Here is a 53,000-nt window from a genome sequence, read left to right as displayed (position 1 = left end):
GTGGGAATACCAGCAGCCGTTCGTGCCGACCCACGAGGCGATGGCGGCGCTGGACCTGCACCACGGGCGTGCGCCGCACGCGCTGGCAGCCGACCTGCGCCGGGCCTTCTCGGGCATCGTCGCCGGCAACGTGAAGGAAGACGGCATGCGCCGCATCGAGGAGTTCGGGCCGTTCCAGATCCATGGCGACCCCGACATGATGCAGGCCCTGGACGCGCTGCTGCGTGCCTTCGTCGAGCAGCGCCGGATGAAGATCTCCGGCGAATACCAGCCCTGCTACCAGGTGCTGGCGTAAGCGAGGCGAGGGGGGCTGGACGGCGCGGCGGGGACCGCGCCGGACCGGTGGGGGAGGGCGGGATGTCAAGGCTTTGACGCCCGTCGCCCGGATCTGACCGTTCATCCTGCCGCCGCTTGCCGGCGGCAGGCCGGTGCGCCATCGTGGCCACCAACACGCTGGGGAGCGTCCAATGTCTTTGCGCCGGCAAAACGGCTTCACGCTGATTGAGTTGATGGTCACCCTGACCGTCTTCGTGATCCTGTCGTCGATCGCCTATCCGAGCTTCCGCAGCATGATTCGTTCGAACCGGCTGGCAACTGCCAACAACGAAGTAATCGCGTTGACCAACCTTGCGCGCAGCGAGGCCATCCGCAACAACCGTGGTGGTGGCCTCTGTGGCAGTACCGATGGCCTGGCGTGTGACGGTGAATGGTCAAAGGGGCTGTTGGCCTGGTCCGATCTCGACGCTGATGGCGTGCTGGGCAGCAATGACAGCGTGCTGCGTTTTTCCCTGGGCAACCCGCAATTGAGCGTGGTTGGTCCCCCGGGAGCGACCATCGCCTTTGATGGCCGTGGCCGTCGCAAGGCCGCGGACGATCAGACGGTGGTCCTGTCCCCGGCGTCCTGCAAGGCCGGCGAACAGCGCAGCACATTGACGATCAACAAGTCCGGCCAGGTCCGGGTGACCAAGGGAACCTGCTCATGAATCGCCGCAACCTTGCCTCTCCGCGTTCGTCCCAGGGTGGCTTCAGCCTGATCGAAGTGATGGTTGCGTTGTTGATCCTTGCGTTCGGGCTGCTCGGCTTTGCCTTGCTGCAGACCACGAGCGTGCGATTCGTACAGAGTGCCAATTACCGGACCCAGGCGACCAACCTGGCCAACGACCTGATCGAACTGATGCGCGCCCAGCGCACCGATACGCTTGCCGGCGGGGCCTACTCTTCGGCCTCGTTCGCTGCCGGAGCGGTGACGGCCAATGGTGCTTGTGCCTGGCCGACCGGCGCGGCGGTGACGCCGAAGACCAACGTGGCACGCTGGCAATGTGAGGTTGTGAAGACACTCGGTGAAAAGGCCAGTGCAGAGGTCCAGTTTACCCAGAGCACCGGCCGGGTCAGCGTGGCCATTACCTGGGGTGATCAGCGTTGGGATCCGAAGGAGCCCGACAGCCTCACCACCTTCGGCCTGACCACTTTCCTGTGAGCGCGTCCATGAGTCCGTCTTCACGAGCCCGCGGCCTGTCGCTGATCGAACTGATGATCGCCATGGTCATCGGTCTGGTCCTTCTGCTGGGCATCACGCAGATCTTCATCGCGTCCCGCGCGGCTTCACGCCTGTCCGAGGGGGCTGCCCGGACCCAGGAGAATGCACGTTTCGCATTGGACTTCCTGCAGCGTGACCTGCGCATGGCGGGTCACTTTGGCTGCGTGAACGACCAGGCGCATGTGATCAAGAACACCGGCGATGTCCGCTACAACCTCGGTATCGCCGCGGGCAGTGGAGATCCGCTGGATTTCTCGGTGCCGGTGCAGGGGTATGAGGCCGCAGGCACCGCCCCGACCAATACACTGACCCTGGGGCGCACGTGGAGCGCGGCGATATCCGTGCCCAAGAGCATCATCAACCTGAAGCCGGCGCCACTGCCCGGCAGTGATGTGCTTGTGCTCCGCCTGTTGAGCCCGGAAGGGGCGGTTGTGACAGGCGTCGGTGTGGATGGCACTACAACCACGGTGACGGTGTCCGGTGACGGCATGGCGCGCCTGAAGGCGGGTGCTGCCGGCACTCCGACGGTGTTCGCGCTGGCCGATTGCACCCGCGCCGATGTGTTCCCGGCCACCATCAGTGGATCCACCGTCAAGATCGAGAAGCTGGATCTGACCGGCTATTCGGTCAACAACGCGATGACGATGCTGTATCGCGCCGATGGCCTGGTGTATTACATCGCGAGCAACGGCAACAATGAGCCTGCCCTGTACCGCGCCCGCGCCAACGGAGCCGGTGGCTACGGTGACGGTGAGGAGCTGGTGGAGGGCATCGAGAGCATGCAGCTCCTGTACGGCCTTGACGCAACGCCGGATATTTCGCTTTCCACTCCGCCCAGTGGCCGCATCGTCGACCAGCGTGTTGCCAGTGCCGTCAGCACCGCGACGGATGCGACCGCTGTTGGCGCATGGCGCCGCGTCGGCATGGTGCAGGTGGGGCTGCTTGCGCGCAGCCCGCAGCGGGCGTCGGCGCAGGCTCCGGGTTCGGCAGCCACCTACCTGGGGGTGCTTGGTGTGACCATCGCGCCGGGCGATCCCTATGACCAGCGCCACCGTGGCGCCTATGAAGTTTCCGTTGCGTTGCGCAACCGCCTGTTCGGGAATTGACGACCATGCGCTCCATCAAGCTGTCTTCGCGCCGCACCTTCTCTGCCCCTGTCCGGCAGCGTGGTGCCGTGCTCTACGTCGCGCTGATTCTGCTGATCATGCTGGCGCTGCTGGGCGTGATAGGCATGCAGGTGGCCGGCATGCAGGAGCGCATGGCATCGGGCTACCGTGCCGGCAACGTAGCCTTCCAGAGTGCCGAGGGCGCCGCCCGCAGTGCCGAGAATGCCGTGGAGAAGATTGCCAATCGCCAGTCGCCGGGTGACAGCCCGACGGTTACCTCGGCCGACATCGATCAACGCTGCGACGATGGCTTCGATCCATCGGACTGGGTCGCCAAGACCAAGCTGGGCAGCAAGCCGGCAGTGAAGGTCCGGCAGATCCAGGGCTGCATCCAGGGAGAAGGGGCGCTGGACATGGGCAAGCCGTTGGAGGCCGCAACACCGGTCTACCAGATCACGACATACGCCGGCGACACGGCCACCGACGCGACATCGCGCTCGGCGGTCGACACCGTATTCAAGCTGTGAGGGTGGGGAACCCATGAACACGCGAAATCGCAGGATCCTGGCGGGCGTAGGCCTTGCCGTTGTCGCCGCTGGCGGCTATCTGGTGCATACCCTGATGGCCGCGCAGGCGCAGGGTGTGTTGGCGCAGGAGCCCTTGAACGTGCAGGTGCAGACACCGCCTGCGTTCATCATGGCCGTGGATGACTCGAATTCGATGACCTTCGAGCGCATGTTCCCGGGCGGTGACGGGCGCTTGATCTTCAGCACGTCGACTGGCAGCTTCTTCAACAACAATGGCAGCTTCTACAGCGTTGGGCAGGACTGCAACTCCGGTTCAGCCGATTGCTATCTTTACCTTTACGCGCACAACAACTACAACGAGCGCTATTCGTATGGTCGTGCGATCCCGCCGCTGGATATCTTCGGCTTCGCCCGCTCGCACGTCTACAACGCCAGCTACTACAACCCGTCAGTCAGCTACAAGCCGTGGCTGAGGGCCGATGGAACCCGCTGGAACCCTGCCAGTACCACGGCGGCGCGTGTCGACCCGCGCTCCGGATTTGCGGGGTACGACATCACGTACAACATGACCAGTGTGCGTTCAAGCAGCGGTGAGGGATTCCAGTTCGTCGACGGGATGAAGATTCCCGATCTGACGGGAACCGACAATGCGTATTATCGCAACAACGCCTGGCGCACCGCTTCGCGTGACATCGGCTCTGCGGTGCAATATGGCGTGCAGTACTTCCCGGCGACCTTCTACCTGCCGGAGAATTCCCCGGCGCCCTACGGATACAAGTCGGACGATGCGAATCGACCGGTGATCCAGGGGGCCTGTGGGCCCAAGTGCAATCTGCGCCGCTATCAGATCAAGAAGGACAACTACAGCATCGATGGTGCCTACGACACTGCGGTGCAGAACTTCGCCAATTGGTTCCAGTATCACCGCAGCCGCACGCTGGCCATTGTCGGTGCGTCCACCGAGGCGTTGTACGGCGTCGACAACATGCGGGTGGGTTACTTCACGATCAATGACCTGAAGAACGTGAAGATGCATGATCTGGTGACCAACCGCGCCGATCTCTATCAGCAGATCTACGGATTGAAGCCGATCAGCGGCACGCCCAACCGTCGTGCTGTGGAGTATCTGGCCGAACAGTTCCGCCGTACCGACGACGGCGCGCCCGTCATCCGCGCCTGCCAGCGCAATGGCGGCATGTTGTTCACGGATGGCTACACGAATTCCAAGAACTATCCGAATGGCTCGTTCGCCAACGCGGACGCGGTCAATACCGTGAACCTGCCGACACTGCCCTTCGCCGACAATTACAGCAATACGATGGCCGACGTCACTGCGGCCTATTACTCGGGCAGCAAGACGCCGCTTCGTTCCGATACCGGCTTCCCCAAGGGGCAGGTGCCGGTGGACGAGCGCTGCGGCACGTTGTCCCAAGGCAGCGCGGAGTGGAAGCGACTGGACTGCCAGGCCGATCTGCACATGAATTTCTACGGTGTCACGCTTGGTGCTCAGGGGCGGATTTACGGCGTGGATGCTGCCGCCACGGCGGATCCGTACAAGAATCCGCCGAACTGGAACGGCAGCCCTGATCCGTCGACGGTGGACGATGGAACGGTCATCGATGAGATCTGGCACGCCGCGCTCAACAGCCGTGGTGAATTCATCAATGCGCAGACGCCTGCCGATGTAACCGAGGCGATGCGACGTGTGTTGGCCTCGATTTCCGGCGGCAAGTCGTCGTCGGGAACCATTGGCATGACCGGCGCCCGCATTGGTGCAGGTTCGCTGTCGGTGACGCCAAGCTATGACATCCGCAATGGTGCGACCGACTGGTCGAGCAAGCTGAAGGCGTCGACCGTGAAGATCAACAGTGACCAGGTCGCTGTGTTCAGCGAGGCCTGGGAGGCGTCAACGAAACTCGCTTCAACGGGTCGCCGCATCGTGGCCAACAAAGCGGGTACGCTGGTTGACTTCGGTTCGGCCGACATCAGCCTGGCCGATCTTTGCAGCAAGCCGGATGGCAAGTACGCAGAGATGCTGGTGTGCTCGACTGACAAGCTGAAGTCCATTGATGCTGATATCGACACGGCCATCCGCTATCTGAAAGCGGATACGACGATGGAAAAGCGCAGCGGCGGCAAGTACCGCGACCGCACCACGCCGCTGGGCGATATCGTCAATTCGGCGCCGGTGGTCAGTTCGCCTACCGATGACTACGGCTATCGCCAGCTCGGCGAAGATTATGCCGCCAGCTATGCCAAGTACCTGGACACCAAGGCGAAGAGTGGTCGTTACACGGTGTACGTCGGTGCCAATGACGGCATGCTGCATGCCTTCGATGGTGGCATGGGGGCATCGGGTGAGATGGACAGTACGGGAGGGACCGAGCGCTTTGCGTACATTCCCTCAACCTCGCTGGGCCATATGGCCAACCTGCTGTTCCCGTACAAACCGGATACCGCTGATCAGACCTTCCGCCATCGCTATTTCGTCGACGGTGCAATCACCATCTCGGACATGCTCGTCGGCAGCACCTGGCAGACGGGACTGGTCGGTACGGCTGGCGCTGGTGGTCGCTCGGTATTTGCGCTGGACGTGAGTGACCCGGCAGCGTTTACCACGCGTCAAGCGCTCTGGGAGATCAGCGACCTGAACATGTCGTTGGCCGAGGGCGTGCGCAACAACATCGGCTTCGTGCTGGGCAAGCCGGTGATCGTACCGGTGAAGGAAGGCAAGACGGTTGCATGGAAGGCGATCTTCGGCAACGGCTATAACAGTGCCAGCCGCAAGGCCGTACTGTTCGTCGTGGATATGGCGTCGGGCGCCACGCGGATGATCGAGGCGGTAGAGAGCAATGCCTCGGGAGCCAACATCTCCGGAGACAATGGGTTGGGCAACGTGGTGGTGGTGGATCGCTGGCGTGGCGACAGCCAGGACCTGCGCGGTCGCGATGGTCTTGCCGATACCGTCTACGCTGCCGATCAGCGTGGCGCCATCTGGAAATTCGACCTCACCGATAGTTCCAACACGGCGCTGACCGTTCCCGTATTCACCACCCAGGTCAGCCAGGACACCAGCGCGCGGAACTTCCGCCAGCCGATCACGGGCGGCATGACCGCTGCGACCGGTCCATCGGGTGGCGTGATGCTGTATTTCGGTACGGGCAGCTTCTCGTTCTACAGTGACAAGGACGACACCTCGCGACAGGCGTTGTATGCGGTCAATGACATTGGCGGGAAGAGGGTCACATCGACCTTGACCTCGGCCAATCTGGCGCCCTATACCGCGGATGCTCCGGCGACGGGCGCCGAGGCGCGCAGGATTGTGGCAGGGACTGCGCCGGCCAATGCGCGAGGGTGGATGATCAACCTGCCTGCGAGCAACGGTGAACGGTTCGTTGGTAATCCACTGCTGGTCAGCGGCATCATGTTCATGCCGACCTATGTCCCCAATCTGGAAACCGTTGGCTGTTCGACGAGTGGTTCGAACTGGCTGTTTGGTCTTTCCTCGCTGACCGGTGCGCCTGCCCTGGAGAATGTCCGGACCGGTTCACCCACGGGTGTCAAGCCGGCGTCGGGTACAGCGGGCCTGTCGTTGAAGACCGAGGGAACCGCGCCGGTCAAGGACGTATCCCTGTCGGTCATACCGCGTCTGGGTAGTGGCAAGGAAGGTCCGCCCGGGGGCAGCTCTTGCTGGATGGTGGTAGGCGCCGCCGGCAGCCAGTCGCTGTATCTGCCTTATCCCTGCGGTCGCCAGTCCTGGCGGCAGCTCCAGTGACCCCTGTGCGAGGATCCACATCCATGCAGTCTTTCCGTGCGCCTCATCGCTCAGCGGGCTTTACGTTGATCGAATTGATGATCGTGGTGATCGTCATCGGCATCCTGGCGGCCATCGCCATTCCTTCGTACCAGCAGTACGTACTTCGATCACATCGTGCAGTAGCCAAAGCGGACCTGGCCGAGTACGCGCAACGTGCGGAGCGCTATCACTCCAGCAACAATTCCTACTCGGGCTACACCCTGCCCAGCAAGGTCTCGCCACGCGAGGGCGGGGCGACGCGATACGACCTGAGTTACAAGGGCGATGGTTCCACGTTCACGATCACGGCGTCTCCTTCGGGTACGCAGGTCAAGGACAGCTGCGGCAAGCTGACCCTCGACCAGGCCAACCGGAAGACCTCGGGAGGAGCGGTTTCCGATTGTTGGTAGTGGGTGTTGATCTTCCAGGATTCGACCAGTACAATGCGCCTCCCCGCCCGAATAGCTCAGCCGGTTAGAGCACTTGACTGTTAATCAGGGGGTCGTTGGTTCGAGTCCAACTTCGGGCGCCAGATACTGCAGAAGCCGCGAGAAATCGCGGCTTTTTGCTTTTCTTTGCTCTGTTCAGCACGGCAGATCGCGGTTGCTGCGTTCACTGCGGGTACGCCCGCCATTGTTGACCACCAGCTTGCCGTGCAGGTGTCTGCCAGCGCAGATGCGCAGGGTCAGATTGGCGCCGGGGCTTCGCCCATCCGCCTGGAAAAACAGGAGCGGCCGTCCGCTGCTGGCGTGTGCCAGGATCGAGACATCGTCGCGGCCACGGTGATGGGCCAGGATGGCTTCCGGCGTTGCTGGTGAGCCCCGCCGCAGGCCACTGCGATAGATGATCCAGCCGGCACTCCAGTCGTCCGTGCACTGATGCCCGTCTTCGCTGGCGCACACGCCGATCAGTTCACGCCGGATCAGCGCTTGGCTGCGCGCGCTGGAGAGACTGGCATGCAGCGTCAGCTGCAGTGCGTCGGCGCGGTGGCGCAGCAGTGTTGACTGCAGCGTCGGCCATCCTGCCGCCAGCAACACGGAAAGGACGGCAATAATCGTCACCAGTTCAATCAGTTGCATGCCAAGGGCGGGGCCGGGGACAGGGGGGCGTTTCAAGGGCGGGGTCATGGAGCGAGCGTCGCCCCTTTCAATGGGGGGCGCCATCGGGCATCCCCCTGCCGGTCTCCCCGGCTTCCCCTCAGCCGACCGTCACCGGACGCCCCCTATACTTACCTTCCCCGAGACCTGGCAACACCATGAGCGACAGTTTTCAACTTGTCTCGCCGTATTCGCCGGCGGGAGACCAGCCCGATGCCATCGCCAAGCTGACCAGTAATTTCGAGGCCGGCGTCGCCAAGCAGACCCTGCTGGGCGTCACCGGCTCGGGCAAGACCTACACCATCGCCAACGTCATCCAGCAGGTGCAGAAGCCGACGCTGATCATGGCGCCGAACAAGACCCTGGCAGCGCAGCTGTACGGTGAGTTCAAGGCGTTCTTCCCGCACAACGCGGTGGAGTACTTCGTCAGCTATTACGATTACTACCAGCCGGAAGCCTACGTGCCGTCGTCGGACACCTTCATCGAGAAGGACAGTTCGATCAACGAACACATCGAACAGATGCGGCTGGCGGCGACCAAGACCCTGCTGTCACGACCGGATGCGATCGTGGTGGCGACCGTGTCGGCCATCTACGGCCTGGGTGCGCCGGAAGACTACCTGTCGCTGCGCCTGATCCTGTCCAAGGGCGAGCGCATCGACCAGCGCGACCTGATCAATCACCTGACCCAGCTGCAGTACACGCGCAACGAATACGAGCTGCAGCGCGGTACCTTCCGCGTGCGCGGTGAAGTGATCGACGTGTTCCCGGCGGAGTCGGACAGTGAGGCCCTGCGCATCGAACTGTTCGATGGCGAGGTGGAAAAGATCACGATGTTCGATCCGCTCACCGGCGAGACCATGCGCAACCTCATGCGCTTCACCGTGTACCCGAAGACCCACTACGCGACTACGCGTGAACGGGTTCTGGCGGCGGTGGAGACCATCAAGGTCGAGCTGAAGGAGCGGTTGGAGCAGCTGTACGCGCAGAACAAGCTGGTCGAGGCGCAGCGCCTGGCCCAGCGCACCCAGTTCGACCTCGAAATGATGGCCGAAGTCGGTTTCTGCAACGGCATCGAGAACTACTCGCGGCATTTGACCGGCAAGAACGCGGGCGAGCCGCCGCCGACCCTGTTCGATTACCTGCCGGCTGATGCGCTGCTGGTGATCGACGAATCGCACGTGACCATTCCGCAGATCGGTGCCATGTTCAAGGGTGACCGGTCGCGCAAGGAAACCCTGGTCGAGTTCGGCTTCCGCCTGCCGTCAGCGCTGGACAACCGTCCGCTGCGCTTCGAGGAGTGGGAGGCGCGCTGCCCCCGCAGCATCTATGTGTCGGCGACACCGGGTCCGTATGAATTCCGCGAGGCCGGAGAGGACATGGCCGAGCTGGTCGTGCGCCCGACCGGGCTGATCGACCCCGTGGTGGAGATCCGCCCGGTCGGCACCCAGGTCGATGACCTGATGAGCGAGGCCAACGAGCGGATCAAGGCCGGTGACCGCGTGCTGGTCACCACCCTGACCAAGCGCATGGCCGAAAACCTCACCGAGTACCTGACCGAGCACGGCATCCGCGTGCGCTACCTGCACTCGGACATCGATACCGTTGAACGCGTGGAGATCATCCGTGACCTGCGTCTGGGCAAGTTCGATGTGCTGGTCGGCATCAACCTGCTGCGCGAGGGGCTGGACATGCCCGAGGTCTCGCTGGTGGCGATCCTGGATGCGGACAAGGAGGGCTTCCTGCGCTCGACCGGCTCGTTGATCCAGACCATCGGCCGTGCGGCCCGCAACGTGCGCGGCAAGGCGATCCTGTATGCGGACAAGATCACCCGTTCGATGCAGGCAGCGATCGATGAGACCGACCGCCGCCGCACCAAGCAGGTCGAGTACAACCTGGAGCACGGCATCACTCCGCGCTCCGTGGCGCGGCCGATCGTCGACGTGCTGGAGGGCGCACGCTCGGACGCCGCCGAGAAGGAGTTCCGCAAGGGCAAGGGCAAAGGCCGTTCCGGGGTGGCAGAGGACACGGTCGACTACCGTTCGCTCAGTCCGGCGCAGCTGGCCGCTCGCCTCAAGGCCCTGGAGCAGCGGATGTACCAGCATGCCAAGGACCTGGAATTCGAGGATGCCGCCCGGGTGCGCGACCAGATCAGGCAGCTGAAGGAAGCCAGCCTGGGCTGAACGCGGTAAAGCGGCTTTTCTTCACAAAAGTATTGCGCTTGCCGGTCGTCGTCCGTAATATACGCGGCCTGCACCGACGCAATCGCGGCGCTGCAGAAGCAACAAACGGGCGGTTAGCTCAGCGGTAGAGCACTACCTTGACATGGTAGGGGTCACAGGTTCGAACCCTGTACCGCCCACCACGAAGTCCCCCAGAGGGCTGTCGTGAGCATGAAAAGCCCGGCCCTGGCGCCGGGTTTTTACGTAGAAGCACCAGCCTGCGGGCTGCACGGAATATTTGGGCGGTTAGCTCAGCGGTAGAGCACTACCTTGACATGGTAGGGGTCACAGGTTCGAACCCTGTACCGCCCACCACCGGTTCCCGGCATGGCCGGAGCAGCGGTGGCAACGATGAAAGCCGGCCCTGGGCCGGTTTTTTTGTGCCTGCGATCCGCGCTCGTTCCAGCCTGGCCGGCTGCTGCCAGCGTCAACCGCGTTGCTCGACACTGGCGCTGCGCTGCAGCTGCCAATGACCATCCACGCGCTGCCACAGTTGCAGCATTCCCCGGGCGTGCGATTGCCCGCGCTGTATACCGTCGGCATCACCGTGCACGCGAGCGTGGGCCACCTGCAGTACGCGATCCGCACTCAGGCGCAGGATCTGCACGCTCTGGCTGTCCGTCTGGCCGTACGTCGCAGGCGCGCGGACGGCACGTTGGGCATCGGCCTGCAGGATCTGCATCCGCAGCGAATCGCTTCCGGTACCGCCGTCGCGGTTGCACAGACCGGCCATCAACAGCAGCAGGGCAAGCATCGGCATGGCACGGTGCTCCGGAGAAGGGAGCCCAGCGTTGCACTGCGGCCTGCGCTGTGAAACCGGTATCCGACGAAGACCGGAAAAGTGCGCGCCAACCAGAGCCAGCAAGGATGAATCCGTGCCAGACCGGGGCGGCGGCAGAACACGATCATGAAAAAGGGCCGGGCCACCCGTGAAGGCAGTCCGGCCCGTTTGCCCGGAAGTGACCCCGTTGGCCGGGAAGCCTGGGCTCAGGTCACGACGTGGCTGGAACCATCAGGCGGGCTCAGAGCGGATCGCAGCACAGGCGAGGGCCGGACCAATGCCCTGAGCCGCCATACGGGCAGCCCGGGGTGAATTCACAGCCCGGTGCGAACCCGGCCTTGGCCGGAGTGGCGAAGGCCTGCGCGGCACCGAATGACATGGCGGCCACCACGACGAGGCCGGCAATGGACGAGAACAGCTTCTTCTTTCCGATCATCTGTATCTCCTTTGCAGAGCTTCGAGGCGGGTTACATGGGGTCGCAGCAGACCAGCAGGCCGTGGGAGCCTGCGTTGCCATAGGGGCAGCTCGGATGTTCCTTGCAGCCCGGCGCGAAGCCGGTCTTCACCGGAGTGGCGAAGGCCTGCGCGGCGCCGAATGACATGGCGGCCACGACGACGATGCCGGCAATGGACGAGAACAGCTTCTTCTTTCCGATCATGTGTATCTCCTTGGAATGGCGATGGAACATGAAGTCACCGCGTGCGGGGCGGTGTCGAAGCGGGATCAGTTGGCGACGCAGCAGATGCGCGTGCCGCCGGCGCGGCCATTGCCGCCGAACATGCATCCGGGGGTATCCACGCAACCCGGTGCAAAGCCGGTCTTCACCGGTGTGGCGAAGGCCTGTGCGGCCCCGAATGACATTGCAGCAACGATGACGATACCGGCGACGGACGAGAACAGCGTTTTCTTCCCGATCATGTGTATCTCCTTCAGTTGGTGTGGCTTCCCGGATTCATTGCGTTGGCGACGGCCTGCACCGTCCCGGTGTCGAGCTGGCCGACATGCTTGTAGGCGATGCTGCCATCTGCGGCCAGCACCATCAGCATCGGTGTCAGCGTGGCGCGGTAGCGCTTGGAGACTTCGCCCTGATCGTCGACGGCGATCGGAAACGCCAGCGCGTGCTTGCCTGCGTAGTCGGCAAGCTGGTCGTACGGTGGCAGGCCCACGCCCACCAGCTCGGCACTGCCTCGCGCAGCCGCGATCTGCTGCAGTTGTGGCACCGAGGCCAGGCAGTAACGGCAGGCGGTAGAGAAGAAGTAGAGGATCTGCGGCACGCCGCGCGCGCCACCGATATCGACATGGGTCTGCTGCGTCGTCCGCAGGGTCAACAGTTCAGGCCGGGTGCCGGTGGCAAGACCATGCGCGTCCAGCTGCGTCTGCTGCAGCTGCGCCGCCATCTGTTCGTTGACCTGCCGCAACTGGCGGTTCTGCCAGGAGAGCATGATGACCAGTGCGGCCAGCAGCAGGGCGACTACGGGAAACAGTGCACGCTTGAGCATCGATCATCCTTGAACGCCGCGTTGCATCGACCATACCGGAAACAGCAACAGGAATGTCAAGCTTTTGTATCATCGGTGACGCAGTTCCCAAACCTCAGGACGCCACCATGAGTGACCATGCTCCCGTTTCCCGGCCTAACCCGATCATCGAACTGCTGTTCGGCGGCAACATGCTGGAAGGCACCTTCAAGGCCGTGATCTGGGTCGCACTGCTATCTGCGGTGCTGGCCTGGACGACCTTCCGCTGACGGGACGCTCAGGCCGCAGTGAAGGCCTGGCGCAGGCTGCGCAGCGTCGCCTGACGATATTCGGCTGCACACGGCTCGCCCATTTCCAGCTCCTGCAGGCGCAGGCCGACCAGGGTCATCGACAGTGCGTATCCGCGCGCAGCATCGGCAGCGCGTGACAGGCCAAGTGCACGTCGGGTCAACGCGTCCACATGATCCATGTCCGGCAGCAGGCCCAGGTAGGCGCGCTCGGCGCTGTCCAGATCCGGCGCGCGCAGGATCGCGTTGGCATCGGCGGTGGGGGTGACAGCGGCCATGCGGGATCCTTGTTGTCCGTGGGGCGGATGCAGGTTCGGTCAGAACGCGCGCATCAGCGAGATGAAAGCGGAGGTCTGGCTGCTGCGCCGTGCCATCGGGCTGTCTTCGACGGCATCACCGAACCACTGGTTGGCGACGACGCCGGTCGCGCGCCATTTCGTACCCAGGGGCGTGCTGACCGCGATCTGCAGGCTCGGCGAGGTGGCACTGCCGGGCTTGTAGGCCGCCAGCCCGGAGCGCAGCGCTTCTTCGTCACTGATGCCGTAGTAGTAGTCGAGCAGGCGGGCGCTGGAATGCACCACGCCCACGCGCGGCACCCAGGTGAAACGGCCGGCCTGGATCGGATAGCTGTAATGCAGGCTGGATTCAACACCGCCGCCGTGCCCGCTTACTTCGCGCTTCACGCTGGCCGCCACCGCGCCCCAGTCGGCGCTGTAGTCGGCATTGATGCCGACCATCGCCGACATCTGCCGGCTGTGCAGGCGGCGCAGCTGCGGATCGTTCACGTCGTCGGTCTTGAAGCGCAACGTGTAGGGCGTCGCCACCGCCGACAGGCGCAGGCCGTCGGCCTTGTAGAGGTTCATGCCAAGCGAGCCGGGGCTGGCGAAGAAGCGCTTGCCCTGCCAGGACAGCGCCGGCAGCACCAGCGGCTTGTCGTCATAGTGCGCGTAGGCGCCAGTGGTCGCGCCGAAGGTGATGCCGGCCTGTACCCCCGGAGCCTGTTCCTGCGCGGTGGCCAGCAGCGGCGTGGAGAGAGCGACGGTGCACAGCAGGGGGCGCAGCAGGGCGGGGGACAGTGAGGTCATCGATGTAGTGCGTTGCAGGGATGGCGATGCATGCTGCGCGCGCAACATTGTCGGAACATTGCGCAGGCGCAATCTGCTGGCATCGCCGCCACCTGCACGCCGAAGGCACTATGATCGGCACCGTTTCCGGTTGCCGAGCCCCCGATGCGCATTCTCCTGGTCGAAGATGACCCCGATCTCTCGCGAGCCCTGCAGTCCGGGCTTGAGCGCCAGGGTGTGGTCGCCGACGTGGTCGGCAGCCTGGCCGAGGCTGCGCTCGCCCTGCGTGAGCCGGTGCATCAGCTGATGCTGCTCGATCGGCAGCTGCCCGATGGTGATGGCGTGGGCTTCGTGGCGACTGCCCGTGCGCTGCGGCCGAACCTGGCGGTGATCATGCTCACTGCCAAGGGTGGGCTGTCGGACAAGGTGGAGGGGCTGGATGTCGGTGCCGATGACTATCTGGTCAAGCCGGTGGCGATCGAAGAGCTGATGGCGCGCATCCGCGCCGTCTCGCGTCGACCGTCGGCGATGGTGACCCCCCGGTTGCGGCTGGGCCGGCTGGAGTTTGATTTCGAATCGCTGCAGGCGCAGGTGGACGGCCAACCGGTTGCACTGCCGCGGCGGCAGGTGCTGGTGCTGCAGGCGCTGGCGATGCGGCAGGGGCGCACGGTCACCCGCAGCGCGCTGGAATCGGCGGTGTACGGATTCGATGATGAGATCCAGTCCAATGCGCTCGATGCGCATATTTCAAAACTGCGCAAGGCGCTGCAGCAGGCCGGGGCAGGCGTGGAGATCCACGTGATCCGCGGCGTCGGCTATCTGCTGGCGGAGGCCTGAGATGGCACGACCGATTCGTTCGATCACCCTTGGACTGGCGTGGCGGCTGTTCCTGGCGCAGGCCTTCACGGTGTTGTTCGCCGTCGTCGCGCTGATCCTGACCTGGGGCGACAAGGACACCTGGGGCATGGACATGTTCATGGCCGAGAGCGCGGCCAACGCGGTGCACAGCGAAGGCGGCCGTCTGGTGCTGGACGAAGCACGCTGGCAGAAGCTCGATGCGCGTGCCGGTGGCAACCTGTGGTTCGCGGCGGTGGACGATCGCGGTGCATGGCTGCAGCGCGGTACGCTGCCTGCCATCCACGCGCCGCTGCTGGCCCGCCTGCCGACACTGGGTGCCACCGAGCTGGGTTCGCTGGTGCCGCCGTACCTGGATGTGGCGCGGGTGATGATCCGCAACGAAGACGGCCGCCGCATCACGGTGATGGTGGGCGGGGCGCCGAAGGGCGGCCTGCTGGATGGCGCATTGATGGTGCTGCGGTTGATCGGCCTGTGGTTCTTCCTGCCGTTGATCGTGGTCACGCTGCTGGTGATGCCGACGGTGATCCATCGCGCCATGCGTGGCGTGCGCCGGTCCGCGCAGCAGGCCAAGGAGCTGGATATCGGCCAGCCCGGTGCGCGCCTGGACGCGCAGCTGGTATCGACCGAGGTCGCGCCTCTGGTCGAAGCGTTCAACGATGCGATCGACAAGGTGCAGCAGGGCTACGCAGCACGCGATAAATTCCTGGCCGACGCCGCCCATGAACTGCGGGTACCGATTGCGGTGGTACAGGCGCGCTTGTCGCAGTTGCCGCAGGGGGAGCTCAAATCGCAGCTGTTGACCGATGTCGCCCGTCTCGGCAACGTCGCCGAGCACCTGCTCGACCTGCAGCGCCTGGACCGGAACGTCGCAGCGCTGCAGCGCCTGGACCTTGCGCATGTCGTGCGCGAAGCGGCCGCCGACCTTGCGCCTCTGGTGGTTGGCGCCGGCTACGGCTTTGAAGTGGATGCGCCGGAGACGCCAGTATGGATCCATGGCGATGGCCTCGCCCTGGGGCGGGTGATCGCCAACCTGGTGCACAACGCCATCGTCCATGGCGGCGGGCGCGGCACCATCTGCGTGCGTCTGGACCGGCAGTGCCTGCTGGAAGTCAGCGACCAGGGCGCCGGCGTGCCGGTCGGTGACCGCGAGGCGATCTTCGAGCCGTTCCACCGCCTGCGTGCTGCTGGCAGTGGCAGCGGCCTCGGCCTGCATCTGGTCAAGGAGATCGTGCAGCACCACGGCGGCACGGTGAGCGTGGGCGAGGCCGTTGGGGGTGGGGCGAGCTTCCGGGTCAACTTCCACCGCGGCAGCGTGCGTCGCTAGCCGGGCGCTGACAACGCCACACGGTGTTGCCTGATGGCTGGGTGAGGCCGCGCCTCGGCACGCTGTGTCGATGGCAGCCGATCGGACCTTGTCGCCCTTGTTTGGCCCCGCGTGCGCTGCCGCTCTGGTTGCCGGTGCGTTGGTCTGCGTGCTGCTGCCGGTGTTGCCACCGCTGTGGGCTTCTGTTGCGGCGACCGTCGTGGCCGCGTTGGGCTGGGTGTTGCGCTGGCGCGGACGCGCGGCGGCTGCGTTGTTGTTCGGCTTGGCCTGGACTTGCTGCCACGGGTATTGGGCAATGCAGACGCAGCTGCCGGCCGGTTCTGCTGCGCAGGATGTGCTCGTCCGGGGGCAGGTCATCGATCTGCCGAAGGAAACGCCTGCACACACCCGCTTCGAATTCCGGGTGGATGCGTCCGATGCGATGCCGACGCTGCGTGGAAAGCGGCTGCAGGTGCTCTGGCACGCGCCACGGGGTGGGCCGACCGACGCCGGGCTTGATCAGAGACGTCTCCTGCACGCCGGGGCGGATTGGCAGTTGTCGCTGCGCGTGCGACCACCACGTTCACGCATCAATCCGGGGGGCTTCGATGGCGAGCGGCAAGCGCTGCTGCGTGGGCTGGCAGGGAACGCCAGCGTGCGCGATTCGAATTCCACGCGACAGCTGCGCCCTGCGCATGGTCTACCTGCGTGGCGCGAGCGCACCAGTGCCGCCATTGCCAGGCAGATCGCACACCCGTCGGCGCGGTTCATCCAGGCCTTGGCACTGGGCGATACGCGTCGCCTGTCCGACGTCGATTGGGCGCAGCTGCGCGCGCTGGGCCTGACCCACCTGATCGCCATCTCCGGCTTCCATGTCGGCCTGGTCGCGGGCTTCGCCGCATTGCTGTGTTCTGCGCTCTGGCGATCCTGGCCGGGGCTTGCCCGGTTCTGGCCACGACCGCAGGCGGCGGCCTGTGCGGCGGCGGCGGCAGCAGCCGGCTATGCCGTTGTTGCAGGCAGCGAGCTGCCGACCGTGCGTACTGCGCTGATGATCGCGGTGCTGGCCCTGGCGCGCGTTGCCCGCCGTCCGGTGACGGTAGCGCAGGGGCTCGCGCTGGCCGCGCTGGCGATGCTGCTGCCGGCACCGCTGTCGGTGCTGTCTGCGGGCTTCTGGCTCAGTTTCGGTGGGGTGCTGTGGTTGCTGTGGTGCCTGCCGCAGGGGCGGCCGAAGGGGTTCGCCACGATGCTGCGCGGCGCTCTGGCAGGGCAGGGGGTGGCCAGCGTCGCTCTGCTGCCGTTGGCGGTGGCACTGTTCGGTGGCAGCGCACGGCTGGGGCCGCTGGTGAACCTGCCGATCATTCCACTGTGGAGCCTGCTGGTGGTGCCTCTGGCTCTGCTGGGAACCGCTCTGGAGGCCCTGCGCACCGGGGCAGGGCAGTGGCCTTGGCGCACGGCTGCCTGGGTGTTCGAGGCCAGTTGGCAGCTGCTGCAACCCTTGGCCGAGCACCCACAGGCGATGTGGTGGCTGGCGCAGGGGCCGGCCTGGGCGTTGCCGGCGGCCTTGCTGGGGGTGTTCTGGTGGCTGTTGCCACGCGGCGCCGGGGCCGGGCTTGCCGGTTCTTTGCTGTGCCTGCCGTTGCTGTGGCCGGCACGGTCGGGGCCGCAGCAGGGTGAGCTGGAACTGGTGGTGCACGATGTCGGCCAGGGCGCGGCGGTGCTGCTGCGGACCGCCCGGCACGCACTCTGGTATGACGTCGGCCCGCCAGCCGGCAGCGGCAGCGGGGCCGAGGAGCGGATGCTGCTGCCGACCTTGCGGGCGTTGGGACAGGAGCCGCCGGCACAGCTGATGATCAGTCACGACCACCTGGACCACAGCGGCAACCTCGCCGCGCTGCGCCGGCAATTGCCGGGTCTGCACGTACTGGCTCCACCGGGCAGTGCGATTGCCAAGGCCGGCAGCTGCCAACAGGGCCTGCGCTGGCAATGGGACGGGTTCGATTTCCAGGTGCTGCATCCGCCCGCCGCGTTCCCTGCCGTTGGCGGGAAGGGCGCCGACAACGAAGCCAGTTGCGTGCTGCGGGTTGCTGGCGCGCACGGGGTAGTGCTGCTGCCCGGTGACATCGGCCGGCAAGGCGAACAGGCGCTGCTGGCGGGCGCTGCCGATATGCTGCGTGCGGACGTGGTGCTGGTGCCCCATCACGGCAGCGGAGGCAGTTCCACGCCGGACTGGGTGAAGGCGGTGGCGCCGCGGCTGGCGCTGGTCTCGGCCGGGCACCGGAACCACTTTGGCCACCCGAAACGTGACGTGGTGCGGCGCTGGCAGGCGGCGGGCGCCGAAGTGCTGTCCACCGCCGAGTCCGGCGCGATCCGCGTATGGCTTGGCGCACAAGGCCTGCAGCTGCGTGAACAGCGTATCCACGCCGCCCGGTGGTGGGATGCCGCTGGGCGGGCGCGGTCGGCTGCTATCCTATCGCCGATCGAACAAGCGGCCGCTGGGCCGGAGGGTTGAAACGTGTGGGAACTGGTCAAGGCCGGTGGCTGGCCGATGGTGCCGCTGCTGCTGTTGGGCGTACTGGCTTTGGCGATCGTCCTGGAGCGTTTCTGGTCCTTGCGGCGTAACGAGGTGCTGCCGCCTGGCCTGGGCCAGGAGGTCCGCAACTGGGCCGCGCGCGGCAAGCTGGACCCGGCGCACCTGCAGACCCTGCGTGCCAATTCACCGTTGGGTGCCCTGCTGGCCGCCGCGCTGGAAGCGCGCAACCGCCCGCGCGACCAGATCCGCGAGCGCATCGAGGACACCGGTCGCCATCTGGTGCACCGCATGGAGCGTTTCCTCAACGCGCTGGGCACCATCGCCTCGGCCGGCCCGTTGCTGGGCCTGCTGGGCACCGTGGTCGGCATGATCCAGATGTTCCTGGGCATCCTCGACCACGGCGTGGGTGATGTGAACCAGCTTGCCGGCGGTATCGGCAAGGCACTGGTGTGCACCGCCACCGGCATGATCGTGGCGATCCCGGCGCTGATGTTCCACCGCTTCTTCAAGGGCCGCATCCACGGCTACGTGGTGGAGATGGAGCAGGAAGCCAGCGCGCTGCTGGATACGCTGGACGGTCGCCCCGGGGTGATGACCCCGGCCCCCGCTGCGCGCGCGTCTTCCGCCGCTACGGCAAAGGCCTGATCGATGCGTATCGGCAACGACCGGTCCCAGGATGAGCCGCATATCGACCTGGTGCCGCTGATCGACGTCATCCTGGTGCTGATCATCTTCTTCGTGGTCACCACCACCTTCGACGCGCGATCGACCCTGCAGGTGCAGCTGCCGACCGCCAGCCAGCAGCAGACCAACGAGCCGCCGCGCTCGCTGAGCGTGCTGATCAACGCTGACGGCCGCTACTTCGTCAACGATCAGGAAGTGCTGCGCAGCGACGTCGAGTCGGTCAAGCAGACCATTGCGGCCGTCGCCGGCAGCGACCGCGAACAGACCGTGCTGCTGCGTGCCGACGCGCGCACTCCCTACCAGGCCGTGGTCACCGCGCAGGACGCGCTGGGCCAGCTCGGCTTCCGTCGTATCGCCATTGCAACAGCGCCAGAGGTGCGTCCATGAGTTCCCATCACGCGCCAGTGTGGCCGATCTACAAACGACTGCTGGGCTATACCCGCACCTACTGGGTGTTCATGATCGGCGCGGTCATCGCGATGGTGGTCGAAGCCCTGGCCGGCTATCACTTCACCAAGCTGATGGAGCCGCTGGTCAACCGCGGGTTCGTCAACCCCGAGCCGCGCATGGCGGTGATCCTGCCGCTGACCATTCTCGGCCTGTTCCTGATGCGCAGCGTGGCCACCTGGGTCAGCGACTACACGCTGGCCAAGACCGGCCGCAGCGTGGTCCGCGACCTGCGTGAACAGGTGCTGCAGAAGTACCTGCACCTGCCGTCCTCGCATTTCGATGCCGAGGCGACGCCGGTGATGGTCAGCCGCCTGAACTTCGACACCGAACAGGTCACCCAGGCCAGTGCCGACGCGCTGAAGACCGTGGTGGCCGATACCCTGACCATCATCGCCATGCTGGCGGTGATGCTGCAGATGAGCGTCAAGGTGACCCTGGCGATGCTGGTGGTGGTGCCGCTGATCGGCGTGATCGTGTCCTACGTGGGCAAGCGCTACCGACGCATCAGCCGCGGCATCCAGGACGGCATGGGCACCATGGCGCAGACCGCCGAGCAGTCGCTGGCCGCGCAGCAGGAAGTGAAGGTGCACGGCACCCAGCAGCACGAGATCTCGCGCTACTCGCGCCTGGCCAACCGCATGCTGGCGCTGAACATGAAGGTGGAAGTGACCCGCGCGGCGGCTTCCAGCGTGGTCCAGTTCCTGGCGGCGCTGGCGCTGGCAGTCATCGTCTGGGTGTCCACCCGCGAGGCACTGGCCGGCAAGCTCAATGCGGGCCAGTTCATGGGCCTGATGACGTCGATGATGGCCATCATTCCGTCGCTGCGGCGGCTGACCAGCGTGCAGACTTCGATCTCGCGCGGTGTGGCTGCGGCCGAGCGCCTGTTCGGCATCATCGACATGCCGGTCGAGCGCGACGAGGGCAAGCACGCGGTGCAGCGCGTACGCGGCGAACTGGCCTTCGAGCACGTCATGCTGCGTTACCGTGAAGACAGTGGCATCGCCCTGGACGACATCAGCTTCGTTGCCAGGCCGGGCACGGTCACCGCCATCGTCGGTCGTTCCGGCAGCGGCAAGACCAGCCTGATCCGGCTGGTGCCGCGCTTCTACGAACCCAACGGTGGCCGCATCCTGCTCGACGGCGTTGCCCTGGATGAGTACCCGTTGGCCGATCTGCGCCGGCAGGTGGCCATCGTCGGCCAGAAGGTCATGCTGTTCGACGACACCATCGCGGCCAACATCGCCTACGGCATGGATGCCACCGACGAGCAGATCCGTGCAGCTGCCGAGGCGGCCAATGCCTGGGAGTTCATCGCGCGCATGCCGCAGCAGCTGCAGACGCCGGTGGGCGAGAATGGTGCGCTGCTGTCCGGCGGCCAGCGCCAGCGCCTGGCGATCGCCCGCGCCATCCTGCGCGACGCACCGATCCTGATCCTGGACGAGGCCACCGCGGCGCTGGACAACGAATCCGAGCGCCTGGTGCAGGATGCGCTGCAGCGCTTGATGCCCGAGCGCACCACGCTGGTGATCGCGCATCGCCTGTCGACCATCGAGCATGCCGACCAGGTGCTGGTGATGGACCATGGCCGCATCGTTGAACGCGGCACCCACCAGGAGCTGCTGTCGATGGGCGGTCTGTACCAGCACCTGCACAACATGCAGTTCCGCGAAAGGCAGGACTGATGGCGGGCAAAGGTACCCAGACCCCGCCGTACTGGTACGACGGCAGCCCGGCTCCGTGGCCGATGCGACTGCTGGCGCCGCTGTATGCCAGCGTCACCGCGCTGCGCCGGCGCCTGTACCGGCGTGGCTGGCGCAAGCGCCATGCGCTGGCGGTGCCGGTCATCGTGGTCGGCAACATCACCGCCGGCGGCACCGGCAAGACGCCGCTGACCATCGCCCTGGTCGAGCGCCTGCGGGCCGCGGGCTGGAAGCCCGGTGTCGCCAGCCGCGGCTACGGTCGTGAGCAAGCGGACAAGGCACGTTGGGTGGAAGCCGATACGCCGACTGCCCTGGGGGGCGACGAGCCGGTGCTGATCGCCTGGAAGACCGGCGTGCCCGTACGCGTGGACAGTGACCGCGTGGCAGCGGGCAAGGCGTTGATCGCCGCCGGCTGCGACGTGATCGTCTGCGATGACGGCCTGCAGCACTACCGGCTGGCGCGCGACATCGAGATCGAGGTGGTTGATGCCCAGCGCCGCTATGGCAATGGCCGGATGATTCCCGCCGGCCCGCTGCGCGAGCCGGTCAGCCGCGCAGCGGAATGCGATTTCCGGGTGGTCAACCTGGGCCAGGCGGATGGAGCGGCGGCTGCCCAGGCCTGTGGCTTCGGCCAATGGCCGATGGCCCTGCACATCGACAGTGCACAGCCGCTGGCCGGCGGGCGCGCACGTCCCCTTTCGTACTTCGCGGGCCAGCGCGTGCATGCCGTGGCCGGCATCGCCCATCCGCAACGCTTCTTCGACATGCTGCGCGCGCGTGCGATCGGCGTGGTGCCGCACGCCTTCGCCGACCATCATGCCTACCAGCCGCAGGATCTGTCCTTTGGCAGCCAGTTGCCGGTGCTGATGACCGAAAAGGATGCCGTGAAGTGCCGCGCGTTCGCCAATGACTGGCAGTACGCGGTGCCGCTGCGCGCCGAGATGCCTGCTGCTTTCTGGATCGCGTTGACCGATCGCCTGGACAAGCTGCGACCGAACTGAGGGGCCATGCGGCGCTTGCAAATGGACGCCGCCGGCCGCATTCCTGCTGTATCGCGCCTGCCGAGTACCGCCCGCATGACCGACTTCGTTGTTGCCATCCCGGCCCGCTATGCCGCTTCGCGGCTGCCGGGCAAGCCGCTGCGCCTGCTGGGCGGAGAACCCATGGTGCTGCATGTGGCCCGCCGCGCGCTGCAGGCCGGCGCAGGTGAGGTATGGGTCGCGACCGACGACCAGCGCATTGCCGACGCATTGTCCGGCCTGGCGGAAGTGAAAGTGGCGATGACCGCTGCCTCGCATGCCTCGGGTACCGATCGCCTGGCCGAGTGCGCGCGCATTGCGGGCTGGTCCGATGACACCGTGGTGGTAAACCTGCAGGGCGATGAACCGTTCGCGCCGGCTGCCGGCATCCGCGCCGTGGCCGAGGCACTGGTGGCGGGCAGCGCACCGATGTCGACCCTGGCCACGCCGGTCGAGGATGCCCACACGCTGTTCGATCCCAACGTGGTCAAGCTGGTGCGCAACGTGCGCAACGAGGCCCTGTACTTCAGCCGTGCGCCCATCGCCTGGCATCGCGATGGCTTCGCCCGCAGCCGCGACACCCTGCCCGAAGGCCATCAGTGGCTGCGCCACATCGGCATCTATGGCTACCGTGCCGGTTTCCTGCAGCAGTTCGCCTCGATGCGGCCGGGCACGCTGGAACAGGTGGAATCGCTGGAGCAGTTGCGCGTGCTGGAAGCGGGCTACCCGATTGCCGTGGCGATCTCGCCCGAACCCTTCCCGCCGGGCATCGACACCCCTGAAGACCTGCAGCGCGCCGAAACGCTGCTGCAGGCGATGGCCGCGCGATGAGGCTGCTGGTCGTCTGCCTCGGCAACATCTGCCGCTCGCCGATGGCCGAAGGCGCGCTGCGTGCCCGCCTGGATGCCTCGGCGCTGGCTGGGCGGGTACAGGTCGATTCGGCCGGTACCGGCGACTGGCACGTGGGCCAGCCACCCGACCGGCGTGCCATTGCATGCGCGGCCGGACACGGGGTGGACCTTGGCAGCCTGCGCGCGCGGCAGTTGCAGCGGCAGGACTTCGACGCTTTCGACTGGATCCTGTGCGCCGACGAGGCCAACCTGCGTGACGCCGCACGCCTCGCCATTGCCACCCAGCGCGAGCGCCTGGCGCTGTACCTGCCGTGGTCGGGCGGGCAGGGCGAACGTGCGATTCCCGATCCCTATACCGGTGGCAGCGATCATTTCGAACAGGTCTGGTCGCTGGTCGACGCTGCTGCCGAACGCACCGTGGCACGCCTGTTGCATCACGCCGACTCCGGCATAATCGGGTCATGAACATCCAGCCCGTCCCGGACCTGCCCGAGTTCGCCGCCTGGCTCAATGCCGCGCCCTGCACCCTGACCGAACTGCGTGGCCGGCCGGTCGCGCTGTTGTTCGTCAACGCGGCTTCCGCATGGAGCGCGCAACGGCTGGCCGAGTTCAGCCAGTGGCTGTCACGCCACCCCGGCAAGCTGCAACCTCTGGTGCTGCAGGTGCCGCGCTTCGACTTCGAGCGTGATGCCACGGCTGCGCTGAAACTGCTGCGCCGCCAGGGACTGACCATGCCGGTGCTGCTTGATGCCGATTGGGATGGCTGGCGCCGCTTCGGCGTCAGCGCCTGGCCGACGATGGTGCTGCTGGACGCGCAGGGTCGCGAACAGCAGCGCTTGATCGGCCAGGGCGTGCCCGGCGAGCTGGAGCGGGCCCTGAATGCCCTCTGCGAGGGTGCGCCGTCCGCCCCTTCGCGTGGCGGCAGCGAGCTGCACCCCGAACCGCGCCAGGCGCTGCGATTCCCGATGGGTCTGGCAGTGAACCAGGAACGGTTGTACATCGCCGACAGCGGCCACCACCGCATCCTGGAATGCAGTCATGGCGGCCGCGTGCTGCGTCAGTTCGGCTTGGGTACCGCCGACTTCATGGACGGCAACCTCGCCGAGGCCGCTTTCCACCGGCCGCAGGCGCTGGCGCTGGAGCGCGAGTCGCTGTACGTGGCCGACACCGGCAATCATGCGGTGCGCCGCATCAACCTGCTGACCGGCCTGGTCGACACCCTGTGTGGCAACGGCCGTCCGGGCGCCCCCGTGGAAGGGCCGGTGACGCAGCCACGGCAGGTGTCGCTGGATCATCCGGTTGGCCTGGCCATCGCCGAAAACCAGCTGCACATCGCCATGGCCGGCGACAACCGCATCTGGAGCTACCACCTCGGCCAGCGCAGCCTGCAGTGGCGCGCCGGCAGCGGCGCCATCGACGAGCGCGACGGTAGTGGCCATCTGGCCGCGTTCGCCCAGCCCACCGCCGTGGCCGTGGTCCAGCAGGTGCTGTACGTGGCCGATGCGCTGGGGTCTTCGATCCGTTCATTGCAGTTGCGCGGTGACCTGGTGCAGACCCTGGTCGGGCAGGGCACCTGGCGTTTCGGCGAGGACGATGGCCCGCGTGCGCAGGCCAGCCTGCAGTTCCCGCAGGCGATCGCATTGAGCCCGGATGCCCCGTTGTTGTGGATCGCCGACACCGGCAATGGCCGCCTGCGCACGTTGCGCCTGGGCGGCGGCGAACTGACCACCCAGCCCTTGCCGCGGCGCCTGCATGGCCCGGCCGGCCTGGCCGTCGGTGCCGGCGCGGTGTGGATCGCCGAAACCGATTCCCACACCGTACTGCGCCTGGACCCTGACAGCGGCGTGCTTAGCGAAGTGCCGATCAGCGAATGACCGTTGTTCCTGTCCCGACCTTCGATGGCAAGGCATTCGCGGCCCAGCTGAGTACCGCCCCGGGCGTGTACCGCATGTACGCGGCCGACGACACGCTGTTGTACGTCGGCAAGGCCCGCGCGCTGCGCAACCGCGTGGGCAGCTATTTCAACGGCAGTCCGAAGAACGCGCGCATCATGTCGATGCTCTCGCAGATCGTGCGCATGGACGTGACCGTAACGCGCTCGGAAGCCGAAGCGCTGCTGCTGGAAAACCAGCTGATCAAGTCGCTGTCGCCGCGCTACAACGTGTCCCTGCGCGACGACAAGACCTATCCGCATGTGCTGCTGACCCGCGAAGACTGGCCGCGCATCGCCCTGCATCGTGGCCCGCGTGCCATTCCCGGGCGCTATTTCGGGCCGTATCCCGGCGTCACCGCGGTGCGCGAGACGCTGAACCTGATGCACAAACTGTTCAAGCTGCGCAGCTGCGAAGACAGCGTGTTCCGCAACCGTTCGCGGCCCTGCCTGCAGTATCAGATCGGACGCTGCAGCGCGCCGTGCGTGGAACTGGTGCCGGCAGCGGACTACGCCGAGTCGGTGCGCCGCGCGGCGATGTTCCTGGAAGGCAAGAGCGATGAGCTGACCCGGGAGCTCGGCGAGCAGATGCAGGCGGCCAGCGAAGCGCTGGAATTCGAGCAGGCCGCGCGACTGCGCGACCTGATTACTTCATTGCGCAGCATGCAGACCCGCCAGTACGTGGACGGTCGCGCGGCCGACCTCGACGTGCTGGCGGTGGCCATGCAGGGCTCGCAGGCCTGCGTGATGCTGCTGGCCTTCCGTGATGGCCGCAACCTGGGCACCCGCCCGTTCTTTCCCCGCACCAATGGCGAGGAAAGCCCGGATGAAGTGCTGGCGGCCTTTGTCTCGCAGTACTACATCGAATTCGAGCCGCCGCGCGAGATCCTGCTTGACCGCGAAATTCCCGATGCCGATCTGATCGGTTCTGCGCTGTCGGCCTCGGCCGAGCGCAAGGTGCAGTTGAAATGGAACGTCCGCGGCGAGCGCGCCGGCTACCTGGAACTGGCCAGCCGCAACGCGCAGTTGACCCTGGCCACCGAGATCAACAGCCGCACCGCGCAGCACGCGCGCAGCGAAGCGCTGCGGGTGATGCTGGGGCTGGCCGAACCGGTAAAGCGGGTGGAGTGCTTCGACATCAGCCACACCATGGGCGAAGCCACCGTGGCCTCCTGTGTGGTGTTCGATGCGGCCGGCCCGGTGCGCGCGCAGTACCGCCGCTTCAACATCAGTGGCATCGAGCCGGGCGATGACTACGCCGCGATGCGCCAGGCGATCGACCGCCGCTTCCGCCGTGCAGTGGAAGAGCAGGGCGTGTTGCCGGATGTGCTGCTGATCGACGGTGGCGCCGGCCAGCTGGCACAGGCCCAGGCGGCGCTGGCCGATCTGGGCGTGGAAGACGTGCTGCTGGTGGGCGTGGCCAAAGGCGTGGAACGCCGTGCCGGCCACGAAGCGCTGGTGATGCCCGATGGCCGCGAACTGCGCCCGGGTGCGGCCGATCCCGCCCTGCAGTTCATCCAGCAGGTGCGCGATGAAGCACACCGCTTCGCCATCACTGGCCATCGCGGGCGCCGGCAGAAGGCCCGGATGACCAGCAAACTGGAAGACATCCCCGGCATCGGGCCGCGACGGCGCGCCAGCCTGCTGAAGCATTTTGGCGGTCTGGTCGGCCTGAAAGCGGCCGGAGAAGCGGAAATTGCCAAGGTGGAAGGCATCAATGACGCCCTCGCAGCGCGCATCTACGCTAACCTGCACGGGTTGGCCGCGCCGGATCCGGCCGAGTAGAGAGAGAATAAAGCCGCATGACGTTGACCCTGCCCACCTGGCTGACCCTGTTGCGGATCGTGATGATCCCGGTGCTGGTGCTGGTGTTCTACCTGCCCTACACCTGGACCAACTTCGCATCGGCGGCGATCTTCGGCCTGGCCGCGATCACCGACTGGCTCGATGGCTGGATCGCGCGTCGCTACGGCCTGGAGTCGGCGTTCGGCGCCTTCCTCGACCCGGTCGCGGACAAGCTGATGGTGGCGGTGGCGCTGTTCCTTATCGTGCAGGGGCATCCGACCCCGTGGATGGCGTTCTGGGCGGCGGTGATCGTCGGCCGCGAGATCGCGGTGTCGGCGCTGCGCGAGTGGATGGCCGAACTCGGCCAGCGTGCCAAGGTGCGGGTGGCGATGATCGGCAAGGTCAAGACCACCGCGCAGATGGTCGCGCTGCTGTGCCTGCTGTATTCGGTGGCGCCGAACGTGCCGGTCGACGACATCTGGATGGGCCCGCCGGTATTCCATATCGGTGACTGGACCCTGGCCATTGCCGCGGTGCTGACCCTGTGGTCGGGCCTGCAGTACCTGCACGCCGCCTGGCCCAGCCTGCGTGACGACGAGCGCGCCGCGCGCGAGCGTTCGCGGCAGAAGAAGCTGGGCAACTGAGCACCGGGGTCGGATCCCTTTCCGCAGGAAAGGGCTCTGACCCCGTCGCTGCTCTCATCCACGCATGGCGTGGATCTACTGGGCATGCATGCACTGTGTGGGCCTTCGCGGGATCCCTCATCCACGCATGGCGTGGATCGCCTGGAATGTGGCCTGCGGTAGATCCACGCCATGCGTGGATGACGCATTCCATGACCTCTCGATCTGCCTGAAAAAAAGGCCTTGACGCGTTGCGCAGAACAGGTAGAATTTCGCCTCCCAAGCGGGAATAGCTCAGTTGGTAGAGCGCAACCTTGCCAAGGTTGAGGTCGCGAGTTCGAGTCTCGTTTCCCGCTCCAGATTCAAGAAAAACGCTCCCGGAAGGGGGCGTTTTTCGTTATGAGCTGTCGCGAGATAGGGCGATGTCGACGGCGTGGTCTGGGAGTGGCTCGATGTCGGCAGACATCATGACTTGGGTGCCGACAGAACGTTGCGCAGAGTTGTGCTCTTAGATCGGCAATCCTCCGGAGACAATTGCTAGCTTTCCGGTCTTGTCGAATGTCACATGGATTCTGTAGCTGCCGGATTTCCATCGCATGCGGCTGCTTTCTGGATTTGTCCATTCCGGTTCACCAAACATTGACAAGACGTCGCTCCTGCCTTGGCCGAAAGTGAGGCCGTGGGGCAGGGCGCCTCGGTAAACGGAAAAGTCGCCGATTTCCCGTCCGTAGTAGCGGAAATTGGATAACACTAGCGCGCCAGCTGGATAGTCGCGACTAGGAAAGGCCAAGGACTCAGAATCTGACAATGTCAGTTCAACGCCGAGTGATGCGTTGGACAAGTAAGCATCTGTCCAATGCGGCTCCAGGGCTGGAGCATCGACGATCCCAAGCTCCTTCAGCAACGACTCGATTTCTCGCTCGCCGTAGTGGTAGCCAAGGTGGGCGAAGTGATCCATATCGATTCTCGAATGTCGTGGTCCGGGAGGACTGGTCGTCTTGTGGGTTCATTGAGAGCGGTTGTTGCTCGGAGCGATCAGTCCACTGCCAGCGGATCGCCGAGACTCGCGCTCTTGGACATGCTCAACTACATGTCGCCGTTCTCAGATTGGTCCCGATCGAGGGTGTCGGAGTGGTTGTCGATAGTCGCCACTACATTGGTGATGGCACTGGGCCAGGAACTATTGATCGTCGTCCGGGGTGAGTCCATACAAGTATTCCGAAATGGAGCCCGATCGGGCGAGCGAGCGCTTCATCCCCACTTCACCGCCACTCCATCGCCTCGCCATGCGCCGATCCCACGCTGTACCCCCGGATCCAGCAAGGTGACGCCGCGATGCCTCAGACTCCCCCTGCCAACGACTACGACGTGGTCATCGTCGGCGCTAGTTTTGGTGGTGCCGCCTGCGCACTTGCCGCCGCTCAGTACGGCCTGCGCGTCTGCGTGCTCGAGCGCAAGGCCGACCCTGGCGAACGCCTGCACACCACCGGTATCGTGGTGAAGGAGGCGATGGAACAGACCTGGCTGGGGCGCATGCCCGATCATCTCGTGCAACGCGTCGCACGCGTGCGCCTGTATGCGCCGAACCTGCACAACGTGCTGCTGACCGCACCGGGTTACTACTTCCTCACCACCGATACGCCGAACCTGATGCGCTGGCTGGCCAGCGAACTGCGTGCCAATGGCGTGGACCTGCGTCTGCAGCAGTCGTTCACCGACGCCTGCCGCGACGGCGACGCGTGGCAGGTTGAAGGGGTGGGGCGCACGGCCTATCTGGTCGGCGCTGATGGCGCACGATCACGTGTTGCCCAGCGTACCGGCCTGGGCCAGGTGCGCGACAATCTGTATGGCGTCGAGCGCGAGTTTGCCGGCGTGCAGCTGCCGGAAGGCGATGCCTTGCACTGCTTTGTCAGCCGCCGATTCGCATCCGGCTACATCGGCTGGGCCGCGCAGAACCCCACCGGCGTGCAGGTGGGATTGGCGCTGCGGCATGATCCCGCACATGCACGCGCGCCGGATATCGAGGGATTCCTTGAACACGTGCGCGACGTTGTGGGACTTCCGCACTCGGCCCAGGTTGCCGGCACCCGCGCGGGGCTGGTGCCCTGCGGGTTGCCGGATGGCCCGATCACCGCGCCGGGCGTGATCCTGACCGGTGATGCGGCAGGTGTTGTTTCGCCGCTGTCGGCCGGCGGCATCCACTCGTCATGGCGGCATGGCTGGGCGGTCGGTGATGCGATCGGGTTGCACCGGCGCGGCAAGGGGCCGGCCGCAGAGCAGGTGGCGCGTCAGGCGGCCCCCACCTTTCACCGCAAGCGCATGCTGCGCTGGGCAATGGACCACCTGCAGCAGGACTGGCCGGTCAATGCGCTGCTGCGTACCGGCCCGATGCGCCGGCTGGCCGAGCAGATCTACTTCCATCGGCGGGGCGTGTGGATGTGATCCTGAAGCTGAACGCTGCTTCATGAGGGGGCAGCAGAATCCTGTTGACGCCGTGCAGCAATCCCGACACAATAGCGCTCCTTCGACGCAGGTCGAACGGAATCTGCGGGAATAGCTCAGTTGGTAGAGCGCAACCTTGCCAAGGTTGAGGTCGCGAGTTCGAGTCTCGTTTCCCGCTCCAGATTCAGAAAAACGCTCCCGCAAGGGGGCGTTTTTCGTTTGCGCACCGGAAAGGGATTGCGATCGCGCTAGCGCGGGCTGCCTCGGCCCGCACCGCACCAGGTTCGCACGTCCGCACGATCGAAGCCGGCGCAGGCGTTCTTCCGCGTGATGTACAGATACGGGGCGTCGGCCCGGTAGGTGAAGTGGTAGTAGTAGTTCCGGTCCTGGCCGTACAACCAGTAGTTCGACGAGCCCTCGTTGATCACGTAGGGCTCGAAGGAAAAGATCGACGACTGCGCGGGAATGAAGTTGCTGCGGTCCATCAGCAGCATGGCCGCGTTCGACGCCAACGGAGTGGTCAGGCAGATCGCCGTCGTACCCACGATGAGCACGGTCGCGAAGATGCCGAGCGTGCGGCGAAGGGCGGATTTCAAGCGTATTGCCTGCCAGTGTAAGCGTTCAGGACAATGTGCCGCAGCGCCCGCGGACAGTCCAGCGTTCAGCTTGGCGGCGCCGATGAAAGGCTGTGGAAAGGCCGAGGGTTCGCAATGCATGCACCGCACACGCGCTGTAACGCACCTCCGACCGATTCTCCATGTCCACTCCACAATCGCGGCGTAGCCTCCTCGGCTTCTCTCTCCACGAAGGCGGGCGGGTGGCCAGTCGCATCACTTTCCCGGCAGCGTTCGCGCGCCGGTATGCCGTCGTCCCACGCATCGTCCTGGGTACCGGGGCGCTGCTGACCAGCATGATGCTGGTGGGCTGCATGTCGGTGCCGGTTCCCGATCTGCCTGATCGCGTACCAGCAGTCTGGAGTCAGACCGCGGCAGGGCAGGGCGTAGCGGTCGACGCGCGGCAGTGGTGGAAGGTGCTGGCCGATGCGCGCTTGAACGCGCTGGTGGACGAGGCCGTCGCCGGCAATCTGGACCTGCGCCAGGCCACCCTGCGGTTGCAGGCGGTACGCCTGCTGTCGGGCACCTCCGATGCGCGCTTCCGTCCGGAAATCTCCGCCAGTGCCAAGCAGGTGCAGGACGCCGCCGCGGTCGACACGTACTTCCACGCCGGCGTTGAAGCGATCTGGGATCTTGGCCTGTTTGGCGCAGCGGAGAGTGCCCGTCTGAGCGCGCAGGCGGCCAACGGAAATGCCGAAGCACTGCGCGATGCGGCACAGGTGGCGGTCATCGCTGATGTGGTGCGCAGCTACCTGGATCTTTCCGTCGCGCAGGCGCAGGTGGATCTGCTGGGCAGGCAGCAGGCCGTTGACGCACGTGGCGAGCAACTGGGCCTGGTTCGGCAGCGCCTGCATCTGGACGAGCCCGGTGAACTGGATCGCCTGCGCGCGCGGCGGGCGGCCACGCGCGCGGCCATTGCACAGGCGAATGAGAACGCGGGCAACGCCTCGCGCGCGTTGGCGCTGCTGCTGGGTCGCGATGGTCCGGATCCGGCCTGGAATGCCTACCGCACGCCACCGCAGTTGAGCGCCTTCACCCTGCAGCAGGTGCCGGCCGACCTGCTGCGCCATCGCCCGCAGATCCTGCTGGCCGAGGCCGATGTGCTGCAGGCTGCCGCCGAAAAGGGCAGTGCACGCGCGTCGATGTTCCCGAAACTGAGCCTGGGCGGTTCCATCCTTTACGCCTACAACCTGACCCAGAACGCTCGCTCCAACTCTGATTCCAGCCCATCGATTGGTCCCTACATCGATATCCCTCTGTGGGATTGGGGCCAACGTCGCGCGCGCTATCAATCCGACGACAAGCAGCTGGATGCAGCCCTGCTGGGGTATCGCAAGGCAGTGCTGCAGGGCGTGGCGGAAGTGGAGGGTGCACTGGGCAGCCTGGCCCGCCAGGACAGCAGCATCCAGTCGCTGCAGGTGGCCGACGAAGCAGCCCGGCAGCAGGTCGCACGACAGGCCCGGCAGGTGCAGCTTGGTCTTTCCAGTGAGTTCGACGGGTTGGAAACCCAGCGTGCCGCGCTGTCCGCGCAGGCCGACCTGATCGGCGCGCAGGGTGCTCGCGTACTTGCATTCGCATCGCTCTATCGCGCAGTGGGCGGTGCTCCCTTGCCAGCCGAGCCTGAAGGCGACGCGCAATGATCGCGCTTGCCCGCAAGACCCTGGTTTACGAGTGGCGCCGTTTCCTGCCGGTAGTGCTGGCCATGTGTTTCGCCGGCGTGCTGCTGATCGTGCAGGCGGCACTGGTGCTGGGCATCTTCGGCACCGCCGCGATCTACGTGAAGGCGTCCAGCGCCGATGTCTGGGCGGGCTTTGCCGGCACGCAGAGCGTGAACTACGGTCATGCGATCAGTGCGGATGTAGAGAATCGCCTGCGGATGGACCCGGATGTCACCCGCGTCGAACCCTACGAGTGGGTCGATGGCGAGTGGCGCTCCAGCGCACAGGGTGCCGGCAACGTGTCGGTCTATCTGTCCGGCATCTCCACGGCAGGCGACGCGATGATGTTCTCGCGCATCCTGTCGCCCGATCTGCGTGCCCGGTTGCGCGAACCCGGTGCGGTGATCGTCGACAGCGCGGACCTGGATACGCTGGGCGTCGATCTGCACCGCAACCGCGCGTGGATCAATGGCAAGGCCGTGCGTGTGGTTGCAGCGCAACCCGGCCTGCGTGGCCTTGGCGGCGTCAACGTGCTGGCGTCTTTGGATACCGCGCGTGCCATCGCCGGAACCGATCCGCATGAAGGCAGCACCTATTTCGTGGCGGGCACGCGCTCACCGGAGCTGGCCGCGCGCGTGCGCGATCGCCTCAGTGCATCGACGGGCCGCGCCACGCCCGTCGAGTTCTGGACAGCGCCGGAGTTCGCCAGTCGTTCGCAGCAATACTGGCTGTTCGATACCGGCGCCGGCATCGCAGTGCTGTTCATGGCGGTCATTGTCTGCTTCGTCGGCGCGGTGATCACCAACCAGTCATTTGCCGCAGTGGTGGCCGGGTCGGTACGCGAGTACGCCACCCTCAATGCGCTCGGCGCAGGCCGCTACGCCCTGGCTCGTGTGGTGTTCGAACAGGCCGTGCTGATCGGTGGTGTCGGCATGCTGCTGGCCGCAGCCTTCAGCGCGGTGGTGCTGATGGCCGCGCAGACCCAGCGCGTACCGGTACAGCTCACGCCGATGGTGGTTCTTGGCTGCGTGGCGCTGGTCGCGGTGATGGCCATGCTGTCGAGCATCATGGCGGTGCGCAGCGTCGTCCGTTCCGATCCATCGCTGCTGTTGCGTTGAGGGGCCACCGATGACGAATGCTCCCATCGCGATCCCGACCCTGCGTGCCGACGCACTCGAAAAGGGCTTCGTGTCCGGCGATGTGCATGTGCCCGTGCTGCGTGGCCTGTCGTTGGACATCTATCCCGGCGAATTGACCCTGGTATCGGGCCCCTCCGGCTGCGGCAAGAGCACGCTGCTGTCGCTCATGTCCGGGCTCTCAACGCCTGATGGCGGTCGCGTGCATGCGCTTGGCCAGGACGTCAGCCACATGACCCGCAGCGAGGTGGAGCGCTTCCGTCTGCACCACGTCGGTTTCGTGTTCCAGGGCTTCAACCTGTTCCCGGCGCTGACGGCGCTGGAGCAGGTGCAGCTGCCATTGGGCTATCGCGGCATGCGCAACCGCGACAGCGAGCCGTTGGCTCGGCAGGCGCTGGACGAAGTCGGCCTCTCGCACCGCAGCCACATGCGCCCGGCACAGCTGTCCGGCGGCGAGAAGCAGCGCGTAGCCGTCGCCCGTGCGTTCGCCAAGTCACCCACGCTGATCTTCGCCGATGAGCCCACCAGCGCACTGGACGCCGAGAACGGCCAGCGCGTGATCGACATCCTGCACCGCTATGCACGAGCGCATCAGGCCACGGTGTTGTGTGTAAGCCACGATCCACGCCTGATCCGCCATGCGGATCGGGTGATCGCCATGGAAGACGGCACGGTCCGCGATGACCGCCGCCAGAACGAAACCGTAGAGCACAGCCCATGACCAGAATGCCGCGATTGTTCTCCCTCAGCTTCTCCTTGGGCGCGACATTGCTGCTGGGTGCCTGCAGCAAGGATGCACCCGTACCCGCGCAGCCGACCGCTGCCACGTCCGCCAGCGCGGACAACGTCGCCGTCGCCCGCGGCATCATCGATGTGGAAGGCGGGCTGATTGCACTGGTACCAGCGATGGATGGTTCGGTCAGCGCCGCGCCGGTGAAGGAAGGGGCGGTGGTGCGCAAGGGCGATGTCCTGCTCACCCTGGATGGCGCACTGCTTGAACAGGAGGTGGGCATGGCCAATGCCGATCTCGCGCTGGCCACCGACCGGCTGAAGGGCAGTCAGGCGCAGCTGCGCGAACTGGAGCGCAACGCCACCCGCCTGGCCACCGGCGCCAGTGAAGGCGTGTCGTCCAGCCAGCAGGCCGACGCAGCCAGGCAGCAGCTGGCCGGCGTCCGCGCCGATGTGGATGTGGCCGGAGCGCAGGTCGACATGGCCCAGCACAAGCTGGAGCACGCCAGGCTCAAGCTGCGACAGATGTTGCTGACCGCACCGGACGCCGGCATCGTGGTCGGCCAGGTGCCGGGCGTGGGTGCGTTCGTGCAGGCCGGCAAGCCGGCGATGTCACTGTTGCCGGCGCGACCGTTGCAGGTGCGTGCCGAGCTGAGTGCGGCCTACGCCGATGCCGTGCAGGTTGGCATGCGTGCGACGGTGGTGATCGATAGCGATGGCGCAGAGGGCAAGCCACTGCCGGTGGCACGTGTGGTCCGCATCAGCCCGGTGTTCGCGCAGGCACGATTGCCCGAAGACGCAGGGCGCGGCGTGGCCAAGGTGGTGGAGTGCGTGCTGGAATTCGAGAGCGCCGCCAAGGCGCGCGTCGGCCAACATGTGCGGGTGGAGTTCCACAGGTAGGGGCGTGCTTCGCTAGGGGCGTGCGCGTCGGGTCTGTTTCCCGGCCAACGCCCGCCACGCACTGGCCAGCGTCACCACGCACAGCGCCAGCAGCAATCCCACATCCAGAAGCAGCAGCCACAGCAGGTGCATTCCCTGCACCGGCGCCTGGTGCAGGGCGGCGGCCAGCCACGGGAACGACCAGGCCAGCAGCAGCACCAGGGCGATCAGCAGCCGCAACCACACGCGCCCTGGTTTCCAGGGACGCACGATCAGCACGGTGACCAACAGTTCCGCTCCGGCCAGTACAGCGAACTGGATGACCGCGCCGGTGGGGTAGGGCAGGGTTGCGCCTTCGAAGTGGCGCAGCATCCAATAGTCCGGGGTGAAGCCTGCATTGATCAGTGCAGCAATCACCGCAAGCCAGGCCAGGGCGACAAGGCTCCAGCACAGGCGGGCGAAACGAGGTCTCGTGGGCGGGTTCATCGGTGCTGCGGACTGTTGACGGCGTGAAGGAATTTGGACACAATAGCGCTCCTTCGACGCAGGTCGGAGAATCTGCGGGAATAGCTCAGTTGGTAGAGCGCAACCTTGCCAAGGTTGAGGTCGCGAGTTCGAGTCTCGTTTCCCGCTCCAGATTGCACAGGGCCCCGGTTGGGGCCTTGTTTTTCTCCCGCCATGGCAAGGCGGGGCACGTTGAGCCACAAGGCTCTTCGCGCAGTCAGAAAAGTGAAAACTGTTGTGAAATGGCTGGTGTGTGTCCCGGGCTTCCGGTACCATGACGGCTTATGCGGGAATAGCTCAGTTGGTAGAGCGCAACCTTGCCAAGGTTGAGGTCGCGAGTTCGAGTCTCGTTTCCCGCTCCATGTTTCGACAGGCCCCATCGCGGGGTTTTGTCATGTCAGGGGCGTCGTTCCTGATCGCAGTACGTTGGCCTCATGGCAGAGTGGCTATGCACCGGATTGCAAATCCGTTTACAGCGGTTCGATTCCGCTTGAGGCCTCCAATTGAAAAGCCCTGACTTCGGTCAGGGCTTTTTTCTTTGTGCGGACCCCTGGCGCCAGCAGGGGTACCAAACTGCACATGCGACCCGGCGGGACCGGCTGCTAACGTCGCCGCACTCCTCTTCAGCGGTGGTGACTGCAGTGCGGAACCTGGCCATCCAGCAAGCGGTATACGTTCCTCTCGGCGCCATGCTGGCGCTGATCGCTTTTGCATTCACCGTGCCCGGCTACCACCCGCTCTCCCAGCACCTCAGCGAGCTGGGCCTGATGCCGGGGCTGCCAGCCAAGGCGGTGCAGGTCGGCGCGGTGGTCAGTGGCTCGGCCATCATCGTCTTCAGCCTTGCGTTGCTCGCGCAAGGTCGCCGTTTCGCGCTCACTGTGCTCACTTCCCTCCTGTTCGGCGTGTCCATGGTCAGCAATGGCGTCTTCACCACGGGCAGTCCGCTGCATGGCCTCTATGGCATCGGCATCTTCTCGATCCTGACCCCGCTGCTGTTCCTGGCCGAGCTGGGCCCTGCTGCGTCGACGCGTATGGTCTGGATTGCGCGCGTCACTTCGCTGCTGGGGATGGCCTATCTGTGGCTGATGCTTTCCGGCTTCGACCCGGAGCCCTATCGCGGCCTCACCCAGCGCATCGCGCTGCTGCCGGCGTTCGGCTGGTACACCTTCGCCGCGCTGGAGCTGCGTCGATCCCGCATCTGAATCAGAGGCCTCTGCTGCCTCCTCGTTGGCAGCGTGCAGCCAAGGGTTCATGCAGTCGGCGGCAAAGGATCGTCAGCGCGGAAATTGCGCGCCACCGGCGTGGTGGTGCCCACATAGTGGCGGAACAGGTAGATCAACGGTGCCCAGCGCTGCACGTCGATGTGCTGGGTTCCGGCAACGGTGATCGCCTCGTGCGCATGCACCCGGCAGATCCGTCCTTCGATGATCATGAAGCCCTGATCCTGCGTTCCGCTGGGCCGGTGCGAGGCGAGCAGCGTGACCTCCACCTGCAGCGGGCATTCGGCAATCGCCGGCGGTGCCACCTGCACCGAATCGACGCGGCTGAAGCCGCCCAGTGCGAACTTGTCAGGCACATGCACGTACCCCATCGCACGCTTCGATTCCGGCACCGGGGTGCGGGCGGTGGCGCGGGCGATGGCTTCAACCTGCGCCGCCTGCGTGGCATCTGCGAAGTTCAGTACGCATTCGCCGCGTGCCAGAAGGTTGCTGCAGCCTTGGCCCTGTTCGCCGATACCGAGCACCACGCGGTCGCCCAGCGCCCAGAATGATGAAAGCGGACTGATGTTCGCACTGCCGTCTTCATTCAACGTGGTCATCAGCACCACCGGTGTTCCCGGGTAGAGCACGGAGGGGGTGATGCAGCGGCGCTGGAAGTCTTGCGGTGGCATGTCTGAGCTCGTGGCGTGCGGGCGATGACTGTGCACTGTGCAGGGGAGCGCATGCTTCGATCCGGGTCGAACGATGCGCGGAAAGCGGCATGCCACAATGCGGCCATGGTCCAGACGTCCCGCTCCTTCATCCATGTCGGCACGCTGGTCGGTGACCATGCACGCGCGGCCATGCTGTTGACGTTGATGGATGGCCGGGCGCACACGGCGTCCGAGCTGGCCGGCGTGGCTGGCATCTCGCCGCAGACGGCAAGCAGTCATCTACGGCGGTTGCTCGACGGCGGCATCCTGGCCGTGGAGGTGCAGGGACGCCACCGCTATCACCGGATTGCCTCGACCGAGGTCGCCGACATGCTGGAAGGCATCCTGCGTTTCAGCGATCAACGGCCACCGCTTTCTCCACGAGCGGTACGAGTTGATGCCGGCTTCCGCCGGGCGCGCACCTGCTACCGGCACTTGGCGGGTAAATACGCCGTCGCCATCTGCGACCACCTGCTGACCATCGGGGCGATCTCCACGGCTGCAGACCATTGGCAGATGACGTCCCATGGCGCCGCCATCCTGCGCGCGGTGGGTCAGCCGCTGGAAGCGTTGATCGCGCGATCGCCACAGGTGACGCCCGCGCGATACTGCCGCGGCTGCCTGGACTGCACCGAGCGGCGCCCGCACATGGCCGGCATGGTGGGTGAAGCACTGCTGGAGAGTTTCCTGCAGAACCACTGGCTGCGTCGCCTCGCGGGGCGGCGCGACCTGCAGGTCACACCTGCCGGGCAGGAGGCATTCCGCAGGCTGTTCGACGTACGCGCCTGAAGCCCGCCGCGCGCCGCCGGCAGTCTCAGCCGGCCACGACATTGCGACGGGGTATGGTCGGAGTCCTGGTCTTCGGGAGCAGCAATGGCAGGCAAGGACATGAGGGGCCGCATGCACGATGCGGCTGGTCGGCAATGAGCAGGTCAACCGCAGATGTGCGCTGGCTTACTTTCCGGCTGAAGAACGGGCAGTCCATCGGCCCCGATCAACTGAAGGATGGCTGGGTCGTCGCCTCGGAGAGCCGTCATTGTGATGTGCGCCGGGAGAGTATCGAGGGCGCTGGCGTGGTCTATGCCCTGTATGGCCCGCCGGATCTTCCGTCTCCGCGCCGCGCCGAACTGCGCATGCGCGACTTCCTCATGCGCTCCGGCTATACCTTCACAATGGGTACGCTCGGCCACTGATGCGGTCGGCTGCTCAGAAGGGAGCCGCGGCTGCCTTCAACGCCTCGACCACCTGTGAATCCGCAAAGCCGCAGTGGCCTTCGCCCACCGCAGGCAGTACGCGCGGCAATGGCGTGGCGCCAGCGTGCTCGGCCAGCTGCGGATACACCGTCTGCATGCGCGGCACGATGCTCGGGTCGTTGTTGTTGAACTGGATCACCAGCGGTCGCTTGAGCGCGCCGGTCAACGCCAGCTTTTCGCGCACGTATCGCTGTGCCGGCGCAGCAGGTGCCAGCCGCTGCACGCCCGCGTTGAACGCCTTGTCGTCACCGAATCCGCGGTAGACGGTCCTCACGTTGCCGACCGGCATGCCGCCGGCGCGCGTGGCCAGTTCGTGCAGGATCATCGCGTGCAGGCTGATCGTGCCCGGCAATGCCTCCACGCTTACCTGCAGCCGTGCAGCCAGTTGCGCAGCCACGGCCGGCCGGGTCTGAAGCGCGGCGGCGATGCCTTGATAGAGCTCCATCTGCGGCAGTGCCGCAGCTTCCGCCGATGCCAGGCCCTGCCGGGGCAGTCCCTTGGGCTCGGGGAAGAAATAGTCGAACGCCACCAGAGTGGTCAGCAGGTCGTTGGCCAGTTGTTCGCCGGGCAGGTTGGCCCCGCACAGCGACACGCCTCCGGCGTAGTTCCGTGGCAGGCGTTCGAGGGTGGCGATGGCCACCGCACCGCCCATCGAAAAGCCGAGAATCCAGGTGCGACGCACGTCCTTCAATTCGGACGCGGCGTGCGCGCGCAGGCGTTCCATGTCCACGATCGCATCTGCCACTGCCCAGCCCTGGCTGGCATAGGCGCTCTGCGCCACGGCATAGCCCGCTGCAAGCAGGCTGGCGGTGCTGTCGTTGGCCGGCATCGGTGATGGCTGCGGCACGCCCACCGGTTCATAGCCATGCGCCAGCATCACCAGTTCGCCGTTCCAGCCGGCGGGCACGTCCAGGCGCCAGCGCGCGCCCTGCAGCTCACCGCTGGAGGTGCGTGACGGGGCGGGCGGCGCGGCGGCCTGCGACACGTGCGGCAGCAGCAGGACCAGTGCCAGGACCAGCCGGTGGAAGGTTCGCATCATGGTCTTTGCCCTGGCCGGTGCGGTCTGCGCGGAAGGTGCCGCCTGTATAGCGCTGCCCCTGCACGGTGGCTAGCCCCTGACGCAATGCAATCGAATTCGATACGATCTGCCGTATCTGCTCCCTTCCATTTGATCTGGGGTCCCGCCATGGTCGATCGCCTCGCCATCCTGCTCGAACGCTTCGCGGTCACCGCCTCGGTGTTCCATGCCGGCGCGCTGTGCGGCATCAACAGCCTGGAGGCCGAAGGCGACGCCGGCCAGCTGCACCTGGTGCGGCGCGGTCCGTTGCAGGTCAGTCATGGCACGCAGACGGTGCAGGTCGACGTTCCCAGCCTGCTGCTGTATCCGCGCCCGCTGCCACACCGCTTCCACACCGATCCACAGCATGGCGCGGACATGGCCTGCGCCAATCTCCATTTCGAGGGCGGCAGGCTCAACCCGATCAGTGCCGCGCTGCCCGATTTCATCTGCCTGCCGTTGGCCGAACTGTATGGCGGCCATGCCGCCCTGGAGCTGTTGTTCGAGGAGGCATTCGAGCAGCGCTGCGGTCGCACGGTGATGGTCAACCGCCTGTTCGAGGTGGTGATGATCCAGGTGCTGCGGCAGTTGATGGAGGGGGGCGAGATGCGCGGCGGCCTGTTCGCCGGGCTTGGCCATCCACGGCTGCGGTTGGCGCTGGTGGCCATGCACGAGGCACCCGCCCAGGCCTGGACACTGGAAGATCTGGCCGATGTTGCAGGCATGTCGCGCAGCGTGTTCGCCGCCAGTTTCCGCGAGGCCATGGGAACCACGCCCGGGCAGTATCTGCAGGGCTGGCGGGTAGGCCTGGCGCAGCAGGCGTTGCGGCAGGGGCGACCGTTGAAACGGATCGCCGACGAGGTTGGCTATGGCAGCGAGGCCGCGTTGTCTCGGGCGTTCAAGGCACACACCGGGCAATCGCCACGGCAGTGGCGCGGACAGGCGCGCGCTGCTGCCGGCTGACTGTTACCCCAGCGCGAGCCGGGTCAGCTTCATGCCGGCGAACAGCCCGGCCAGGCCCAGTGCTACCGAGCCGCCGGCGTACAGTGCGGCCAGGCCATGCTGGCCCCGCTGCAGCAGCAGGCCGGTTTCCAGCGAGAAGGTGGAGAACGTGGTGTAGCCACCAAGAATGCCGGTGGCCAGCAGCAGGCGCAGTTGCGGCGACGCGCCGTTGCGCAGCGCAAACGCCTCCACCACCACGCCCATCAGCACGGCGCCGCTGATGTTGACCAGGAACGTCGACCAGGGCCAGGTGCTGCCGGCGGCCACGCGGGCGCCGATCAGGTTGCAGGCATGGCGCAGGCAGGCGCCGACACCGCCGCCGAGGAATACCAGCACATAGTTGTTGAACGTCTGCATTGCTTGCCTCGAGTGCGTGTTCGCAGGTTCGACGGCGGACGCAATGGCGGGCACGGCCTGCCATCGACGAACGCCGGGTTCGTCTCAGCAGGAGCCATCAGCCATCTCAGGCGGTTATCGGGGGAGCCCCATCCCCATCGACGGACATGCTACCAGCCCGCGATGGGTCAGGGCAGGGCAGTCATCACCACGCGTGCGACCTTACCGCGGCTGACGCCCTCCATCAGCAGGTCATGGGCCATCAACCCCAGCGTGGCCTCGCGACGGTAGCCCACCTCAAGTCCGCGCTCGTCAAGGATGTGGGCGACCAGCTCATAGGCCGCTTGCCAGACATCCAGATGGGCTTCGCTGGGCATGTGCATGTAGGCCGTGCCGCGCTCGCCGACTCCCCGTCCCAGCGGGCCGAACAGCAGCTCGCGTGGGTCCAGCTTCACCGCATCGGCAATGCGGAACAGCTGTTCGGCTTTCACGTGGTTGGCCTTGACGTGGTCGTTGAGCCAGTTGCTGACCGTTGCCGTCGTCGTTTCGGCGGCACGCGCCAGGTCGGCAGGGCGTGCATGCCCGGCGTCCTTCATGGCGACCGCGAGTCGTTGTCCAAGAGTATTCATCTATGCAAGCCAGCTTAACGCGTGGAAGCGAAAGAGGCCTTGGCGCAAGAATAAGTTTGATGATGAAAGGGATCGAAAATGGACGAATTCTGGAGCAAGCGGCAGGTCCGCACGCGGCTGGGCTTTTCCACCGACGCAGAGCTCGCCAGGTTGTTTGGAATCAGCAGATCCGCTGTCTCGCAATGGCCCAGAGGCTTTCCCATCCCGCCGCTCAGGCGCTACATCCTGCAGCAGCGATACCCTGCGTTGTTCCCGATGGATGACGACTCGCACGATGAAACCGCATGAGATGCGTCGAGGGTTGTCGCAGACAAGCCGCCAAGATCGATTTGCTAAGTATGCTTAGCAACATAGACAGAATCGATCGACGTGTCCCCAGCGATGGTCCGATCTGTGATGGCTACCCGGGTTCGCCGGCTGGCTTTGTCGACATCGGCACGGACGTTTCTGATCCCGGTCGCTACGGCCTTTCATGAACGATTAATAATTTCAATCGCGAAAGTCGCGGCCTGTAATTGACGTGTCGTGAAATCTATGACTAATTGGCATCAACCGGCTGTGAAGGCCGGGAGTCTTTCAGTAGCTCGCAAGTGAATCGGTCGACCGTCAACGATGCAGAACAAGTCCAACGGAGGTCGTATGGAATACGGCATGCATGGCTTGGCTGAACGGGTACGCCGCGAACTGGAAGCCAGTTATCACAAACACGGATGCGGTCCGGCGTTCTGGGATACCTACCAGCAGGTGCTTGATCGTCTGGTTCCGCAGGGGACCGGGCGAACCGATGTCACCAATGAAATGGCGCTGATCATCGAACAACTGGGCATCGTCCGCCGCGCCCAGCTGGTACCGCCGCGCCCGGGCGACCCGGGCTGATTCAGAGCAGGCGCCAAGCGCCGCACACCAGCAGCGCCAGCAGCAACGAAGCCAGGGCCGTGGTGCGGGGGCGCCACCACCGGCGCGGCTGGCCTGCCATCACCTGCGGGCTGCAGTAGCGCACCAGGCTGGGGCCGAAACCGGCCTGATGCTGCTGCTGCGTGCACGCTTCCAGGCAGGCACCGCAGGCCAGGCAGTCGGCCTGTGGGCCATGGCGGATGTCCAGCTGCATCGGGCACGCGCGCACGCAGGCCATGCAATCGAGGCAGTCGCCCAGCCGATCCGCGCTGAAGGTGGGCATCGGTCCGGCCAGCAGCGGATGCGCGGCACGGAAGACATAGTCCTGCGCGGTGGTCGGATCGAGCAGGCCGCGACCGCGGCCGAGCACGCCGCCCAATGCCGGCGGGCGGGCGCCGCGCGGCTCGCCGCGGCGTGGGTCATACAACATGCGCGGGGTGTGCGGGTCGGTCAGCAACGGCTGCATGCGCGCGAACGGACAAAGTGATCGGCACACCTGCTCGCGCAGGAACCCGGCATTGCCCCACGTGGCGCCGGCATAGAACAGCACCCAGAAGGTCTCCCAGCCACTCCATGCGCCATCGAACGCGCCGGTGACCAGTTCGCGGATCGGGCTGAACAGCCCGACGAACGTGATCCCGGTCCACAGCGACAGCAGCAACCAGGCCAGCTGGGTGGCCGGCCGCGCCAGCTTCGCCGGCAGCACGCGGGCCAATGCCTGCGCGATTCCGTCGAACGCTCGTGTCCATAGCGTCTGCGGGCAGGCATGTCCGCACCACACGCGACCAGCCAAGTGGGTGAGCAGGGCCAGACCCACCGCCATCACCGCCAGCAGCCCCAGCAACACACCGATGTCATCCGGCCACAGGGTCCAGGCGAACAGGTCGAAGCGGCGCGCGTTGAGGTCCAGCAGCAGGGCCTGGCGTCCATCCCACTGCAGCCACGGCAGCGCATGGAACAGGACCAGCAATGCAAGGCCCAAGGTGCGGCGCCAACGCCATGCGCGCAGGGGCGAGGATGCGGTGATGCTCATCCCAGTGGCAGCTCCTCATCCTCTTCGTTCGGCATCGGCCGCAGCAGGTAGCCGGTCACCGCGCTGGAAAGTGCGGTGACCGCCCAGAACATGAAGAAACCTGCGGTGTAGCCCAGCTCACGGCTGATGGCCGTACCCGGGAAGCTGATCGCCTGCAGCCGCAGTGGATCGACGAAGGCGAAGAACACCACGCAGGCCAGGCCGGCGGCGATGAAGCTGGGCCACAGGACTGCACCCCAATGCTGGATACGCCGCTGGCGGCTGGAAGTCGGTGTGTTCATGCGGGTTCGGGTTGAAGAAGAGGGCGGCGCGTATACTTCGCCGTGGTTGGCGCAGCATCCGCAGGGCATGCTTCCTGCAAGCGTGCCAGCCTAGGTGCGCCGCAGTGCGCTGACATTGATCTGGATCAACAGCGGTGGTGGCGGCATGCGGCACACTGCCGATCCGCACTTGGTACCCTGATGAACGCAACGCCCACGACTGACCTTCCCATTGCTTCGCCAGAGTTGTGCAGCGAGGAGGAAGTGACCCGGTTGGTCCATGATTTCTATGCGCGCGTGCGTGAAGAGGAGCGTCTGGGGCCGGTATTCGAAGGGCATGTGCGCGACTGGCCGGAACACCTGGCCCAGCTCGTCGATTTCTGGTCGGCGATGCTGCGCGGGACCCGCAGGTTCAAGGGCTCGCCGATGTCCAAGCACATGGCGATCGATCTGGAAAAGGATCTGTTCGACCGCTGGCTGGTGCTGTTCCACATCACCACGGCCGAATGCAACAACCCGCCCATGCAAGCGCTTGCCGACGATGTGGCCGCCCGCATCGCCGACACCTTCTGGCGCCGCTACCAGATGCTGCGCTGGCCGCAGGTCATGCTGCCGGTGCTGGGCGTGCCCACCAAGGATTGATCTGGGTCAAGGCGTACCGCCAGGCTTGGGGCGATGCTGGCGCCATGGACACGTTCTCTCCCGCTGCCGGTGGCCTGGCCTGGACCTTCGATCCCGATATGCTGCGACGGCATGACCGTCCCGGCCCGCGCTACACCTCCTATCCCACCGCGCCGCACTTCCATGACGGCTTCGATGCACCCGCGCTGCGCCAGGCGATCGCCGACAGCAACCCGTTGGCGCGCGCGTTGTCGTTGTACGTCCACGTGCCATTCTGCTCCAGCCCCTGCTTCTACTGTGGCTGCAACCGGGTGATCACCCGCGACCGCGGGCGTGGCCACAGCTACGTGTCACGCGTGCTGGCCGAGGCGGACCTGCTGGCACCGCAGTTCGCCGATGGTCGTGAAGTGATCCAGCTGCACCTCGGCGGTGGTACGCCGAATTTCCTCGATGCCGATGCGATGACCGCACTGGTCGAGGGCCTGCGCCGCCGCTTCGATTTCAGCGGTTCGTCGCAGCGTGATTTTTCCATCGAACTGGACCCGCGTTTCATCGACACCAGCGATGTGGCGATGCTGGCCCGGCTGGGCTTCAACCGCGCCAGCCTGGGCGTGCAGGATTTCGACCCGCAGGTGCAGGAATCGATCAACCGGGTGCAGGGCGTACGGCAGACGCTGGATATCCTGCGTGCCTGCCGCGACAGCGGCATGCGTTCGGTCAACGTCGATCTGATCTACGGCCTGCCAGGGCAGAGCCTTGAGGGCTTCGGCCGTACCCTGGAACTGGTGCTGGCGCTGCGTCCGGATCGACTGGCGGTGTATGGCTATGCGCATCTGCCTCACCTGTTCCGCGCGCAGCGACAGATCGACGAAAGCCGCATGCCCTCGCCGGAAGACAAGCTGGCGCTGCTGGGCCTGGCGGTGGAGCGCCTGTCCGCAGCCGGCTACCAGTACATCGGCATGGATCACTTTGCTTTGCCGGAAGAAGACCTGTCGCGTGCCCAGCGCGCCGGCCAGCTGCATCGCAACTTCATGGGCTACACCACCCACGCCGACACCGATCTGCTCGGCCTTGGCGTAAGTGCGATCAGTCACATCGGTGCCACCTACAGCCAGAATCCGCGTGACCTGCCGTCGTGGGAGAGCGCGGTGGACCAAGGACAGCTGCCGGTCTGGCGCGGCGTCGCACTCAGTGCCGACGACCAGCTGCGCGCCGAGCTGATCCAGCAGTTGATGTGCCAGGGTGAGGTGGATGGAATGTCACTGGCCCAGCGCCACGGCATTGATTTCGAGACCTACTTCGCCGAAGACCTGCAGGCCGTGCAGCGCCTGCAGCAGGATGGCCTGGCCGAGTACCGCGATGGCATCGTGCGCACCAGCGAGCCGGGGAGGCCGCTGCTGCGCCTGCTGGCGATGTGCTTCGATCCCTATCTGCGCGCTGCGCAGGAGCAGCCGCGTTATTCGCGGGCGATCTGAGCGCAGGTCTCAGCGCTTTCCGACGCCCCGTTCGGGGGGGCGAGCGGCCATGCCACCACTGGAGGTGGTGCTCCAGTTGCCGCTCAGATCGCGCACGCTGGTGGAGTAGGAGCCGTCGCTGTACTCGGTGCGCCACCTGCCGCTCAGGTCACGCTTGCTGACCGAGTAGCTGCCGTCACTGTACTGGGTGCGGATGTTGCCGCTCAGGTCAGTGCTGCTGTTGGAGTAGCTGCCATCGCTGTGGGAGGTGCGCTTGCGGCCACTCAGGTCGGTGGTGGTGGTCGAACGGCTGCCGTTGCTGTGCTCGGCGGTCACCCGGCCGGACAAGTCGCGCTTGATGCGGCTGGACGATCCGTCACTGTTGCGGATATCCAGGCTTCCGTCGAGGTTGCGATGACTGTCCGAACGACTCTGCGCCGATGCCGGTGCGGTGGCCTGGGCGAGCATCGCGACCAGCGCCAGCGATGACGCGATCCTTATCCACTTCATGGCTGATCTCCTTGTGCGCGGTTCGGCGGCCGGGGCGGGGCGTTCGATTCTGCCATGCCGGCCTGAAGGCGTCCTGATCGCGGAAACGGCAGCTGAGTGGCCGCATTCCCTCCGGCGGGCTGCTGTGCGCAACCAGCGGTGCGGACCCTTTGTGGGAGCGTCAATGCTTGATTGGGTGTRCTATTCCGCCTGAATGGAAGCCGCCTACCAGAAGCTGGTCCGCATGACGGGTGCCACCGTTTCGCTGCAGGAGGTCGCCGCGCTCTATGCCCACGATCCGGGCAGGCGCTGGGCTAGCTCATGCGCATCGCGGCTCGCGTCTGCTCCTGGGCGTGGTCCTGCTGGGCGACCTGCTGTGCCTGTGAAATCTGCTCGACCTTGGCGAGCGACTGCTCCACGGGTGTGTTGACGGCCTCGCTGATCGCAACCGACGCCCGCAGGTGTGCCGGATTGTCGAGCTCGCCCTGCACGACGAACATGCGCGGGCCCGAAACATTGCTCGGCGGAGTGCCCAGCACGACGTGATCGACGCGCTCCAAACCGCTGCTCTTAGCTGTTGCCAGCAAGCTGGCCGTCATTCGCTCGCTGATTTCATCGAAGCCGCGCCCGTGCTTGGCGTCCAAGGCGGATACGCCATCGCGAATCTGCCGGTAGAGCGCATGTTCCAAGTGGCCTTCCTTCCTGGGATCCAGGCCTGCCTTGTCCAAGGTTGATTCGATGCTTTCTTGCAACGGGCTCTTGGGAGAGAAGCCTGGATTGCTCAGAGAGGGCGAGCCCTTGTCGGTTGCATCCGGGACCAGCTGCCCGCCGGGCTTGAGCGCATTGTGGGCGCGCTGCTCCGCTTCAGCTTCTTGGCGAGCGTATGCACCGGCTTCCTCGGTGCCGCGCAGGTAATTGACCCCGTCGCGCATGAGTCCGGGGCCGCCGCCGACAAGCACGGTCGCTCCCATACGCAGCTGATGAATATCACTGCGGTAGTCGGCAATCCGGCGCAGGTCTTCAGGGTCTGTGACCCGGGCTCTGGGGTCGTCCAGTACAGACTGCACCGGCCCCTTGTCGGTCATCCGATCAAGGAAATGAACCATTCGATGGGAATCCCCCAACTGGACCGCCACAGCGGCGGACATGAGGTGGCCGCTTTTCAGCCCAGGTGCTCCGAGGGACGCGATGCGTTGGCCCTGCTCGGCGGTGCGCAGAACCTCCAGTTCCTTGGGGAGCGCGTACATCTCAACCTTGCCGTAATGCGGGCCGCCCGCACTGACCAAGTCGCCTGCCATGACATGGTTGGTGAACGGCGCCGCATTGGCTGGCTGGCCTTCCGGAAGGCGATAGGCCAACCCGGCAGCGCCGTACGGATTGAACGCGTCGCCGGGGAGGTTGTAGTGGTGCGCGGTGATCTGTGCGAGCGCGCCGCCCAGTGAATGGCCGGTGACGTGCACTGGCCCATACCCATTTCCCTCAGCCAGTTTGGTTGCCTGCTTGGTGAGCGCAAGAGCATCGCCAAGCTGTGAATTGATTCTGGCGGTGACCATCGCAGCGTCGATGCCGCCATCAAGTACTGCCTGGCGATCAAACTCGGTTCCACGATGGGCAGCGATGACTTCTTTTGTTTCTATGTTGAGGTAGACAACACCTTGATATCCGTTCCCGGAGTCGCGACGGGCCAAAACCGTGTATTTCGTTCCATCAATGGCGATGTCGGAATCGGGGGGCGGGAGGGGGTCCTTATAGACATGGTTCGAAAGCGTGGCGTTTTCCCTAGCGTTCATGGCGTTGTTCCTTCAACCCGTGTGGATACTTCGATTGGGAAGTATTCCTTGCGCTTGTCTTGTGGCATCTTTTCGTACCAACTCGAAGGTTCGGTTGGAGTCCGGCTTGGCGTTTGCCCCGTGGTCATGGCGGGCAATGCGCGCTTTATATAGGCGGTGAAGGTTTTCCCGCCTTCAATCTCACTGAATAGAGCTGAGACTGATGCACGGATTGGCCGATCATCGATGATGAAGGCGAACGAAGCTTCTACGAGAGCAGGTGTCCATGTGCACGGGCCATTACCGTAATAGTCAGCAACTTCCATTCCGTCCTTGAACACGGTGCTGCTGAATTCTGTAGCACTTATACGCCGTACTGGGGGATCAATCGTGTGCTGGTTCGGTTCGTATTGCACACCCTCGTAATTGTTGATCGGGGGGAGGCAAAGTGGATCTATCTGGTAGGTGACGGATACCTTGGGAGTTGGTATCTCCAGTGGCGCGTCATGGACCCGGATGATGATGGGCAGCGCATCCGCAGGTACCGGATTTTCGCGGTAAACAGGATACGAGCGTTCCTTGTGGCAGCCTGAAAGGACCAAGCTGATCAAAGCGATCAATGCCGCATGGGAAAGGCTTGCGAGAGATTTCAGCATGAGCCGTCCATGTCGCGGATTGACGAACCATGGGGGCATGCTTGTACAGCTTTCCTGCGGAGCATGGTTCTCGGTGCGTGAAGCTGCCGACAGGATTGCCCTGATCGGTGTTCAGCTGGACAAGAGCTATGACTGTGAAAGCCTGCGCGATGAGCATTTCGGGGCAAATACGACAGTCTCGTCGCCGCCGTCGGCTCGTTCCCATAGCCTCCATTCTTGCGCCCCAGCGATACGGGGCCATGCGAGATAGCGTTCATCATCGCTCCATTGCTCTTCATCAACAGACTATACGGCTCGTTTCTGCCGTGTTCCATAAAGATGTGGGAGACGAGGAATGAGCGGGCGGCCTGCATCTTCCAGGGTAAACGCCATGCCGAGCGCTGGTGCGCGGGCAGGCTGGACCCCCGGATGCGGCTGCGAGCAGCTGTGGCTCGGATGGTGGACGACACTCCGAGCGAGCCTCTACCGCCGCTGCCCGCCCTGCCGCCTACACAAACAGCTGCAGCAGGCACGCTGCTTGATCGAGGGGGGCGAGGGACCTGGAACGAGTAAAGGAAGCGCTGGCGCCAATCCGTTCGCCGGCGGTGATGAAGCCAAGGGCGAAGGACCCGATGAAGACACGGGTGAGGACAGGTCTGAGGGAACTGCGCCGGGGCGTGTGAGCACGGCCAGCTCGCTTTTGCGGAGCAAGTCGAAAATTGCGGAGCGCTGGGAGCTGCAAGAAATCGCCCGAAACCGTTGGTGCCCGGAGCCGGAATCGAACCGGCATGACCTTGCGGTCGGCGGATTTTAAGTCCGATGCGTCTACCAGTTTCGCCATCCGGGCCTGCAGCGCGCGCCGATTGTAACGGAATCGCCGCCGCTGCCGCCGGCTAACACGGCTTTTACGCAACCGGACGCGGCGCTGGGTACAGTCCGCCAACGTTCCCGGGAATGGCGATATGCGTGCACGTGGCAGGCGATGGATCGGATGCAGTGCCGTGCTGGGGCTGATGCTGGCGATCGGCCCGGCCGCCGCGCAGCAGGGGCCTGCGCCCACCGGGGCGGTGGTGGACATGGCGACGGTGCAGGTGACCGGCGAACAACCCGGCCCCGGCCTCTGGAAGGTCACCGCTCCACAGGGGCATGTGTTGTGGATCCTGGGCACGGTCTCGCCGTTGCCGAGCGGTGTGCAATGGCGCTCCGACGAAGTGGAGCGGACCATTGCCAGCGTCGACCATGTGCTGGGCGATCCGGGTTTCGCCCTCGATGCGAAGATCGGTGTGTTCAAGGGTCTGACCCTGCTGCCACTGGCGTTGAAGACCGCGCGCGATCCGCAGGGGCGCACGCTTGACCAGATCCTGCCGCCGGCAACGCACGCGCGCTGGCTCGGCCTGAAACAGACCTACCTAGGCAATGACCGTGGCGTGGAAAAGGACCGTCCGCTGGTGGCCTCCGGCCGCTTGTACCAGGCCTTCCTCAAGCGCAACGGCCTGCGTGATGGCAAGCAGGTCAAGGAAGCACTCGGGCGCGCGTACAAGGCGCACGATCTGAAGCCGGAAGACGTGCAGGTCAAGCTGAAGGTCGACGACATCCGTGGCACGTTGAAGGAGCTGCAGGCCACCGAAGTCGATGACCGCGCGTGTTTCGAACGCACGCTCGACACGGTGGAATTCCAGGCACCGGTGCTGCGCGAGCGCGCCAACGCCTGGGCGCTGGGGGATGTCGCGGCACTGCGCCGGCTGTCGGGTTCGGCGATGGCCCAGACCTGCCGCGAACTGCTGCAGGATTCGGCCTTCGTGCGCCGGCGCGGCTGGAGCGATATGCCGCAGCAGGTACGCACGCGCTGGCTGCAGGGCGTGGATGCGGCGCTGAGCCGTCATCCAGGCACCTTCGCGACGGTGCCGGTCAGCCTGCTGCTGGGCGAGGGCTATCTGGATGCGCTGGTGCAACGCGGTTATCAGGTCGAGTCGCCGCCGGAATAGCCAACGCTTGAAGTCCTCGTGCTTCCTGTCATATTCCTCTGCACTCAGGAGGGGAGTGATGGACATGCCGTTGCATGCGTACGCTTATGTCAGCACGGCCAGGGAGGGACTGGACGTGCCCGAGCTCGATGCATTGCTGGCCGATGCGACCGCGTTCAACCGCATGGCCGGGGTGACCGGGGCGTTGATGTTCGATGGCAGCCGTTTCCTGCAGTACATCGAAGGCCCACGGGATGGGCTGGCTTCGGTGCACGCGCGGATCGGCAACGCGCGTCGCCACGGCAGCATCATCCAGCTTGCCGCAGGCCCGATCCCGAGCCGCTGGTTCCCGCGCTGGACGATGGCCAACCGGCACGTGGATGCGGCGACGCTGGGCAGCATCGTGGCGGCCCCGTGGCATGGTTTCAGTCTGGGGCAGGAGCCCCCGGATCATGGCTTCTGCCTGTTGTTGCGGGCCTGGACGGGGCGGCACGGCGAACTCGAGCCGGCTGCCGTCAGCCTCGGATCCTGATCCGGGCGTGGTCTGGCGCCGCTGCCGCGGTTAACCTTGTCGGCACGTTTGCCTGCTCCCGGATCCCCGCATGACCCAGTGGACACCATCGCCGCCTGTTGGACGCCGCGCATGAGTGCGCCGATCGGCGCAGCACAGAGCCCGTCCCCGGCCATCATCGGCCTGGGATATGTCGGGCTGCCGTTGGCAGTGGCGTTCGGCCGCCAGCTGCCCACCTTGGGGTACGACATCGATGCTGCGCGCATCGCCGAACTGGCCGGCGGGCAGGACCACACGCTGGAAATGGAGCCGGACGAACTGGCCAGCGCGTCGCTGCTGCGTTACAGCAGCGATCCGGCGCAGCTCGACGCCTGCAACGTCTACATCGTCACCGTGCCCACGCCGATCGATGCCTACGAGCAGCCTGATCTGGAGCCTTTGCGCTCGGCGACGCGACTGATCGCCAGCCATCTGCGCGTCGGTGATCTGGTGATCTACGAATCCACCGTCTACCCGGGTACCACCGAAGAAGTCTGCGTGCCGCTGCTGGAACAGGGCTCGGGGCTGCGCTTCAACGAGGATTTCTACTGCGGCTACAGTCCCGAGCGGGTCAGCCCGGGTGACCGCCAGCGGCGCCTGGCCGACATCCGCAAGATCACCTCCGGTTCAACGCCGGACGTGGCTGCGGTGGTCGATGGCCTGTACCAGCGGATCATCACCGCCGGTACGTTCCCGGTGCCGTCGATGCGGGTCGCCGAAGCGGCCAAGGTGGTGGAGAACATCCAGCGTGACGTCAACATCGCGCTGGTCAACGAGTTGGCCCTGATCTTCGATCGCCTCGGCATCGACACCCAGGATGTGCTCGACGCCGCAGGCAGCAAATGGAACTTCCTGCCGTTCCGGCCGGGGCTGGTGGGAGGCCACTGCATCGGCGTGGACCCGTACTACCTGCTGCACAAGTCCGAAAGCATGGGCTACCACCCCGACCTCATCCACACCGCCCGGCAGGTCAACAACCGGGTGGGCGAACATGTGGCCAAACGCGTGCTGGCGATGCTCGCCGAGCGTGGCCGCATGCCAGCGCACTCGCGCATCCTGGTGCTGGGCGTGACCTTCAAGGAGGACTGCCCGGACCTGCGCAACAGCCGCGCGCTGGAACTGGCCCAGCGGCTGGCCGGCAGCGGCGCGCAGGTGGACGTCAGCGATCCGTGGGTGGGGCCAGCTGCCATGGCGGACGAGGGCGTGAACTGGCTGGCCGAGCCGGTGCCCGGCAGCTACGACGCGGTGGTGCTGGCGGTGGCGCATGAGAGCTTCAAGGCGATGGACGATGCCCATATCCGCAGCCTGTTGGCGCCCGGTGGGCTGGTCTATGACGTGAAGTCCGCCTGGCCGCGCAGCGTGGTCGACGATCGCCTGTAGGTGCTTGCGCGGTAGACTCGGGGCAGTTGCAACCGAGGAACGCCATGCACCGGTATATCGTCTACCTGCTCGCCATCCTGATGTTTCCGATCTGCCTGTGGCTGGCCACGATCTGGCCGGCCTGGTACTGGGGCGTCGGCATTACAGCTGCGATGGTGGCGCTGGGGACCT

The 53,000-nt window shown here is 65.5% G+C and carries 58 protein-coding genes, 9 tRNA genes and 1 riboswitch (2 of these 68 only partly in view); of the genes, 46 read left to right on the top strand and 21 right to left on the bottom strand.

The genetic code is table 11. From position 1 onward, the window contains the following. From ppnN to AC1DCU_RS08420, 8 genes are all read left to right on the top strand, one after another. On the top strand, window positions 1–295 hold the end of the coding sequence (gene ppnN / locus AC1DCU_RS08455) for a nucleotide 5'-monophosphate nucleosidase PpnN (RefSeq protein ID WP_025875258.1). 1,094 nt of this gene lie to the left of the window's left edge; only the last 295 of its 1,389 coding nucleotides appear in the window; the start codon falls outside the window, past its left edge; its stop codon occupies window positions 293–295. A 172-nt stretch (window positions 296–467) separates the two neighbouring features. Continuing rightward, window positions 468–983 carry a GspH/FimT family pseudopilin gene (locus tag AC1DCU_RS08450; RefSeq protein ID WP_032975708.1) on the top strand — a complete coding sequence of 172 codons (516 nt, stop codon included), beginning with the start codon at window positions 468–470 and terminating at the stop codon, window positions 981–983. Next, window positions 980–1,477, top strand: a complete 498-nt coding sequence (gene pilV, locus AC1DCU_RS08445; RefSeq protein WP_025875254.1) for a type IV pilus modification protein PilV — start codon at window positions 980–982, stop codon at window positions 1,475–1,477. The genes AC1DCU_RS08450 and pilV overlap by 4 nt, the downstream gene beginning before the upstream one ends. A gap of 8 nt (window positions 1,478–1,485) precedes the next feature. Continuing rightward, complete coding sequence (locus AC1DCU_RS08440) at window positions 1,486–2,643, top strand: PilW family protein (protein WP_032975709.1); 1,158 nt, start codon at window positions 1,486–1,488, stop codon at window positions 2,641–2,643. Window positions 2,644–2,648: 5 nt separating this feature from the next. Beyond that, on the top strand, window positions 2,649–3,170 hold the full coding sequence (locus tag AC1DCU_RS08435) for a pilus assembly PilX family protein (RefSeq protein ID WP_032975710.1): 522 nt from the start codon (window positions 2,649–2,651) through the stop codon (window positions 3,168–3,170). A 13-nt stretch (window positions 3,171–3,183) separates the two neighbouring features. After that, window positions 3,184–6,945 (top strand): pilus assembly protein, encoded by a 3,762-nt coding sequence (locus AC1DCU_RS08430; RefSeq protein ID WP_032975711.1) that lies wholly within the window; start codon window positions 3,184–3,186, stop codon window positions 6,943–6,945. 23 nt (window positions 6,946–6,968) lie between these two features. After that, window positions 6,969–7,376: a type IV pilin protein gene (locus tag AC1DCU_RS08425; protein ID WP_032975712.1), complete on the top strand. Its 408-nt coding sequence runs from the start codon at window positions 6,969–6,971 to the stop codon at window positions 7,374–7,376. A 45-nt stretch (window positions 7,377–7,421) separates the two neighbouring features. After that, a tRNA-Asn gene (locus AC1DCU_RS08420) sits at window positions 7,422–7,498 on the top strand. Window positions 7,499–7,550: 52 nt separating this feature from the next. Here the strand turns inward: AC1DCU_RS08420 and AC1DCU_RS08415 are convergent. Further along, on the bottom strand, window positions 7,551–8,045 hold the full coding sequence (locus AC1DCU_RS08415) for a GspH/FimT family pseudopilin (protein ID WP_032975713.1): 495 nt from the start codon (window positions 8,043–8,045) through the stop codon (window positions 7,551–7,553). A 176-nt stretch (window positions 8,046–8,221) separates the two neighbouring features. Between AC1DCU_RS08415 and uvrB the strand changes: the two genes are divergently transcribed. From uvrB to AC1DCU_RS08400, 3 genes are all read left to right on the top strand, one after another. Next, window positions 8,222–10,246: an excinuclease ABC subunit UvrB gene (gene uvrB, locus AC1DCU_RS08410; protein WP_442251045.1), complete on the top strand. Its 2,025-nt coding sequence runs from the start codon at window positions 8,222–8,224 to the stop codon at window positions 10,244–10,246. 107 nt (window positions 10,247–10,353) lie between these two features. Beyond that, window positions 10,354–10,428 (top strand) — tRNA-Val (locus AC1DCU_RS08405). 97 nt (window positions 10,429–10,525) lie between these two features. Next, window positions 10,526–10,600, top strand: a tRNA-Val gene (locus AC1DCU_RS08400). Between the two features lie 112 nt (window positions 10,601–10,712). On the opposite strand, the gene AC1DCU_RS08395 is transcribed toward AC1DCU_RS08400, so the two are convergent. The 5 genes from AC1DCU_RS08395 to AC1DCU_RS08375 all read right to left on the bottom strand — a co-directional run bounded on the left by AC1DCU_RS08395 (window position 10,713) and on the right by AC1DCU_RS08375 (window position 12,566). Next, window positions 10,713–11,045: a hypothetical protein gene (locus AC1DCU_RS08395; RefSeq protein WP_032975715.1), complete on the bottom strand. Its 333-nt coding sequence runs from the start codon at window positions 11,043–11,045 to the stop codon at window positions 10,713–10,715. A gap of 262 nt (window positions 11,046–11,307) precedes the next feature. Then, window positions 11,308–11,502, bottom strand: a complete 195-nt coding sequence (locus AC1DCU_RS08390; protein WP_032975716.1) for a hypothetical protein — start codon at window positions 11,500–11,502, stop codon at window positions 11,308–11,310. Window positions 11,503–11,533: 31 nt separating this feature from the next. Continuing rightward, entirely contained in the window at window positions 11,534–11,725 is a 192-nt protein-coding gene (locus AC1DCU_RS08385; RefSeq protein ID WP_032975717.1) for a hypothetical protein, read from the bottom strand. Window positions 11,726–11,790: 65 nt separating this feature from the next. Continuing rightward, complete coding sequence (locus AC1DCU_RS08380; protein WP_025875233.1) at window positions 11,791–11,985, bottom strand: hypothetical protein; 195 nt, start codon at window positions 11,983–11,985, stop codon at window positions 11,791–11,793. Window positions 11,986–11,996: 11 nt separating this feature from the next. Further along, window positions 11,997–12,566, bottom strand: a complete 570-nt coding sequence (locus AC1DCU_RS08375; protein ID WP_025875231.1) for a peroxiredoxin family protein — start codon at window positions 12,564–12,566, stop codon at window positions 11,997–11,999. Window positions 12,567–12,673: 107 nt separating this feature from the next. Between AC1DCU_RS08375 and AC1DCU_RS08370 the strand changes: the two genes are divergently transcribed. Then, window positions 12,674–12,814, top strand: coding sequence for a hypothetical protein (locus tag AC1DCU_RS08370; RefSeq protein ID WP_162887621.1), 141 nt, complete (start codon window positions 12,674–12,676; stop codon window positions 12,812–12,814). An 8-nt stretch (window positions 12,815–12,822) separates the two neighbouring features. Here the strand turns inward: AC1DCU_RS08370 and AC1DCU_RS08365 are convergent, their stop codons facing one another. Then, window positions 12,823–13,110 (bottom strand): hypothetical protein, encoded by a 288-nt coding sequence (locus AC1DCU_RS08365; RefSeq protein ID WP_025875229.1) that lies wholly within the window; start codon window positions 13,108–13,110, stop codon window positions 12,823–12,825. A 39-nt stretch (window positions 13,111–13,149) separates the two neighbouring features. Next, a complete protein-coding gene (locus AC1DCU_RS08360; RefSeq protein ID WP_025875227.1) occupies window positions 13,150–13,917 on the bottom strand; it encodes a MipA/OmpV family protein in 768 nt (255 codons plus the stop codon). Between the two features lie 144 nt (window positions 13,918–14,061). Here AC1DCU_RS08360 and AC1DCU_RS08355 point away from each other — a divergent pair, with 144 nt between their 5' ends. The 13 genes from AC1DCU_RS08355 (at window position 14,062) to AC1DCU_RS08295 (ending at window position 27,988) form a co-directional block, all read left to right on the top strand. Next, window positions 14,062–14,733 carry a response regulator transcription factor gene (locus AC1DCU_RS08355; RefSeq protein WP_032975718.1) on the top strand — a complete coding sequence of 224 codons (672 nt, stop codon included), beginning with the start codon at window positions 14,062–14,064 and terminating at the stop codon, window positions 14,731–14,733. Window position 14,734: 1 nt separating this feature from the next. Continuing rightward, window positions 14,735–16,078: a sensor histidine kinase gene (locus AC1DCU_RS08350; protein ID WP_442251046.1), complete on the top strand. Its 1,344-nt coding sequence runs from the start codon at window positions 14,735–14,737 to the stop codon at window positions 16,076–16,078. 70 nt (window positions 16,079–16,148) lie between these two features. Continuing rightward, window positions 16,149–18,566 carry a DNA internalization-related competence protein ComEC/Rec2 gene (locus tag AC1DCU_RS08345; RefSeq protein WP_032975721.1) on the top strand — a complete coding sequence of 806 codons (2,418 nt, stop codon included), beginning with the start codon at window positions 16,149–16,151 and terminating at the stop codon, window positions 18,564–18,566. 3 nt (window positions 18,567–18,569) lie between these two features. Beyond that, entirely contained in the window at window positions 18,570–19,232 is a 663-nt protein-coding gene (locus tag AC1DCU_RS08340) for a MotA/TolQ/ExbB proton channel family protein (RefSeq protein ID WP_025875219.1), read from the top strand. Window positions 19,233–19,235: 3 nt separating this feature from the next. Further along, complete coding sequence (locus AC1DCU_RS08335) at window positions 19,236–19,658, top strand: ExbD/TolR family protein (protein ID WP_025875217.1); 423 nt, start codon at window positions 19,236–19,238, stop codon at window positions 19,656–19,658. Further along, complete coding sequence (gene msbA / locus AC1DCU_RS08330; protein WP_025875215.1) at window positions 19,655–21,403, top strand: lipid A export permease/ATP-binding protein MsbA; 1,749 nt, start codon at window positions 19,655–19,657, stop codon at window positions 21,401–21,403. Before AC1DCU_RS08335 ends, msbA begins: the two co-directional genes overlap by 4 nt. Continuing rightward, window positions 21,403–22,422 carry a tetraacyldisaccharide 4'-kinase gene (lpxK, locus tag AC1DCU_RS08325; protein WP_032975722.1) on the top strand — a complete coding sequence of 340 codons (1,020 nt, stop codon included), beginning with the start codon at window positions 21,403–21,405 and terminating at the stop codon, window positions 22,420–22,422. The genes msbA and lpxK overlap by 1 nt, the downstream gene beginning before the upstream one ends. Window positions 22,423–22,497: 75 nt before the next feature. Then, window positions 22,498–23,271, top strand: a complete 774-nt coding sequence (kdsB, locus tag AC1DCU_RS08320) for a 3-deoxy-manno-octulosonate cytidylyltransferase (protein WP_025875212.1) — start codon at window positions 22,498–22,500, stop codon at window positions 23,269–23,271. Next, a complete protein-coding gene (locus tag AC1DCU_RS08315) occupies window positions 23,268–23,756 on the top strand; it encodes a low molecular weight protein-tyrosine-phosphatase (protein ID WP_032975723.1) in 489 nt (162 codons plus the stop codon). The genes kdsB and AC1DCU_RS08315 overlap by 4 nt, the downstream gene beginning before the upstream one ends. Continuing rightward, the gene (locus tag AC1DCU_RS08310) at window positions 23,753–25,165 is read left to right on the top strand and encodes a nhl repeat protein (RefSeq protein WP_032975725.1); all 1,413 of its coding nucleotides are present in this window, start codon (window positions 23,753–23,755) and stop codon (window positions 25,163–25,165) included. Before AC1DCU_RS08315 ends, AC1DCU_RS08310 begins: the two co-directional genes overlap by 4 nt. Then, window positions 25,162–27,006 carry an excinuclease ABC subunit UvrC gene (uvrC, locus tag AC1DCU_RS08305; protein WP_059063713.1) on the top strand — a complete coding sequence of 615 codons (1,845 nt, stop codon included), beginning with the start codon at window positions 25,162–25,164 and terminating at the stop codon, window positions 27,004–27,006. Before AC1DCU_RS08310 ends, uvrC begins: the two co-directional genes overlap by 4 nt. A 17-nt stretch (window positions 27,007–27,023) precedes the next feature. Then, window positions 27,024–27,650 carry a CDP-diacylglycerol--glycerol-3-phosphate 3-phosphatidyltransferase gene (gene pgsA, locus AC1DCU_RS08300; protein WP_025875200.1) on the top strand — a complete coding sequence of 209 codons (627 nt, stop codon included), beginning with the start codon at window positions 27,024–27,026 and terminating at the stop codon, window positions 27,648–27,650. 262 nt (window positions 27,651–27,912) lie between these two features. Next, window positions 27,913–27,988: transfer RNA gene (locus AC1DCU_RS08295), tRNA-Gly, on the top strand. Window positions 27,989–28,137: 149 nt separating this feature from the next. Here the strand turns inward: AC1DCU_RS08295 and AC1DCU_RS08290 are convergent. Next, complete coding sequence (locus AC1DCU_RS08290; protein WP_032975740.1) at window positions 28,138–28,587, bottom strand: hypothetical protein; 450 nt, start codon at window positions 28,585–28,587, stop codon at window positions 28,138–28,140. Window positions 28,588–28,964: 377 nt separating this feature from the next. Here AC1DCU_RS08290 and AC1DCU_RS08285 point away from each other — a divergent pair, with 377 nt between their 5' ends. Beyond that, window positions 28,965–30,071, top strand: coding sequence for an NAD(P)/FAD-dependent oxidoreductase (locus AC1DCU_RS08285; protein WP_442251047.1), 1,107 nt, complete (start codon window positions 28,965–28,967; stop codon window positions 30,069–30,071). Window positions 30,072–30,176: 105 nt separating this feature from the next. Beyond that, window positions 30,177–30,252 (top strand) — tRNA-Gly (locus AC1DCU_RS08280). 67 nt (window positions 30,253–30,319) lie between these two features. Here AC1DCU_RS08280 and AC1DCU_RS08275 read toward each other — a convergent pair. After that, window positions 30,320–30,667, bottom strand: coding sequence for a hypothetical protein (locus AC1DCU_RS08275; protein WP_227416593.1), 348 nt, complete (start codon window positions 30,665–30,667; stop codon window positions 30,320–30,322). A 161-nt stretch (window positions 30,668–30,828) separates the two neighbouring features. Between AC1DCU_RS08275 and AC1DCU_RS08270 the strand changes: the two genes are divergently transcribed. The 4 genes from AC1DCU_RS08270 to AC1DCU_RS08255 are packed head-to-tail and all read left to right on the top strand — an operon-like array spanning window position 30,829 to window position 35,108. After that, window positions 30,829–32,325, top strand: coding sequence for a TolC family protein (locus tag AC1DCU_RS08270; protein ID WP_442251048.1), 1,497 nt, complete (start codon window positions 30,829–30,831; stop codon window positions 32,323–32,325). Further along, window positions 32,322–33,461: an ABC transporter permease gene (locus AC1DCU_RS08265; protein ID WP_100436061.1), complete on the top strand. Its 1,140-nt coding sequence runs from the start codon at window positions 32,322–32,324 to the stop codon at window positions 33,459–33,461. Before AC1DCU_RS08270 ends, AC1DCU_RS08265 begins: the two co-directional genes overlap by 4 nt. A 10-nt stretch (window positions 33,462–33,471) precedes the next feature. Next, a complete protein-coding gene (locus AC1DCU_RS08260; RefSeq protein ID WP_223482219.1) occupies window positions 33,472–34,200 on the top strand; it encodes an ABC transporter ATP-binding protein in 729 nt (242 codons plus the stop codon). Continuing rightward, on the top strand, window positions 34,197–35,108 hold the full coding sequence (locus AC1DCU_RS08255; protein WP_442251049.1) for an HlyD family secretion protein: 912 nt from the start codon (window positions 34,197–34,199) through the stop codon (window positions 35,106–35,108). The genes AC1DCU_RS08260 and AC1DCU_RS08255 overlap by 4 nt, the downstream gene beginning before the upstream one ends. Window positions 35,109–35,120: 12 nt before the next feature. Here AC1DCU_RS08255 and AC1DCU_RS08250 read toward each other — a convergent pair whose 3' ends face one another. Then, a complete protein-coding gene (locus tag AC1DCU_RS08250) occupies window positions 35,121–35,573 on the bottom strand; it encodes a hypothetical protein (RefSeq protein WP_442251050.1) in 453 nt (150 codons plus the stop codon). A gap of 74 nt (window positions 35,574–35,647) precedes the next feature. Here AC1DCU_RS08250 and AC1DCU_RS08245 point away from each other — a divergent pair. The 4 genes from AC1DCU_RS08245 (at window position 35,648) to AC1DCU_RS08230 (ending at window position 36,793) form a co-directional block, all read left to right on the top strand. Then, a tRNA-Gly gene (locus AC1DCU_RS08245) sits at window positions 35,648–35,723 on the top strand. 154 nt (window positions 35,724–35,877) lie between these two features. Then, a tRNA-Gly gene (locus AC1DCU_RS08240) sits at window positions 35,878–35,953 on the top strand. Window positions 35,954–36,019: 66 nt separating this feature from the next. Next, a tRNA-Cys gene (locus AC1DCU_RS08235) sits at window positions 36,020–36,093 on the top strand. 187 nt (window positions 36,094–36,280) lie between these two features. Further along, the gene (locus AC1DCU_RS08230; RefSeq protein WP_442251051.1) at window positions 36,281–36,793 is read left to right on the top strand and encodes a DUF998 domain-containing protein; all 513 of its coding nucleotides are present in this window, start codon (window positions 36,281–36,283) and stop codon (window positions 36,791–36,793) included. 47 nt (window positions 36,794–36,840) lie between these two features. On the opposite strand, the gene AC1DCU_RS08225 is transcribed toward AC1DCU_RS08230, so the two are convergent. Beyond that, the gene (locus tag AC1DCU_RS08225; RefSeq protein ID WP_442251052.1) at window positions 36,841–37,482 is read right to left on the bottom strand and encodes a flavin reductase family protein; all 642 of its coding nucleotides are present in this window, start codon (window positions 37,480–37,482) and stop codon (window positions 36,841–36,843) included. Window positions 37,483–37,587: 105 nt separating this feature from the next. Here AC1DCU_RS08225 and AC1DCU_RS08220 point away from each other — a divergent pair, with 105 nt between their 5' ends. After that, window positions 37,588–38,292, top strand: coding sequence for an ArsR/SmtB family transcription factor (locus tag AC1DCU_RS08220; RefSeq protein ID WP_442251053.1), 705 nt, complete (start codon window positions 37,588–37,590; stop codon window positions 38,290–38,292). Window positions 38,293–38,426: 134 nt separating this feature from the next. Then, window positions 38,427–38,696 (top strand): hypothetical protein, encoded by a 270-nt coding sequence (locus AC1DCU_RS08215; RefSeq protein ID WP_025875177.1) that lies wholly within the window; start codon window positions 38,427–38,429, stop codon window positions 38,694–38,696. 13 nt (window positions 38,697–38,709) lie between these two features. Here AC1DCU_RS08215 and AC1DCU_RS08210 read toward each other — a convergent pair whose 3' ends face one another. Next, window positions 38,710–39,792: an alpha/beta hydrolase family protein gene (locus tag AC1DCU_RS08210; protein ID WP_442251058.1), complete on the bottom strand. Its 1,083-nt coding sequence runs from the start codon at window positions 39,790–39,792 to the stop codon at window positions 38,710–38,712. A 150-nt stretch (window positions 39,793–39,942) separates the two neighbouring features. Here AC1DCU_RS08210 and AC1DCU_RS08205 point away from each other — a divergent pair, with 150 nt between their 5' ends. Further along, window positions 39,943–40,776: an AraC family transcriptional regulator gene (locus tag AC1DCU_RS08205; protein ID WP_032976490.1), complete on the top strand. Its 834-nt coding sequence runs from the start codon at window positions 39,943–39,945 to the stop codon at window positions 40,774–40,776. 3 nt (window positions 40,777–40,779) lie between these two features. On the opposite strand, the gene crcB is transcribed toward AC1DCU_RS08205, so the two are convergent. After that, a complete protein-coding gene (crcB, locus tag AC1DCU_RS08200; protein WP_025875171.1) occupies window positions 40,780–41,172 on the bottom strand; it encodes a fluoride efflux transporter CrcB in 393 nt (130 codons plus the stop codon). An 81-nt stretch (window positions 41,173–41,253) separates the two neighbouring features. Beyond that, a riboswitch (Fluoride riboswitch) is annotated at window positions 41,254–41,317 on the bottom strand. Window positions 41,318–41,339: 22 nt separating this feature from the next. Continuing rightward, on the bottom strand, window positions 41,340–41,780 hold the full coding sequence (locus tag AC1DCU_RS08195) for a helix-turn-helix domain-containing protein (RefSeq protein ID WP_223485056.1): 441 nt from the start codon (window positions 41,778–41,780) through the stop codon (window positions 41,340–41,342). 78 nt (window positions 41,781–41,858) lie between these two features. Here AC1DCU_RS08195 and AC1DCU_RS08190 point away from each other — a divergent pair, with 78 nt between their 5' ends. Both AC1DCU_RS08190 and AC1DCU_RS08185 read left to right on the top strand, forming a co-directional pair. Next, window positions 41,859–42,068: a helix-turn-helix domain-containing protein gene (locus tag AC1DCU_RS08190; protein WP_025875167.1), complete on the top strand. Its 210-nt coding sequence runs from the start codon at window positions 41,859–41,861 to the stop codon at window positions 42,066–42,068. A gap of 351 nt (window positions 42,069–42,419) precedes the next feature. Then, window positions 42,420–42,656 (top strand): hypothetical protein, encoded by a 237-nt coding sequence (locus AC1DCU_RS08185; protein ID WP_025875165.1) that lies wholly within the window; start codon window positions 42,420–42,422, stop codon window positions 42,654–42,656. A gap of 1 nt (window position 42,657) precedes the next feature. Here the strand turns inward: AC1DCU_RS08185 and AC1DCU_RS08180 are convergent, their stop codons facing one another. Together AC1DCU_RS08180 and AC1DCU_RS08175 are read right to left on the bottom strand one after the other, a co-directional pair. Next, window positions 42,658–43,707 (bottom strand): 4Fe-4S dicluster domain-containing protein, encoded by a 1,050-nt coding sequence (locus AC1DCU_RS08180; protein WP_032976491.1) that lies wholly within the window; start codon window positions 43,705–43,707, stop codon window positions 42,658–42,660. Further along, complete coding sequence (locus AC1DCU_RS08175; protein ID WP_032976492.1) at window positions 43,704–43,988, bottom strand: hypothetical protein; 285 nt, start codon at window positions 43,986–43,988, stop codon at window positions 43,704–43,706. Before AC1DCU_RS08175 ends, AC1DCU_RS08180 begins: the two co-directional genes overlap by 4 nt. A 180-nt stretch (window positions 43,989–44,168) precedes the next feature. On the opposite strand from AC1DCU_RS08175, the gene AC1DCU_RS08170 reads away from it, so the two are divergent. Both AC1DCU_RS08170 and hemN read left to right on the top strand, forming a co-directional pair. Further along, on the top strand, window positions 44,169–44,609 hold the full coding sequence (locus AC1DCU_RS08170; RefSeq protein ID WP_442251054.1) for a group III truncated hemoglobin: 441 nt from the start codon (window positions 44,169–44,171) through the stop codon (window positions 44,607–44,609). Between the two features lie 44 nt (window positions 44,610–44,653). Then, window positions 44,654–46,063 carry an oxygen-independent coproporphyrinogen III oxidase gene (gene hemN, locus AC1DCU_RS08165; protein ID WP_442251055.1) on the top strand — a complete coding sequence of 470 codons (1,410 nt, stop codon included), beginning with the start codon at window positions 44,654–44,656 and terminating at the stop codon, window positions 46,061–46,063. A gap of 9 nt (window positions 46,064–46,072) precedes the next feature. Here hemN and AC1DCU_RS08160 read toward each other — a convergent pair whose 3' ends face one another. The 4 genes from AC1DCU_RS08160 to AC1DCU_RS08145 form a co-directional block, all read right to left on the bottom strand. After that, window positions 46,073–46,552 carry a hypothetical protein gene (locus tag AC1DCU_RS08160; protein WP_051585027.1) on the bottom strand — a complete coding sequence of 160 codons (480 nt, stop codon included), beginning with the start codon at window positions 46,550–46,552 and terminating at the stop codon, window positions 46,073–46,075. A gap of 293 nt (window positions 46,553–46,845) precedes the next feature. Then, complete coding sequence (locus AC1DCU_RS08155; RefSeq protein ID WP_032976494.1) at window positions 46,846–48,321, bottom strand: XVIPCD domain-containing protein; 1,476 nt, start codon at window positions 48,319–48,321, stop codon at window positions 46,846–46,848. Continuing rightward, complete coding sequence (locus tag AC1DCU_RS08150) at window positions 48,318–48,956, bottom strand: hypothetical protein (RefSeq protein ID WP_081794570.1); 639 nt, start codon at window positions 48,954–48,956, stop codon at window positions 48,318–48,320. The genes AC1DCU_RS08155 and AC1DCU_RS08150 overlap by 4 nt, the downstream gene beginning before the upstream one ends. 739 nt (window positions 48,957–49,695) lie before the next feature. Beyond that, window positions 49,696–49,782 (bottom strand) — tRNA-Leu (locus AC1DCU_RS08145). A 154-nt stretch (window positions 49,783–49,936) separates the two neighbouring features. On the opposite strand from AC1DCU_RS08145, the gene AC1DCU_RS08140 reads away from it, so the two are divergent. The 4 genes from AC1DCU_RS08140 to AC1DCU_RS08125 all read left to right on the top strand — a co-directional run. Then, on the top strand, window positions 49,937–50,920 hold the full coding sequence (locus AC1DCU_RS08140) for a TraB/GumN family protein (protein WP_051585028.1): 984 nt from the start codon (window positions 49,937–49,939) through the stop codon (window positions 50,918–50,920). A 58-nt stretch (window positions 50,921–50,978) separates the two neighbouring features. Then, a complete protein-coding gene (locus AC1DCU_RS08135; protein WP_234003447.1) occupies window positions 50,979–51,431 on the top strand; it encodes a BLUF domain-containing protein in 453 nt (150 codons plus the stop codon). 111 nt (window positions 51,432–51,542) lie between these two features. After that, on the top strand, window positions 51,543–52,829 hold the full coding sequence (locus tag AC1DCU_RS08130; RefSeq protein WP_032976496.1) for a nucleotide sugar dehydrogenase: 1,287 nt from the start codon (window positions 51,543–51,545) through the stop codon (window positions 52,827–52,829). Between the two features lie 44 nt (window positions 52,830–52,873). Further along, a protein-coding gene (locus AC1DCU_RS08125; protein WP_442252281.1) for an FMN-binding glutamate synthase family protein crosses the window boundary here: on the top strand, window positions 52,874–53,000 show its start. 1,496 nt of this gene lie beyond the right edge of the window; 127 of the gene's 1,623 nt are visible here — the first part of the coding sequence; the start codon lies at window positions 52,874–52,876; its stop codon lies beyond the right edge, outside the window.

The sequence above is a fragment of the Stenotrophomonas sp. 10L48 genome (genome assembly GCF_056395105.1).
This window is presented reverse-complemented; position numbering and strand designations above follow the sequence as displayed.

Coding starts and splice junctions, on each gene's coding strand:
- AC1DCU_RS08265 (WP_100436061.1), top strand. CDS start 32,322: ATGATCGCGCTTGCCCGCAAGACCCTGGTTTACGAGTGGCGCCGTTTC.
- AC1DCU_RS08440 (WP_032975709.1), top strand. CDS start 1,486: ATGAGTCCGTCTTCACGAGCCCGCGGCCTGTCGCTGATCGAACTGATG.
- AC1DCU_RS08215 (WP_025875177.1), top strand. CDS start 38,427: ATGAGCAGGTCAACCGCAGATGTGCGCTGGCTTACTTTCCGGCTGAAG.
- AC1DCU_RS08255 (WP_442251049.1), top strand. CDS start 34,197: ATGACCAGAATGCCGCGATTGTTCTCCCTCAGCTTCTCCTTGGGCGCG.
- AC1DCU_RS08190 (WP_025875167.1), top strand. CDS start 41,859: ATGGACGAATTCTGGAGCAAGCGGCAGGTCCGCACGCGGCTGGGCTTT.
- AC1DCU_RS08370 (WP_162887621.1), top strand. CDS start 12,674: ATGAGTGACCATGCTCCCGTTTCCCGGCCTAACCCGATCATCGAACTG.
- AC1DCU_RS08160 (WP_051585027.1), bottom strand. CDS start 46,552: ATGAAGTGGATAAGGATCGCGTCATCGCTGGCGCTGGTCGCGATGCTC.
- AC1DCU_RS08270 (WP_442251048.1), top strand. CDS start 30,829: ATGTCCACTCCACAATCGCGGCGTAGCCTCCTCGGCTTCTCTCTCCAC.
- AC1DCU_RS08135 (WP_234003447.1), top strand. CDS start 50,979: ATGGACATGCCGTTGCATGCGTACGCTTATGTCAGCACGGCCAGGGAG.
- pilV (WP_025875254.1), top strand. CDS start 980: ATGAATCGCCGCAACCTTGCCTCTCCGCGTTCGTCCCAGGGTGGCTTC.
- AC1DCU_RS08155 (WP_032976494.1), bottom strand. CDS start 48,321: ATGAACGCTAGGGAAAACGCCACGCTTTCGAACCATGTCTATAAGGAC.
- AC1DCU_RS08425 (WP_032975712.1), top strand. CDS start 6,969: ATGCAGTCTTTCCGTGCGCCTCATCGCTCAGCGGGCTTTACGTTGATC.
- AC1DCU_RS08225 (WP_442251052.1), bottom strand. CDS start 37,482: ATGCCACCGCAAGACTTCCAGCGCCGCTGCATCACCCCCTCCGTGCTC.
- AC1DCU_RS08150 (WP_081794570.1), bottom strand. CDS start 48,956: ATGCTGAAATCTCTCGCAAGCCTTTCCCATGCGGCATTGATCGCTTTG.
- AC1DCU_RS08355 (WP_032975718.1), top strand. CDS start 14,062: ATGCGCATTCTCCTGGTCGAAGATGACCCCGATCTCTCGCGAGCCCTG.
- AC1DCU_RS08260 (WP_223482219.1), top strand. CDS start 33,472: ATGACGAATGCTCCCATCGCGATCCCGACCCTGCGTGCCGACGCACTC.
- AC1DCU_RS08185 (WP_025875165.1), top strand. CDS start 42,420: ATGGAATACGGCATGCATGGCTTGGCTGAACGGGTACGCCGCGAACTG.
- lpxK (WP_032975722.1), top strand. CDS start 21,403: ATGGCGGGCAAAGGTACCCAGACCCCGCCGTACTGGTACGACGGCAGC.
- AC1DCU_RS08360 (WP_025875227.1), bottom strand. CDS start 13,917: ATGACCTCACTGTCCCCCGCCCTGCTGCGCCCCCTGCTGTGCACCGTC.
- AC1DCU_RS08210 (WP_442251058.1), bottom strand. CDS start 39,792: ATGCGAACCTTCCACCGGCTGGTCCTGGCACTGGTCCTGCTGCTGCCG.
- AC1DCU_RS08220 (WP_442251053.1), top strand. CDS start 37,588: ATGGTCCAGACGTCCCGCTCCTTCATCCATGTCGGCACGCTGGTCGGT.
- AC1DCU_RS08315 (WP_032975723.1), top strand. CDS start 23,268: ATGAGGCTGCTGGTCGTCTGCCTCGGCAACATCTGCCGCTCGCCGATG.
- AC1DCU_RS08205 (WP_032976490.1), top strand. CDS start 39,943: ATGGTCGATCGCCTCGCCATCCTGCTCGAACGCTTCGCGGTCACCGCC.
- AC1DCU_RS08365 (WP_025875229.1), bottom strand. CDS start 13,110: ATGGCCGCTGTCACCCCCACCGCCGATGCCAACGCGATCCTGCGCGCG.
- uvrB (WP_442251045.1), top strand. CDS start 8,222: ATGAGCGACAGTTTTCAACTTGTCTCGCCGTATTCGCCGGCGGGAGAC.
- AC1DCU_RS08285 (WP_442251047.1), top strand. CDS start 28,965: ATGCCTCAGACTCCCCCTGCCAACGACTACGACGTGGTCATCGTCGGC.
- AC1DCU_RS08450 (WP_032975708.1), top strand. CDS start 468: ATGTCTTTGCGCCGGCAAAACGGCTTCACGCTGATTGAGTTGATGGTC.
- AC1DCU_RS08375 (WP_025875231.1), bottom strand. CDS start 12,566: ATGCTCAAGCGTGCACTGTTTCCCGTAGTCGCCCTGCTGCTGGCCGCA.
- pgsA (WP_025875200.1), top strand. CDS start 27,024: ATGACGTTGACCCTGCCCACCTGGCTGACCCTGTTGCGGATCGTGATG.
- AC1DCU_RS08345 (WP_032975721.1), top strand. CDS start 16,149: ATGGCAGCCGATCGGACCTTGTCGCCCTTGTTTGGCCCCGCGTGCGCT.
- AC1DCU_RS08175 (WP_032976492.1), bottom strand. CDS start 43,988: ATGAACACACCGACTTCCAGCCGCCAGCGGCGTATCCAGCATTGGGGT.
- AC1DCU_RS08430 (WP_032975711.1), top strand. CDS start 3,184: ATGAACACGCGAAATCGCAGGATCCTGGCGGGCGTAGGCCTTGCCGTT.
- AC1DCU_RS08130 (WP_032976496.1), top strand. CDS start 51,543: ATGAGTGCGCCGATCGGCGCAGCACAGAGCCCGTCCCCGGCCATCATC.
- kdsB (WP_025875212.1), top strand. CDS start 22,498: ATGACCGACTTCGTTGTTGCCATCCCGGCCCGCTATGCCGCTTCGCGG.
- AC1DCU_RS08390 (WP_032975716.1), bottom strand. CDS start 11,502: ATGATCGGAAAGAAGAAGCTGTTCTCGTCCATTGCCGGCCTCGTCGTG.
- AC1DCU_RS08230 (WP_442251051.1), top strand. CDS start 36,281: ATGCTGGCGCTGATCGCTTTTGCATTCACCGTGCCCGGCTACCACCCG.
- msbA (WP_025875215.1), top strand. CDS start 19,655: ATGAGTTCCCATCACGCGCCAGTGTGGCCGATCTACAAACGACTGCTG.
- AC1DCU_RS08310 (WP_032975725.1), top strand. CDS start 23,753: ATGAACATCCAGCCCGTCCCGGACCTGCCCGAGTTCGCCGCCTGGCTC.
- AC1DCU_RS08385 (WP_032975717.1), bottom strand. CDS start 11,725: ATGATCGGAAAGAAGAAGCTGTTCTCGTCCATTGCCGGCATCGTCGTC.
- uvrC (WP_059063713.1), top strand. CDS start 25,162: ATGACCGTTGTTCCTGTCCCGACCTTCGATGGCAAGGCATTCGCGGCC.
- AC1DCU_RS08180 (WP_032976491.1), bottom strand. CDS start 43,707: ATGAGCATCACCGCATCCTCGCCCCTGCGCGCATGGCGTTGGCGCCGC.
- AC1DCU_RS08170 (WP_442251054.1), top strand. CDS start 44,169: ATGAACGCAACGCCCACGACTGACCTTCCCATTGCTTCGCCAGAGTTG.
- AC1DCU_RS08415 (WP_032975713.1), bottom strand. CDS start 8,045: ATGCAACTGATTGAACTGGTGACGATTATTGCCGTCCTTTCCGTGTTG.
- crcB (WP_025875171.1), bottom strand. CDS start 41,172: ATGCAGACGTTCAACAACTATGTGCTGGTATTCCTCGGCGGCGGTGTC.
- AC1DCU_RS08250 (WP_442251050.1), bottom strand. CDS start 35,573: ATGAACCCGCCCACGAGACCTCGTTTCGCCCGCCTGTGCTGGAGCCTT.
- AC1DCU_RS08395 (WP_032975715.1), bottom strand. CDS start 11,045: ATGCCGATGCTTGCCCTGCTGCTGTTGATGGCCGGTCTGTGCAACCGC.
- AC1DCU_RS08195 (WP_223485056.1), bottom strand. CDS start 41,780: ATGAATACTCTTGGACAACGACTCGCGGTCGCCATGAAGGACGCCGGG.
- AC1DCU_RS08380 (WP_025875233.1), bottom strand. CDS start 11,985: ATGATCGGGAAGAAAACGCTGTTCTCGTCCGTCGCCGGTATCGTCATC.
- AC1DCU_RS08335 (WP_025875217.1), top strand. CDS start 19,236: ATGCGTATCGGCAACGACCGGTCCCAGGATGAGCCGCATATCGACCTG.
- hemN (WP_442251055.1), top strand. CDS start 44,654: ATGGACACGTTCTCTCCCGCTGCCGGTGGCCTGGCCTGGACCTTCGAT.
- AC1DCU_RS08290 (WP_032975740.1), bottom strand. CDS start 28,587: ATGGATCACTTCGCCCACCTTGGCTACCACTACGGCGAGCGAGAAATC.
- AC1DCU_RS08435 (WP_032975710.1), top strand. CDS start 2,649: ATGCGCTCCATCAAGCTGTCTTCGCGCCGCACCTTCTCTGCCCCTGTC.
- AC1DCU_RS08350 (WP_442251046.1), top strand. CDS start 14,735: ATGGCACGACCGATTCGTTCGATCACCCTTGGACTGGCGTGGCGGCTG.